Origin of the sequence: Albibacillus kandeliae (assembly GCF_003116585.1) — a bacterium.
Taxonomy (GTDB): Bacteria; Pseudomonadota; Alphaproteobacteria; order Rhodobacterales; family Rhodobacteraceae; genus Albibacillus; species Albibacillus kandeliae.
Genome location: NZ_QEHM01000008.1, coordinates 278,919 through 334,608, shown reverse-complemented (window position 1 = coordinate 334,608; position 55,690 = coordinate 278,919). Strand labels below are relative to the sequence as shown.

The window sequence follows — 55,690 nt, the reverse complement described above, 5'->3', positions numbered from 1 at the left end:
GGACCCGGTTCTTGCGTTCGGGCGCGGCGGTTCTGCCGATCCTTGCGAGGGCCTCGGTGCGGCGCTGGAATGTCGCGCCGCCGTGCCGTCCGGGGTCGCGGTGCTGCTGTGCGGGGGCGCCATCCGCGGCAAAGTTGATCCTCAGCCCGGTCACCGGCACGACGAAGTCCTTCAGGATGCCGGGGTCGGCCCTGAGCGGCACGAAGGCCCCGCGCGGTCGCGCGTCCTCCTCGGCAAAGCCGGTGTCGGGGTCGTAGGCGAAGAACCTGTTGGGGTTGGGGGTCGAGGCGGCGATGACGAGCCCGATGGGGGTCGGGGTGTCGCCACCGTCGACGTCGCTGTCGCGGAAGTTGTCCCCGATCAACTGGTTCGCGCCGAACTTGAGGTTGACCTTGGCGAGGGCGTCGGGCGTCAGCAGGTCGAGGAAGTCCAGTTCGTTCGAGGACGTGAAGAAGCTTATGAGGTCGGGGCCGACATCTGCCCGCAGCTGGTCCACCACGGTTTGCGGGTCTTCGTACAGGAGAACGTATTCCGGCGTATCCATCGAAGTGACCTCCCCGGCGCCAGTCCAAAAGAGTTAGATTTCATGAATCGCCCTTTGATTGTATACTAAGACCTAGGATTTTGCGAATTTGCATTCTTTTCGGGGGCGCCGGAGCGATCCGGTCGTCGAGAGCCATTGTGATCAGGGACGTCAACCTCAGGATCACTGAAACTCGCGACGCAGATGCGCGGTACAAGACGTGCGCCATCGCCTTTCTCGATATCGTCGGTTTCTCCAAGCTGATGAGCAGCGACGAGCTGACCACCTTCGACCAGTGGGAAACCCTGCGCTTTGGCCTCGTGATGCCGCTGCTGGAGGCGCATGGCGGGACCTTCGTGAAATCGACCGGAGACGGGGTACTTGCGACCTTTGCGACCGCGGCGGCCGCGCTGGCATGGGCGACGGCGCTGCAGCGGGAGGCGCGGGCGCGCGGCGAGGGTCTGAGGATGCGGATCGCGCTGAACTTTGGCGCTGTCATCCACGACGCCGAGGGCGATATCTACGGGGACAGCGTGAACGTGGCGGCCCGGCTGGAACACCACGCGCGCCCCGGCGGGATCGTGATCACCCGGGAGTTGCGCGACAGGCTCTCCGATACCTCCGACCTTCAGCTTGCCCCGGCGGGTACGCTGCGGCTGAAGAACATCGAAAAGCCGGTCGAAGCTTGGTACCTGACGGTCGATGCGCGCAGTTTTGCCGATCAGGTGACGCGGAGCGGGCAGCGCCTGCCTTCGATCGCGGTGCTGCCGTTCTCCTCGGACATGGAAGACCCGTATTTCCTGAACGGGGTGGTCGATGACCTGATCGCGTCGCTGGGCGGAGTGCAGGAACTGGACGTGATCGCGCAGTCTTCCGTGCGGGCGCTTGGCGCACATGCGGAACTGGGCCCGAGCGACATAGGGGAGGCGCTGGGCGTCGACTACCTTGTCTGCGGGTCGTTGCAGCGCAGCCCGGGGCACCTGCGGACCGAGGTGGAGCTGATTGAGACCCGCACCGGCATGGTGGTGACAACGGAGCGATCCCGGTTCGCCGCCGATGCGCTGTTTCATGTGCAGGACCAGCTGATCGAGAAGATTGTGGCGATGATCGCCCCGGAGGTGAAGCGCGACACGCTGCGGCGCGCGCTCCGCCGCCCGCCGGGGAACTTTACCGCCTATGAACAGATGCTGCGGGCGCTCGACAAGGTCTCGAGCCTGAACCGCACCGACTTCGAGGCCGCGCGCACCTATCTGGAGGCTGCCATTGCCGCCGATCCGGGGTTTGCCAACCCCCACGCGTGGCTGGCGAGGTGGTACACGATCCGCGTGGGGCAGGGGTGGTCGGAGGACCCTGCGGCGGACAGCGCGGCGGCGCTTGCCTCGGCGCAGCGCGCCATCCGGCTCGACCGGCGCAATGCACTGGCGCTGGCGTCCTTCGGGCATGTCACGGCCTATACGGCGCGCGACTACGACACCGCGATCGACTATCTCGACCGCGCGGTGGCGGCTGGTCCGAACAACCCCATCGCCCATACACTGCGCAGTGTGACCCTCAGCTTTCTCGGGCGCGGCGAGGAGGCGCGGCAGGAGGCGGAGAAGGCGCTGCGCCTGTCGCCCTTCGACGAGCAGCTGTTCCAGTTCTTTTCGTTCCTGGCCCTGGCCTGTTACGTCAACGGCACCTATGACGAGGCCGAACGCTGGGGGCGGCGGTCGCTGGCGGAGAACCCGAATTACTCCAACACGATCAAGGTGCTGGTGGTGGCAACGTCGGCGGCGGGCGATCTCGACGCGGCGCGTTTGCATGCCGAGCACCTCATGAGGGTCGAACCCGATTTCAGATTATCGCGCTATCGCAAGGGTCGACCGCCCTTTGCCGAGGATTGGCGCACCGACGCATTGATCGAACATTTCCGTGCAGCGGGGATCGCGGACTGAATTTCTGAAGCTGAACATTCGTCATCACGAAAGGATACTCCATGCCTGGTACTGCAGACGGTTTAGACGCCTTGGACGCGCTGGACGCCTTGGATGCCCTCGATGCGCTCGACGCGCTGGGCGGCCCCGGCGGGGGTTCCGGCGGACGGGGCCCGCGCCCCATCGGCATTTCTCCCTATACCCAGCCGGGGAAACACGCCCCGGCGGCGAAGGACCTGCAGTGGTGGCAGGGCGACCTCTGGCCCGCGACGAACCCGGAGGGCTGGGTGCATGATGATCCGGGCCCCGGCGACAAGCGCTATGCCAAGCTGCACGAGATCTACAACTTCGTGACGGGCCGGGGCTTTCCCGAGAGCCATTGGTCGACCGAATACTATGCCGAACTGGTGCTGGCCGATTTCGTGAGACTGCGCACGGCCCCGACCACCCTGACCGGAGCCCTTGATGGCTGGCAGCACTGGCCCTTGCCGACCGTCAACACGACCACTCTCGCCGGCAAGACCATCTTCCAGGCGCAGAGCCTGACCTTTGATGCCTGGACGGGGCTGGGCACCGAGGCAGAGCCTGCGACGGATGGACTGGGAACCAATCCCCAGCCCTATATCCTGAAGGACGAGTTGATCGAACTGCTGAGCATGGTGGAGTACCGTGGTGGCGCGCTGGCCGAGGCGCTGGCCCAGAGACAGGGCATCGCCACCTACTTTCGCGGGGCCCTGCCGTTCAGTCGCAGCACCCATCCCAAGACCACGCTCGCCATCGGGGCGGTGATGCGCGTCGCGCATTTTCTGGCACAACACTACAAGGGCCGGTTCAATCGCCCGCGTCCGTCGCAGTTGGCACCCGCGCTGATGCCGCCGATCCCCAACCCGGGTCACGCGAGCTTTCCCAGCGCCCATGCGACCGAGGCCTACATGGTGGCGCTGGCGCTCTCCACCATTCCCTTCGTCCGCAAGATGCGCACGACGCTGAAGGAGGAGAATGACAAGACAAAGGACGTTATCCGCGATCCCATGCAGGACATCGCCCGCCGGATCGCCCGCAACCGCGAGGTTCTGGGCGTGCATTATCCCTCCGACAGCGAGGCTGGCCGCCGTCTGGCTGCCTTTGGCTTCTGGCATCTCCACAAGTGCGATGATTTCGAGACCCTGATGCGGGAAGCGCACGATGAATGGCCGCCCAAAACGCCCTGATCGCACGGCGCGGCTGCGTGAGCTTGTTGGAGGTTGGAGCGACCGGGGCCACCAGGGGCGGAGAGGTGAAGTGGAGAGATGGGCATGAGGCGCAGGGAGCAGACACACGCCAGCAGCGGTGCGGTGGCGACCGGGGCCGCGGCGGCGGGCGCGGCGTCCCTCGGGGCGATGCTGCTGGGAGCGGTGGCGCTGGGCGCCGTGGCGGTCGGGGCCGTGGCCGTCGGGCGCCTGTCGGTGCGACGCGCGCGGATGCGGAGGCTGGAGATCGACGATCTGACCATCGGACGTTTGACCATCGGACCGGGCGCGCAGACTGTCGTGGCGCGGCTTCGGGCGCAGCCGGGGAGGGGTGAGGAACTGGCGCAGATGATCGCGGGCGCGGTCGCCGACAGTGCGCCCCGCGCGCATGTGCAGGCGCAGCGTTCGGACGGCGATGCGGACCTGTTTCTGTTGCAGGTCGCGTGGCCGGACGCGGGGAGCCCCCCGGTGCTGGAGCGGATCATCCGCGACGCGAGCACGCATGGTCTGCTGGCCGACACCTCGGGCGACCCCGTCAGCATCGAGGTCTACAGGGGGATTTGAGGGTGCAGGGCTGGCACTGGGTAGCGCCAGCCCACGGGCCGCCTCAGCGGGAGAGCATCAGGTTCGGCAGGAAGGTCACGAGACCCGGGAAGGCGCCCAGCAGGGCCACGGCGAGGATCAGCAGGCCAAAGAAGGGCGCGGCGGATTTCGTAACGGTCCACATGTCCCGTCCGCTCATCCCGTGCAGCACGAAGAGGTTGAAGCCGACGGGCGGGGTGATCTGGGCCATCTCGACCACCACGATCAGGTAGATGCCGAACCAGATCGGGTCGAACCCGGCCTGAACCACCATCGGCAGGGCGACGGAGGTGGTCAGCACGATCATCGATGCGCCTTCGAGGAAGCAGCCGAGGATGATATAGATCACCGTCAGCAGGACCAGCAGCATGGCGGGCGAGAGCTCGAGCGCGGCGACCCACTTGGCGAGGGTGGCGGGGATGCCGAGGAAGGCCATGCCGACCGAGAGGAAGGCCGCGCCGAGGATGATCGCGGTGATCATGCAACTGGTCCGGGTCGCCGCCATCAGGCTCTCGACGAAGGTGGCCCACGAGAGGGAGCCCGAGGTCCAGGCGAGGGCGAGCGCCCCGAAGACACCGAGAGTCGCCGCCTCGGTCGGGGTGGCGATGCCGCCGTAGATCGCGCCGATCACGACGAGGATCAGCAGCATCACGGGGATCAGGCGGCGCGAGAGCCGCAGCTTTTCGAGCAGGGGGAGGCGTGGCCCGGCGGGCGGAATGGCGCGGCTGTTGAAGGCCGACCAGATCATCACGTAGCCCATGAACAGCCCCATCACGAGGAGGCCCGGCACGATCCCGGCGATGAACAGGCGCGAGATAGATTGCTGGGCGGAGATGCCGTAGACGATCATCATGATGGAAGGCGGGATCAGCAGGCCGAGGGTGCCGGACCCGGCCAGCGTGCCGATCGACATCTTCTCGTCGTAGCCGCGCTGTTTCAACTCGGGCAGGCTCATCCGGCCCACCGTGGCCGAGGTGACGGCCGAGGACCCGGCCACCGCCGCCATCACGCCGCAGCCGACGATGTTGACGTGGAGCAGGCGCCCCGGAAGCCGGTCGAGCCAGGGCGCGAGGCCGGTGAACATGTCCTCGGATAGCTTTGCGCGGAACAGGATTTCCCCCATCCAGACAAAGAGTGGCAGGGCGGTCAGGGCCCAGCCCCAGCTGTTGTCCCAGAGGGTGGTCGCCATCATCGAACCGGCGGGGGCGGGGGTGAAGAAGTGGATCGCGACAAAGCCGACCGTGGTCAGCGCGAGCCCGATCCAGAGCCCGCCGGCCAGCAGCACCAGCAGGACGAGGCCGAGGACCCCGGTTGTCATCAGAATGTCCATGAAACGTACCTTCCGGCCTTCATTCGGTGAGGTCTATGCCCTCGAGCGCCGTGTCGTGCGGCGTGGCATAGCCGGGCACACGGCCCTTCAGGATCAGCGCGAGTTCGTCGACGAAGGCGATGGTCAGGATGGTGAGCCCGGCCAGCATGACCGACTGCGGTATCCAGATGGGCACCGCCAGCAGCCCCGGGCTGAGGTCGCCGAAGCGCCATGAATCGTGGGTCATGCCGTAGGTCTGCCAGCTGAGATAGCCGCAGCCGATGGCCCCGAAGGCGCAGATCCAGACTTCGGCAAGCTGGAGCGCGCGCCCTTTCAGGCGCCCGACCAGCAGCGAGACGCGCACGTGACCGCCGGTCTTGAGCGTGTAGGCCATCCCGAGAAAGGTGCTGCCCGCGAGGAAGAAACCGCCGCTCTCCGTGGAGTCGATGGTCACCCCGATGACCCGGCCGATGACCTGGGCGACGATGGTGATGGCGATCATGAACAGGCAGAAGGCGGCGAGGCCGCCACTGAGCCTGTAGAGGAGGTCGAGGCACTTGCGCATGGGCTGTCTCCCTGAACCGGTGGGCGCGCCTTGCCCGGCACCGGGCTGGCCGGTGCCGGATGTCGCGTCGTGACGAGGGTCAGAGCCCGGAGACGTAGCTGTCGAGAACGGCGACGGCCTCGGGCGATGCGCCGGCCTTCCACTGGTCCATCATGGTGACGCCGATTTCCTTGAGCTTGGCGATCACCTCTTCGGGGGCATCCTCCACGGTCATGCCGTTTTCCTTCAGCACACCGATCTGCTCGGCATAGGTCGCCTTGCTCATCTCCCAGCCGCGCTTGGTGGCTTCCTCGCCGGCGGTGATCATCGCCTGCTGGACCTCGGCCGGGAGCGCCTCGAAGGCGTCCTTGTTCACGATGATCGCGTTCTTGGTGTGCATGCCGCCGACCGCGGTGAAGTAGTCGGTGTTGTCCCATGCCTGGATGTCGATGCCGGTCTGGGGCGAGGTGAAGAGCGCGTCGATCAGGCCGGTGGCAAAGGCCTGCGGGATTTCCGCGAAGGGCAGGATGGTGGCCTCGAAGCCGAGGGAGTTGCCCATGTCCTGCGTCGCCTTGGAGTAGATGCGCAGTTTCTGGCCCTTGAAGTCTTCAAGCCCGGTCACCTGGAACTTGGTGTAGAAGCCCTGGCCCGGCCACGGCTGATAGGCGAGGACCTTGAGGCCGATGTCGCCGAGCAGCTTGTCGAAGTAGGGCTTCTGCGCCTCCATCAGCTTCCACGCGCTGTCGTAGTCGCCGGCGACGAAGGGAAGGCCGCCGAGGTCGTACATCGGGTCTTCGTTGGAGTAAGAGCCGAGGCGGATTTCGCCGATCTGGACCTGATTGGTCTGCACCGCGCGCCGGATCGCGTCGAGCTTCATCAGGGTGCCGTTGGAATGCAGCGTGATCTTGACCTCGCCGCTGGTCGCGGAATCGACGTCCTCGATGAACTTCTGGATGTTCTGGGTCAGAAAGTTGCTGTCGGGGTAGCCGCTGGCCATGGTCCATGTGGTTTCGGCAGTGGCGGCCCCGGTGCCCGCCACGAGGGCTGCTGCTGCGAGCAGGGCTTTGGTCGTGCGAAAGGCGTTCATTGGTGAGTTCCCCGTTGTCTATGTCTTATTCCTGTCCCGCTCGGGGCGGGCGCATTGGGACAGTGCGGAGCAGAAAGGGATTCGTTGCAAGCTAAATGGTATACGATCCTTGGCTGAGGCGATGCGGTGGGCAATCACTGCCCTCCCTGCACAATAATGTGGCAGGCTATCGCGGCGAGGGGGTTGCCAGAAGGAGAAATGCATTTTTGGCAGGAGTTGCGGCGGGATTCAGGGGATGCTGATGGGTGCAGGCTTGCGCCTCTGCCGGGCCTGCGGCAGAAATGGGATCATATAATTGGTCAGGATCGTATACGATAAATCTGACTGCTTCAGGAGCCCGGACCGACGCAAATGACCGACGACGAAATCCATCGCGAGATCTTCGACGCCATCGTGGAGGGGCGGCTGGCGCCGGGCGACAAGCTGGGACAAGACGAACTGGGCAAGGTATTCGGGGTCAGCAAGACCCGCATCCGGCCGATCCTGCACCGCCTGACGGACCAGAAGATCGTGACCATCGAGCCGATGCGCGGCGCCTTCGTGGCCCGGCCCTCGGTCGAGGAGGCGCGCGCGGTGAATGCCGCCCGCCAGATCGTCGAGGAGGGGGTGATCCGGGCCGCTACCCGTGTTGCCCAGCCCAAGCACCTCAAGCTGCTGCGCGAGATCGTGGCGGAGGAGCAGACCGCGCGGAACCGGCAGCGGGGCGGTCATGCGCATCGCCTGACCGGGGAGTTCCATTACGAACTGGCGCGCGTGACCGGCAATGAGGTGGTTGCGGAACTGGTGCAGGAACTGGTCTCGCGCGACAGCCTCGTGGTGGCGCTGTACCAGCGGCCGAACTCTGCGGGCTGTTCGCTGAAGGGGCACGCGGATCTCGTCGACAAAATCGCTTCGGGGGACGAGGAAGCCGCTGCCCATGCGATGCGGCACCATCTGCAGGATGTCATGGCAAGCCTCGATCTTGGCGACGAGGGGCGCAGGCCGCAGTCGCTGGCCAATGCCTTTGCCCATCTCGGGGGAACGAAATGAGCCTCGCACCACGCGATTTTCTTGGCTACCGCGATGCCCCACCGAGCGTCGAATGGCCCGGCGGCGCCCGCCTTGCGGTGTCCTTCGTGCTGAACTTCGAAGAGGGCGCCGAGCTTTCCGTCGCTGACGGGGACGAGCGCAACGAACCGGTCTACGAGGTGCGCGAGGAGGTCGTGGGGGCGGCGGACCCCTGCATGGCGTCGCACTACGAATACGGCCCGCGCGCGGGGTTCGACCGTATCCTTTCGCTGCTGGAGGAGCACGGGGTCCGGGCGACCGTCAGCACCTGTGCCCGCGCGGCAGAGCGCGCCCCGTCACTGATTGCTGAGGCGGTGGCGCGCGGCCACGAGATCTCGTGCCACGGGTATCGGTGGGAGACCCACTCGGGCATGGAGGCCGGACAGGAGGCGGAGGTGATCGCCCGGACATGGGACAGCCTGCGCCGGATCGCCGGGGTTGCGCCGGTTGGCTGGCACACGCGCTCGGCCTCGTCGGTCAATACCCGGCGGCTTTTGCGGGAACATGGCGGGTTCCTATACGATTCAGATGCTTACAACGACGACCTGCCGTATTTCGCGCCGGGCGAGGGCGCGCCGCACGTGATCCTGCCCTACAGCTTCGACACCAACGACATGCGGTTCAGCCCCGGCGGCGGTTTCATCTTTGGCGAGGATTTCGCGCGCTACTGCGGCGATGCGTTCGACTGGCTCTGCCGCGAGGGAGAGACGCGGCCCAAGATGATGTCGGTGGGGCTGCATCAGCGGATCATCGGCCGGCCGGGGCGCATCGGCGGGCTGGAGCGCCTGCTGCACCACATGCGGGCACGCGGGGATGTCTGGTTTGCGACGCGGGCCGAGATTGCCCATGCCTGGCGGGAGATGAACGGCCTGCCGGAGTGGACGCCCGCGCGAGCTGCGGGGGCGGGGAACTGAGACCGGTGCGCCTGCTCGTGGTCAATTCGAACACCTCGCAGGGGGTGACGGACATGGTTGCCGCCGAAGCGCAGCTTGTCGCGGGGCCGGAGGTTGAGATTGTCGCGGTGACGGCGCCCTACGGTCCGGCGGCGATCGAGACGCCGGAGGATGTCGAGGTGTCGGCAGGGGCCACGCTGGAGGCCATGCGGGCGGAAACGGGTCCGGTGGATGCCGCGATCATAGCCTGTTTCAGCGACCCGGGCCTTCTGGCCTGCCGCATGGCGCTGCGCTTTCCGGTCTTCGGGATCGCCGAGGCGGCGATGCGCCGCGCGGTCGAGCTTGGGCCGCGCTTCTCGATCCTCACCGTGGCGCCGACCACCGTGCCGGGCATCCGCAGTACGGCGGCGAATTACGGGGTCGAGGGGCATCTCGCTGGGGTGCATGCGCTTGACCGGGGGGTTCTGGCCAGCCATGCGGACCGTGCGGGCACGCTTCAGGCGATGGCGCGACTTGCTGACGAGGTGCTGGCGCGCGAAGGCCCCGACGTTCTGGTGCTTGGCGGGGCCGTCACGGCGGGCATGGCGCGCGATCTTGCGGCGAGATTGCCGGTGCCGGTCCTCGACGGCCTCGGCTGTGCGGTCGAGTTGGCACTGCAGGCGGCCCGCGAGGCCCGGCCCTAGCTCAGGCGGTTGCGGAACAGCCACGCCGAGAGGGGCAGGGTGACGGCCGCGACGGCGAGGAGCGGGATGAAGTTGGTCGCCACATCGGCGAATGTCGCGCCCTCGAGATAGACCCGCCGCACCGTGTCGATGCCGAACCGCAGCGGGTTCACGTAGGTCGCGATCTGAAGGATGGCGGGCATGTTGCGCACCGGTGTCAGCAGCCCCGAGAGCAGCATCAGCGGCATGATCAGCATGAAGGTGTAGAGCATGGCCTGCTGCATGGTCAGCGACACCGCCGAGATGGAAAGGCCGATGCCGACGGCGGCGATGGTGAAGGTCACCAGCCCGAAGTAGAGCAGCCAGACCGACCCGGCCATCGGGATCTGGAACCAGAACAGGATGACGAGGAAGATGATGGTCGACTGCACCAGCCCGATGATGATCGAGGGCAGCGCCTTGCCGATGAGGATCTGAGAGGGCGTCAGCGGCGTCACGAGAAGCTGGTCGAAGGTACCCTGTTCGCGCTCCCGCGCCACGGAGAGGGCGGCGAGCATCAGGGTCTGCAACATGCTGAGAGACGCGATCATCGCGGGCATCAGGTTCCAGCGGGATTCGTAGTTCGGGTTGAACCACGCGCGCCGCAGGATGCTGATGGGCGAGGTGGCCCCGAGCGACTGGTTGTAGGCGCCGACGATGGCGGCGATCTGCGAGGCGGCGGCGGAGGAGGTCGCCGAGTTGCGGCCATCGAGGATCACCTGCATCGGCGCCTCGGTCTGCGCCGCGAGGCGGGATTCGAAATCGGGCGGGAAGACGACGACCAGCAGCGAGTCGCCGCTGTCGATCTGCCCGGCGATCTGGCTGGCGTTGTCGAGCGTGGCGACGCGGGCGAAGATCCCGGTGGCCTCGATCCTCGCCAGCAGCTCGGTCGATGTGGCGCCCCGGCTCTGGTCGAGGACCGAGAAGGGCGCATAGGTCAGGTCGTAGGTGGCGCCGTAGCCGAACAGCAGCGTCTGCATGAGCGCGGGCGCGAGCAGGAGCGCCCGGCTGGACGGGTCCTTGAGCAGCGCCAGCATCTCCTTGCGGATCAGGGCGATGGTCTGGGTGATGTAGAGCGCGATGGCCTGCATGTCTCAGTCCAGCTTCTTGGCCAGCGTGCGGCGGGCGACGATGACGAGGACCGTGGTGTAGATTGCCAGAATGACATTGGCCCGGATGATCTGCGGCCAGTAATCCCCCGCCATGAACAGGGTCTTGATCAGGCCCATGAAATGGGTCGCGGGCAGCAGGTTGCTGACCACCTGGATCACCACCGGCACGTTGCGCAGGTCGAAGACGAAACCGGAGAGCATCAGCGCCGGCATGAAGCTGACCAGCAGGGCGATCTGGCTGGCGGCGAACTGGTTGCGGGTCAGCCCCGAGATCACCAGCCCGAGGGAGAGCGAGACCAGCAGGTAGAGGATCGAAGAGAATGCGATGATCCAGAGAGAGCCGCGGATCGGCACCTCGAAGAGGAACTTGGCTGCCAGCAGGCACATGACGAGGTCGATGGCCCCGATGACCACGTAGGGCGCGAGTTTCGACAGCACCAGTTCAAGCGGCCGGGCCGGGGTGACGAAGAGCGATTCCAGCGTGCCGCGTTCCCATTCCCGCGCGATCAGCAGCGAGGTCAGGAAGGCGCCGATCAGCGTCATGATCAGGACGACGAGGCCGGGCACGAAGAACCACGTGCTGTTGCTGGCCTCGTTGAACCAGATGCGCTGGACGATGGCCACGCTGGCGGCCTCGGTGCCGACATCGGCCTGCCGGTCGGCGCGGTGCAGCAGCGCGCTGGTGACGGCGCTGTTGGCGTAGCCTTCGATGGCCTGCGCGGTGTTCGAGTCGACGCCGTTCAGGATCAGCTGCAGCTGGCCCTGTCCGGCGGTCAGGTTGCGGGTGAAATCCGCGGGCACGCGCAGGATGGCATCCGCCTCGTCGGCGCGGATCATCTGCTCGGCCTCGAACATGGAATGGGCCCAGATCGGGCTGAGGTAGTCAGACCCGACCAGCCCGGCGACGGCGTTCACGGTGGCGGCCGATCCGTCCTCCATCACCACGGCGACGCGTGCGTCGGTGACGTCGAAGGAGAGGCCGTAGCCGAACAGCAGGATCAGCACGAGGGGCAGGGCAAGGCCGACGTAGAGGTTGCTGCGGTCGCGCAGCATCTGCCGCGTCTCCTTGCGCAGCAACGCCAGCAGGCGCGTGACCGAGGCCGAGCGCTTCATGCGGCCTCCGCTCTGCTGCGCCGGGCGCGGGCGTCCTCGACCACGGCGATGAAGGCGCTGTTCATGTCGCGCGCGCCGTCAGTCCCGGCCAGCTCACGCACCTCGCGCGGGGTTCCCAGCGCCAGCATCTCGCCCGCGTCCTGGATCGCGATCCGGTCGCAATACTCGGCTTCTTCCATGAAGTGGGTGGTGATGATGATGGTGACGCCGCCCTGCGCCAGCGCCGTGATGGTGCGCCAGAAGGCGCGGCGGGCCAGCGGGTCGATGCCGCTGGTCGGCTCGTCGAGGAACAGGATCTCGGGCTGGTGGATCAGCCCGGCGGCCATCGACAGCCGCTGCTTGAAACCGCCGGGCAGCAGGCCGCTCTGCGCCTCGGGGTCGAGGCTGAACTGCTCGGTCATCTCGTCGATCCGGTCGCGCAGGGCCCGGCGACCGAGCCCGTAGGCGCGACCGTAGAACTGGAGGTTTTCGCGCACGTTGAGGGTGCCGTAGAGGGCGAACTTCTGGGCGACATAGCCGATGCGGGCCCGGGCCTGTGCGCGTGCGGTCCTGAGGTCGCGCCCGGCGACGTCCAATTGGCCGCTGGTCGCGGGCAGCAGGCCGCAGAGCATCCGGAAGGTGGTGGTCTTGCCCGCGCCGTTGGGGCCGAGCAGGCCGAAGATCTCGCCCCGCCGGACCTCGAAGGAGGTGCTGGCGACGGCGGTGAAGTCGCCGAACTTGCGGACGAGATCCCGGACCACGATCACCGGCTTGCCATCTGCGGTGCCCTCTACCACGGCCGCGGGGCGGGTGGCTGCCGCCGAGGCCGGGGCCTCGTCCTCCTGCTGGCGCAGCAGCATCATGAAGGCGTCTTCGAGTTCCTCGGGGCGCGGCTCGGTCGTGATCTCGCCGGTCAGCGCTGCGACCTCTTCGGCCTTTTCATCAGGCTGCAGGATGTAGCGCACGTTGCCACCCTGCGGCACCGCGTCGATCACCAGATGCGGGGCGTCAATCAGCCGTGCCTGCAGGTCGCGCGCGGCCACGCCGGGGGGCGTGAGCGCGGTGTAGGTCAGACCGTGCGCTCTCTCGCGCAGGGCATCGGGCGTGCCTTCGGCCAGCACCTTGCCCCGGTGCATGACGAAGACCTGCGCGCAGCGCTCGGCCTCGTCCATGTAGGAGGTGCTGACGATCACGCTCAGCCCCTCGTCGTCGACCAGCTGCTGCACAATGCGCCAGAGATCGCGGCGCGAGAGCGGGTCGACGCCCACGCTGGGTTCGTCCAGCAGCAGCAGGTCGGGGGAGCGGACCAGCGTGCAGGCGAGGCCCAGTTTCTGCTTCATGCCGCCCGAGAGCTTGCCTGCGGGCCGGTCGGTAAAGCGCGCCATGTCGGTCATTTCGAGCATGCGGGCGAAGCGGTCGCGGCGCGCGTCCATCGGTACGCCGTGCAGGTCGGCGTAGAGATCGAGGTTTTCCTGCACGCTCAGGTCCTCGTAGAGACCGAAGCGCTGGGGCATGTAGCTGATCCGGTCCTGCACCTGCTGGGGGTCGCGGGCGACGTCGATCCCCAGCACGCTCAGCGCGCCGCCATCCGGGGTCATCAGCCCGGCGAACATGCGCATCAGGGTCGTCTTGCCTGCGCCGTCCGGCCCGACCAGCGCGGTCAGTTGGCCCTTGCGCACCGAGAGCGAGAGCCCGTCGACCGCCGCGACCGTGCCGGTGTCGGCATCGTCAAAGCTTTTCCGGACCTCCCGCGCCTCGACCGTCGGGGCGGTCATGATACCGGCTCGACCGGCAGGCGGACCGTCACCGGCTGGCCAAGTCGCAGGGAGTCGTCCGCGTCCTCGACGATGATGCGGACCTCGTAGACGAGGCTCGTGCGGAGTTCCTCGGTCTGGACCGACTTCGGGGTGAACTCGGCGACCGAAGAGATGTAGCCGACGCGACCGGTCACCGGCGCGTCGGGCTGGCTGTCGCTGATCACCGAGGCTTCCATTCCCGGCTTGATCCGACCGAGGTCGGCCTCGCGCACGTAGACCCGGATCCACTTGGGCTGGGTCAGGGCCAGCGCGTAGACGGGCAGTTGCGCGGTGACGATGTCGCCGGGTTCGCGCTGGCGCGACCGCACCACGCCGTCGCTTGGGGCTTGCAGTTCTCCCTGGCTGACCTGGTAGCGCAGGTATTCGAGCTGCGCCTCGGCGCTGCGCAGCTGCGCTTCGGCGGCGGCGATCACCTCGGGGCGCGACCCGGCAAGGAGCAGGTCGAGCGCCGCGCTGCTCTGATCGACAAGCGCGTTGGCGGCGTCGGCCTCGGCTATGGCGCGGTCCATGTCGAGCTGGCTGACCGCGCTGCTGTCGGTGGTGATCAGCCGGGCGACGCGGTCGCGGTGCAGGTTCGTCAGCCGCGCCGAGGCTTCGCTTGAGGCCACCTGCGCGCGGGCTTGTGCGATCTCTTCCGGGCGGGCCCCGTCGCGGAGTTCGAGCAGGCTCTGCCGCTGGGCCTCGACGGCGGCCTCCTGCGCCTTGGCCTGAAGTTCCAGCGCCCGGGTGTCGAGCCGCCCGATCACGGCGCCCGCCTGAACCTCGTCGCCTTCCTCGGCCAGCAGTTCGGTGATGCGTCCGGTGCCGTCGAAGGCCAGCGCGATCTGGCGGATGTCGACGTTGCCGTAGAGCCTGAGCCCGTCGCCCGGGTCGGCCTCGTACTGGCGCCACCAGTACCACCCGCCGGCGGCCAGGGCTGCAATCACCAGGATGGGCAGAAACTTCTTCATGTCGGGGCTCCTGGAAAAATACGGACGCAGAAAGAGAGTCGGGCGCATGTTAAACTAAATTGAATTTAGCCTGTGCAATTGATACTGTCGAGCGATCGTTGTACGGCGGGCGCCTATGCCGCAGTCCGGCGCCGGTGCCCCCGATTGTGGCACCTGAATGGGGAAAGACGGATGTTTTGTGACGTGCGCAGAGGGTCTTGCGCTGCCCGGGCCGCTGGCTGGCCGTCTGTTCGGGCGCTTCGATGACCCGAGGGGCGGAGGTAGACGTCGCATGAGCGAGAGCAGATCACCGGACAAGCGCGCGCCACGGTCCGACGGCGCGGCGACGCGGGCGCGCATCCTGCAGGTTTCGGGCGAGATGTTCGCGGCGGCGGGCCTTGCGGACACCAGTAACAAGGACATCGCGGCGCGGGCAGGGGTGAACCCGGCCACCCTCAACTTCCATTTCGTGAACCGGGCCGGTCTCTACCAGGCCGTGCTGGCGGAGGCGCATCGGCGCATCGCCGACCGGACCGATCTGGAGCGGATCGTCGGCAGCGACCGTTCAGCCCGCGAGAGACTACGGGACCTGCTGGGTTTCCTGATTGGCGGTGCGGCGCGCAAGCTCGACTGGCCGATCATCCTGCTGGGCCGCGAGGTGCTGGCCCCGACCTCACATTTCGCGACGCTGCAGGAAGAGGAGATCCTGCCGAAGCTTCAGATCGTGCTGCCGCTGCTGGGCGAAATCAGCGGCCTTCCCGCCGATGATCCGGCCCTGTTCCGGTGTCTGCCCTCCATCGCGGCACCCTGCGCCTTTGTTGCGCTGGTCGGGCGGGGGGAAACGCCGATGGCCGAGCGGCTGGGCCATGCGCCGACGGAAGAGATCGTCGACCAGATGCTCGCCTATGCGGTCGGCGGGCTTGAAGCCGTGGGGCGGTGGCACCGGGAGCGTTGAACGCAGGCTGTCAGGCGGGAGCCTTGGCCGTGCGGTCGACCCGGCCGTGCAGGACGAGATGGTCGATGACCGCGGCAATGCGGGCGGGCAGGGTCCGTGCGGTGCCGAGGTAGATGACGTGGAATTCTTCCCATGCGGGCTTGCTGCCGGGCACCTCGACAAGCCGCCCGTCTCGCAGGGCCTCTGCCACCACGAAGCGCCCGCTGCGCGAGATACCGCAGCCGTGTGCGGCGAGGATCGCGATGGTGTTGCCGTCGCTTGCGCGGATGCGCGGCGTGTCGTGGTTCCAGATCGGGTCGCGCCGGGCATAGGCAAAGCCCAACCTCTGCTCGGGCGCTCCGGGGGCGCGCACCTCGATCAGCTCCGACCGACCGAGCGAACGGGCGCGCAGGCTTGAATCGGGCAGGGGCCCGGCCCGCACCGCAAGGTCAACGGGCTGGCCGGAGAGGTCCGTTACCCCGTCGCCGATCAGCAGTTCGAGGTCCAGGTCCGGGTGCTGCGCCAGCAGGTCGGGCAGGATCGGCGCGAGGATGTGGTTGGCATAGGCCGAACTGGTGGCGAGGCGCACGGTGCCCGCGACCAGACCGCAGCCTGCCTCGCGTTCGGCCTGATCGAGCTGCGCCAGCACCCGGCGGGCGGCTTCGGCAAAGCGCTGGCCCTCGTCGGTGATCTGCAGGCGGCGGGTGGTGCGCCGGATCAGGGTGGCGTTCAGCCGTGCCTCGAGCCGGGCCATCATCTTGGAGACGGCCGAGGGGCTCATGCGGCGGCGCGCGGCGGCGCCGGAAAAGCTGCCTTCCTCTACCACGGCGAGGAAGCATTCCAAGTCGGCGAGGCGGTTGGTGTCGCGCATCCGGGATCTCAATTCATGAAGTGAGTTCCTTAATGTTGTTACCTTTCGATAGGTTTATTCACAAGTGGCCCTGCGCCATTTTCCGGTTCCGACACTACCGGAGCCACAGACATGACATCCTATTCGCCGACCCGGGACCAAGCCGGGTCTTCCTCTGCCACATGGCCCCTGATCGCGCTGGGGATCGGCGCCTTCGGCATCGGCCTGACCGAGTTCGTGATCATGGGGCTGCTGCCCCAGGTGGCGGCCGACGTCTCGGTCTCGCTGCCCCATGCGGGGCTGCTGATCAGCGGCTACGCGCTGGGCGTGACCGTGGGCGGCCCGCTGCTGACTCTTGCCACGGCTCGGCTGCCGCATCGCAACCTGCTGCTTTTGCTGATGGTGATCTTTACCGTCGGCAATCTGCTCTGCGCCGTCTCGCCCAGCTATGGCCTGCTGCTGGCGGCGCGGGTGCTGACCGGCTTTGCCCACGGGACCTTCTTCGGCACCGGCTCGGTCGTGGCGCAGTCGCTGGTTCCGCCGCATCGCAAGGCGTCGGCCATTGCGCTTCTGTTCAGCGGGCTGACGCTCGCCACCGTGCTGGGGCTGCCCTTTGGCACCTGGCTGGGGCAGGAATTCGGCTGGCGCGCGACCTTCTGGGTGGTGTCCGGCATCGGCATCGTGGCGGCGCTGGCCATTGCCGCGCTGCTGCCGCGCACCGAGCCGGGGGCGCCGATGACTTGGCGCGATCTGGCCGGGTTCGCGCGGCCCGGCCCGCTGCGCGCGCTTGCGATGACCGTTCTCGGCTATGCGGGCGTGTTCATGGTCTTTACCTTCATCGCGCCGGTTCTGACCGAGGTCGCGGGCATCGCCGAGGCGCAGGTCTCGCCGCTGCTGCTGCTCTTCGGGCTGGGCCTCGTGATCGGCAACTTTGCAGGTGGGCGGCTGGCGGACCGCAACCTCGGCGCCTCGGTCATCGGGGTGCTCGTCGCGCTGGCCGCCGGGATGCTGCTGCTGCGTGTCGGTCTGCCGGTTCCGTTGCTGGCCGCGCCGCTGATGCTGGTCTTCGGGGCGCTGGCCTTTGCCTCGGTGGCGCCGCTGCAGACCTTCATGATGCGGCAGGCCCCGGCGACCGGGGCGGCGCTGGGCGCGACCTTGAACATCTCGGCCTTCAACCTCGGCAATGCCATCGGGGCATGGCTTGGGGGGCTGGTGCTGCAGTCGGGTTATGGCTTTGCCGCCCTGATGCCCTTTGCCGCGCTGCCGCCGCTGGCCGCGCTCGCCATCGCCCTGACCAATCGGAAGGACATGAAATGACCTCTCTCGTGAAACCGGCGGCGGCGATGGGCGTGGCGCTCTCGCTGCTGGCCCAGCCCACTGCGGCGGAGCAATGGGCACAGGCCTGGATGGCCGCGCCGCAGGCGGTCTGGACGGATACCAGCCTGTTCGCGACCGGCCTGCCGGAGCGGATCGCGGGCGCGACCATCCGGCAGCCGCTGACGCTGGGCTACTCCGCCGACCGTCTGCGCCTCGTTCTGTCGAACCTCCACGGCACGCGGGCACTCAGGGTGGAGGCGGCCTCGGTCGCCCCCAGCCTTGGCGGCGCGGCGACGGGACCGTCGGCAAGGGTCAGCTTTGGCGGGCAGGACGGGGTCACCATTGCGGCGGGGGCCGAGGCGGTGTCGGACCCGGTGGCGTTTTCGGCGGCGGCCGGTGACCGGATCGCCGCAACGCTGAGGTTCGGCGCGGAGGCCGAGTCGGAGGACTTCCACTGGGACGCGCGGGAGACGAGCTATGTCATCGGCGCGGACACGGAGATGCCTGAGGTACTGTCGGAGATGCCCGCGCGGCTGACCCTGAGCGGGGTGCTCACCGACCACCAACCACGCGCGGTGGTGGTCGCGATGGGCGACTCGATCACCGATGGCAACGGGGCGCCGATGGACGGGGCGGCGCGCTGGCCCGACTACCTGTCGCGGCGGCTTGCGCCCGAGGGGGTTTCGGTGATCAACGCGGGGATCTCCGGCGGGCGCCTGCTGAGCGACGGGATGGGGCGGAGCGTGCTGGCCCGGCTTGACCGCGACCTGCTGGCGGTGCCGGGCGCGACGACGCTGGTGCTGCTGATCGGCACCAACGACATTGCCTGGCCCGGCACGCCCTTTGCTCCGGAGGAGGCGCCGATGACGCTCGGCCGGATGACGGCGGGGCTGCAACAGGTGGCGGCGCAGGTCCATGCGCGGGGGATGCGGCTGGTGCTGGGCACCGTGCCGCCGTTTCGCGGTGCGCTGCCGGGAACGCCGCTGGAGGCGAGCTATTGGTCGCCGGCCAAGGACCGCCTGCGCCGGGAGTTGAATGACTGGCTGCGCGCCACAGATATCCCTGATGCGCTGGTCGACTTCGACGCCGTGCTCAGGGATCCGACCGACGACAGCCGACTGGCCGAAATCAACGACAGCGGCGACCGGCTGCACCCCGGGGCCGCGGGCAATGCGGCCATGGCCGACGCCATTCCCCTTACCATCCTGCTGGGAGACTTCCGATGAACCTCGACCTTTCCAACAAGACCGCCCTGATCACCGGCTCGACCAAGGGCATCGGGCTTGCCGCCGCAGAGGCCTTGCGTGAAGCGGGCGCGGAGGTTATCCTGCATGGCCGGGACCCGGAGCAGCTGCGCGCGCTGGAGCAGACACTGGGCGCGCGGGGCATAAGTGCCGATGTGGGCACGGCAGAGGGGTGCGCCGAGCTGGCCGCGGCGGCGGGGCAGGTGGATATCCTGGTCAACAACGCGGGCATTTTCGTGCCGTCGGACTTCTTCGATACGCCGGACGAGGCGTGGGACCGGCACTGGCAGGTCAACGTGATGAGCGCGGTGCGCCTGAGCCGGGCGCTGGCGCCGGGCATGGTCGAGCGGGGCTGGGGCCGGATCGTCATGCTGGGCTCGGAATCGGCGTTCAACATTCCCGCCGACATGATCCACTACGGCGTCAGCAAGACGGCCGACGTGGCGCTGGCGCGCGGGCTGGCCAAGCGCCTTGCCGGGACGGGCGTGACCGTGAACTCGGTGCTGCCGGGGCCGACGCTGAGCGACGGGCTGCGGGATATGTTGGCCGAGGAGGTGGCGCGCAGCGGCGCGCCGGTCGAGAAGGTGGCCGCCGATTTCGTGATGACGCATCGCCCGAGTTCGATCATCCAGCGCGCGGCGACCGTGGAAGAGGTGGCGAGCATGATCCTCTATGCCTGCTCGCCTCTGGCCTCGGCCACCACGGGCGCGAGCCTGCGCGTCGACGGGGGTGTTGTCGAGACGCTGTAACCCTAGGCCACGCGGACCGCATGGTCCGCGTTCGGCCGGGCGGCAAAGGCGTCCACCATCTGTTCCAGCCGCACGCGGCTCTTGATCAGGTTGCGTCGCACCCGGGGGTCGACGGCGGCGTCGCGGGTGCTGAGGCCGTAGATCGGCACGCCGGGCTGCATCGCTTCGATCACGTTCAGCAGGTTGGTGCCCCCGGTCTGGATCCCGTCCCAGTCGATCAGGACGAGGTCGAAGGGGTTCTGCCGCGCGTACCACGCGGCATCGGCCATCGTGACCGCGTGGGTGACGACCGCGCGGCGGTCGAAGGCCATGCGCAGCACCTCGGCAAAGTCGCGGTCATGCTCGACGTGCAGCACCATCGGGCGGCGGGTTCCGTCGCCGATGCGCTCGATCTCGCGCTCGGCCCTTGTCGTCGGGGCGATCTCGGGCAGGCGTACCCAGAAGGTGCAACCGCCTGCGTTGTGGTTCTCGAAGCCGATCTCGCCGCCCATGCGTTCGACGATCTGGCGGGTGATGTTCAGGCCGAGGCCGGTGCCGCCCTTGGCGCGGGTCGAGGAATCGTCGGCCTGCGAGAAAGGCATGAAGATTTTCTCGCGGAACTCAGGGGCGATGCCGGGGCCGCAGTCGGTGACCGAAATCGTCACGTGCCCCTCGGAGACACCGCAGCTGAGCATCACGGTGCTGCCATCGGGCGAGAACTTGGCCGCGTTCGACATCAGGTTGGACATAACCTGCTGGAAGCGTTCCACATCGACCCGCACCCATGCCTCGCGCGGGGCTTCGGACAGGGCAAAGGTCACCCCGTGCTCTCGGCCGAACGGCTGGTTGGTGACTTCGGCCTGTTCCAGCAGGGTCCAGATCGGGGCCTCGGCGAGGTGAAAGCGCGACTGGCCGGAGGAGATCTTCTCCATGTCGAGGATGTCGTTCACCAGCAGGGTCAGGCGGTCGCAGTTCTTGACCGCGATGGACAGCAGACGCTCGGTCCGCGACGGGTCGGCATCGGCCATGGTGCCGCCGATCATGCCGAGCGCGCCCTTGATCGAGGTCAGGGGCGTGCGCAATTCGTGGCTGACGGTGGCGACGAAGTTCGACTTGATGTGCTGGACCTCGCGCTGTTCGCTCACGTCCTGAAACTGGGCAACGAAGCGGGCCTGATCCTCTGCCCCGCCGGTCTCGACATGCGAGAGGTGGATCTGCGCCCAGGTGTTGCGGGTTTCCCCGGGGCCGCGCCGCAGGCGGCGTTCGATCTGGAGCAGTGAGATGCTGCGCTGTTGCAGGCGGGCACAGTCTGCCGGGGGCAGTTCGGGCTCTCCCTCGGCCACGAGGTCCTCGAGCGCGCGCCCCATCAGTTCGGCCCGGTCCCGGCCCAGCAGCTTGGCCAGCGCCCCATTGCAGTGAACCAGACGGAAGTCGCCATCGAGCAGGGCCATCGCGGCGGGCGCGAGGTCGATCATGGCGGCGAATTCGCCCGGGCGTGCGGCGGGGGCGCGCGGCGTGACGGTTAGGGCGATCCCGGTGACGCGCTGGTCCGCGTCGCGGATCGGGAGGTACTGGCCCAGGGCGGCGTGACGGCGGCCATCAGGGGTGCACAGCACGCCCTGCCGGTTCTGCGGCTCGCCCCCGGCCAACTGCGCCCAGGGGGCAGGGCCGCTGACCTCGAAGATCGCGTCCTTGCCCCAGAGAGCGCTGAACCCCGGCGTTGTTGTTCGCACCTGACCCGTCAGGTCGAGCCAGAGAATCGGCTGGTGTCGCTCCATCGCCCGAAGCGCGTCCCCGGGGTTGAAATCGGGGCGGTCCGTCTGTGTCGTCATGCCTTGTTCGGCCCCCTCTGCTGTTGTGCGAAGGGACACTGCTCTTGAAGTGTCCATTGGGCTGATCCCTCTCTGGGGAGCTTTGCCGAGAGTATCGTTAGCGGGCGGAGGTAAGAGTTCTGCAAAGAAAATGGGGAATCTTCGGGGATTTATCGGGTCCGAACGGTCCGATTGGGGCCCGATTGCTGCCGCATTGCGCCCTTTCGGCGTGGATGGAACGGGCGCGGCGCTCACGCGATTGTGGACCGGTTTTACCCGTGCGCCCGCTTTGCAGCCTTTGGAGCTAAGTACATTCGCGATAGGATCGGGGCGAGTTGACGGGGCAGAGACGCCCCCGGCCGTCCTTCAGCCAAGGGAACCGCATGACCATGGTTCTGATCAATCGCAGATCGCTCCTCGCCGCTGCTGGCGGGCTTGTCGTCACCGCCGCCTCCGGGTTGCGGGTGCCGGCCCGTGCCAAGGGTTTGGCGCCGACGCCGTCGATGCGGGGCGGGGCCAACAATTATCGTCCGGGCGCGCCGGTGGTCGAGCGGATCGGCGGCGGCGGCTTCTGGATGTCCGGGACCGTGCGCCGCGCGGGCGACGGGGCGCCGCTGCCCGGCCAGCGCATCCAGATCTGGGCGCATACGACCGAGGGCAGCGAGCGCGATGCGCGCAGCCACGGTGCGACGCTGACCGATGCCAATGGGGCGTTCCGGCTGGAGATGCCGCAGATCGTGCCGGCCTTCGGTCAGCCTCACGGCCATCTGGCCTATGACAGCGGCCAGTTCGAGACGGTGTTCCTGCGGCCCGTCATGCCGAGCGCGGGCGACAGGGCGCTGGAGGCGCATTTCGTGCTCCAGCCGGTCTGAACCGAATGCCATCAAACCAAGGGCGCCGGTTTCGCGCGGGCCTGGCTTGGGCCGTGCTGGCACTGGCGATGCTGGTGCCGGTCGCGGCGGCAACCCTGAGCCCGCTGCTGGCGTGGCGCGGTCCGATCTACATCCTTGCCGGATTCGCCGGGGTCGTGGCGATGAGCCTGCTGCTGGTCCAGCCGCTGCTGGCGGCGGGTGTCCTGCCGGGGCTGGAGGGGCGGCGCGGACGCAGGCTGCACCGCTGGGTGGGGGGCTCCATCGTCACTCTGGTCGTCCTGCATGTCGCGGCACTCTGGGTGACCAGCCCGCCCGACGTGATCGACGTGCTGCTCTTCACCTCGCCGACTCCCTTTTCGGTCTGGGGCGTGACGGCGATGTGGGCCCTGTTCCTTGTCGCAGCCCTTGCGCTGATCCGTCGCAAGGTGTGGGCGTGGCATGTCATTCACCGGGGGCTTGCCATCGTCGTGGTGGTGGGGAGCGTGATCCACGCGGTGCTGATCGTGGGCACGATGGAGCCTGTGACAAAGGCGATCCTGTGCCTGATGGTCGTCGCGGCGACGCTGGCGGTCACCGGGCTGGTCCGGATTCGTGCCCGGCGGAGGCCGGTTCGATGACGCGGCTTTGTTCCCGCCGCGGCCGGTTCCGCCTTGACTTTGCCCCCGTGCCCTAGAAGATCGGTCTGCGAAACAATGTTTCGCAGATTACGTGCGACGGGATGAAGGGGGAGCTTTGATCCCGGTCGCATTCAGGGAGGAAAAAGAATGAAACCAACTGAATTCGTGACGATTCTCGCGGGAGTTGCGCTGCTGGCTGCCGGACCGGTGGCGGCCCAGAGCACCACCGCGGAGCTGCCGAAACAGCTGTCCTGGACCGCCTACGATACCGGTTCGGCTGGCTATAACCAGGCTGTCGCCATCGGCGCGGCCCTGCAGGACACAGTGGGTGTGAACCTGCGCGTGCTGCCCGGCAAGAACGACGTGTCGCGGACGGAACCGCTGCGGCAGGGCAAGGTGCAGTTCTCGGCCACCGGCGTCGGCGGCAGCTTCATGGCGCAGGAAGGCGCCTTTGAATTCGGCGCGGAGAACTGGGGACCCCAGCCGATCCGCGTGCTGCTGGCCAACAACGGCGGGGCCATCAACCTTGCGGTCGGCGTCGCGGGCGATCTCGACATCAAGGAATTCTCGGACCTGAAGGGCAAGCGCGTGGCCTATATCGTCGGCGCACCGGCGCTGAACGTGAATACCGCCGCCTACCTCGCCTATGGCGGTCTGACCTGGGACGACGTGGAGCGCGTGGAATTCGGCGGCTTCGGCGCATCGTGGAAGGGCCTGATCGAGAACCAGGTGGACGCGGCCTTTGCCTCGACCAACTCGGGCATGGCCTACGAGGCGGCGTCGAGCCCGCGCGGCCTGTTCTGGCCGCCGATCGATCCGGACAACGCCGAGGGCCTCGCGCGGATGCAGGGCATCGCGCCCTTCTTCGTTCCGAACAAGGCCAAGGTGGGGGCCACCATCGACGGCACCGATGGCTATCAGGGCGCGGGCTATGCCTATCCGGTTCTGGTGGCGACGGATGCGACCGACACCGACCTGACCTACAACATGACCAAGGCGATGGTCGAACTCTTCGAAGCCTATAACGGCAAGGCGCCGGGCATCGGCGGCTGGGCGCTGGACAAGCAGGACATGACCTGGGTCGTGCCCTACCACGAGGGCGCCATCCGCTACTTCAAAGAGGCCGGGATCTGGTCCGAGGAAGCGCAGACCCACAACGACAACCTGATCGCGCGTCAGGCCGCCCTCAAGGCCGCCTGGGACGAGCTGAAGGCCGAGAACCCGGAGAACTGGGACGAAGCCTGGTCGTCCAAGCGCCGCGCCGCGCTGGAAGCCGGCGGATTCAGCGTCGTTTTCTAAGCCCGACAGGGTAGCAGCGCGCTCCGCGACCGAGCGGGGCGCGTGACCGTCCGGCCTTGGGCCGGACCAATCATAATTCCATTCAGGGGAGGTGGCGCAGTGAGCCAGCAGCAGTTCGAAGCCGCGGCGGCGGACGGGTCATCGGTGACCGAACAAATCGGCGGGGCGCAGCGCATCGCCGTCATCGCGGCCACGCTATTCGGTCTTGCGCTGGTGGTGCACCAGCTGTTCAATCTGCGGGTCGGTGGCCTTGTGCTGATCGACGGGCGCTACCTGGCCCTGCTGGGCGGGCTGTTCCTGGGGGTCTCGTTCCTGACCTTCCGCATCAACGGGTCCAAGGACGGCGTGCCGTCGCTGCTGGACTGGGTGCTGGCGCTGGCCGCGCTGGTGGTGACGGGCTACCTCGTGGCCACGGCACAGCGGAACCTGTCAGAGGGCTGGGAATACGCGGCCCCCGATCTGGCGCGCTACTTTGCCTATGCGTTCTTTGCGCTGACGCTGGAGGCGACGCGGCGGGCAGGGGGGCTGGTGCTGTTCCTGATCGTCGCGCTCTTTGCCTTCTACCCGACTTTCGCCTCGCACGTGCCGGACCCGTTCTCGGGGTTCCAGAGCAGCCTGAGCGATACCATCGCCTATCACGTCTATTCCTCGGAGGCGTCCTTTGGCATCCCGATGAAGGCCTTCGGGGGCGTGGTGATCGGCTTCATCCTGTTCGGCGCGGTGCTGCAACGTACCGGCGGCGGGCAGTTCTTCAACGATCTCGCGCTTGCGCTGGTGGGCGGCTACCGCGGCGGCGCGGCAAAGGTGTCGATCTTTGCCTCGGGCTTCATGGGCTCGATGTCGGGCTCGGTGATCTCCAACGTGCTGACCACCGGCGCCGTTTCTATCCCGGCGATGAAGCGCACCGGCTTCTCGGCCCGCACTGCGGCCGCGACAGAGGCCTGTGCGTCGACCGGGGGCGTTCTGATGCCGCCGATCATGGGGGCCACGGCCTTCGTCATGGCTTCGTTCCTGTCGCGGCCCTATATCGAGATTGCGCTGGCGGCGGCGATCCCGTCGCTGCTGTTCTACTTCGGCCTCTTCGCCCAGATCGACAGCTACTCGGCCCGGCGCGGGCTGAGGGGGCTGGCGCGGGTCGACCTGCCGAGCCTCAAGGCCACCATCCGCGACGGCTGGCTCTACGTCGGGGTCTTCGCCGTGCTGATCTTCATGCTGGTGGTGCTGCGGCGCGAGACCTCCGCGCCTTTCGTTGCCACCGCGCTGCTGCTGGTGGTGAACCAGATCCTGCCGTCGCACCGGCTGACCCTGCGCCGGCTTGGCGACATGATCGTGGGCGTGGGGCAGGGGCTGGCCGAACTGGTCGCCATCCTGTTGGGCGTCGGGCTGATCGTCGGTTCGTTCTCGGCCACCGGGCTGGCTGGGACGCTGGTGAACGAGCTGGTGTTCCTTGCCGGGGACAACACCTTTGTCCTGCTGCTGATGGGGGCGCTGACGGCCTTTATCTTCGGGATGGGGATGACGGTCACGGCCTGCTACATCTTCCTTGCCGTGGTGCTGGCGCCGGCGCTGGAACAGGGCGGGCTGAACCAGCTCGCGGTGCACCTCTTCATCCTCTACTGGGGCATGGTCAGCTTCATCACGCCGCCGGTGGCCCTGGGGGCGTTCGCCGCCGCGACCATGGCGGGCGAGAACGCGATCAAGACCGGTTTCGAGGCGATGCGGCTGGGCGGGGTCATCTACATCGCGCCCTTCTTCTTCGTGCTGAACCCGGCCCTCATCGGGCAGGCCCCGGCGGGGGAGGTGGTGGTTGCGCTGATCTCGGCCCTTACCGGGGTGGCACTGATCAGCATGGCCCTGCAGGGTTATGTGAGCCTTGTCGGCCCGCTGCCCACGGGTCTCAAGGGGCTTGGCCTGCGGGTGCTGATGTTCTTTGGCGGGCTGTTCTTCGCCATGCCGCATTCGGGTGATCTCGGCGGGCTGAACTACATCGAGACGGCGGCGGTCGGGCTGGCCCTCGCGGCCCTGCCGCTGGGCGTGGCCTACGTGGCGGGGCGCCGGGAGGCCGGGGCTGCCTGACGGCATCGGGCGCGGGTTTGTTCAAAGCCTGCGCCGACTTGCAGATCGAAGTTCAACCGGGGACGTGGGGCGCGCGCTTCACGTCCTCGTCGTTTCGAGGACTTGGTGAGAACGGGTTGCGGCGGGAGTGGGAATGCAGTTCATGGCGGTATCCGATGGCTGAGATTCGGTTAGTTGACCGACCCTCTGCGGCCAGGACACGGGCCACCCCGGACGGAACATCTTTCCTCACTCTCGAGTGCAGCCGCCGGGCGGGGCACACGAAACTCCTTGAAAAAGGAATAATGTTTGATATCCATCATTATGGGCGCGGGAGACTCATCGGGCGCTCGTTTGGGAGGATATCATGAAATCATTGAAAATCGCGCTTGGCGCGACCGTCCTGCTTGCTGTCCCGGCCATGGCGATGGCGCAGGAAGTGACGCTTCGCCTGTCGCATTGGATCCCCGCCGGGATCGCCCCCGCTGCAAAGGGCATCGAGCCCTGGGCCAAGGACATCGAGGCCGCTTCGGACGGCCGCATCGCCATCCAGATTTTCCCGGCGCAGCAGCTGGGCAAGGCGCCTGACCACTACGACATGGCCAAGCAGGGCATCGTCGACCTGGCATGGGTGAACCCCGGCTATACCGCCGGCCGCTTCCCGATCTACGCGCTGACCGAAGTGCCGTTCATGGCCGATGACTCGGTCAAGGGCGCCAAGGCGATCCACGAGTGGTACATGCAGTACGGCGCCGAGCAGGAGATGGGCGACGTCAAGGTCTGCTTCATCCACCCGCACGCCCCGGGCACGCTGCACTCCAAGGTCAAGATCACCTCGCCCGAGGGGCTGAAGGGCAAGAACGTGCGTCCGGCACATGCCACCATGGCGCGTTTCGTCAGCCTGCTGGGCGGCGGACCGGTTCAGGTGCCCGCACCGGAAGTGCGCGAAGCGCTGTCGCGCGGCACTGCCGAGGCGGTGACCTTCCCCTGGGGCTCCATGTACGACTTCAAGCTGACCGACGAAGTGACCGAGCACCTCGACATGCCGTTCTACCTGTCGGCGCAGGTCATGATCATGAACAAGGACAGCTACGCAAAGCTGTCGGACGAGAACAAGGCCGTCATCGACGACCACTGCTCGCCCGAATGGTCCTCGAAAGTGGCGCAGGGCTGGTACGATGACGACATGGCCGCCCGCGACAAGCTGATCGCCGACCCGGAGCAGACGCTGAACGTTCCGACCGAGGACGAAGTCGCCGCGTGGCGTACCGCTGCCGAGCCGCTGCTCGACGAGTGGAAGGCCGCAGTGACCGCCAAGGGCGGTGACGCCGACGCGATCCTCGACGGCTACGTGAAGTCGCTGGAAGCCAACGACGCCCGCTACTGACACCTATCGGCCGCGCCGGGGCAGAGGCTCCGGCGCGGTCCCTGCCATTAGGGACACGCCATGTCCGGACCCGAACGCGACTCCCGCTCGCTCAGCGGTATCATCCTTTTCATCGAACGTATCGCCGGGATCGTCCTGGGCCTCGTCACGGTGCTGATCGTCATCTCGGCGGTCGGGCGGTACATCTTTGCCTCGCCGGTGCCTGACACCTTCGACGTCTCGCGCCTTGTGCTGGGCGTCGCGATCGCATGGGGGCTGGCCAGCCTCGGCTTTCACGGCACCCACATCAAGGTGGACCTGCTGGCGCACGCGCTGCCGCGCGGTGCCCGCAACGCGGTGAACTTCTTCGCATGGCTGGTGCTGCTGGGCTTTACCCTGCTGCTGGTCTGGAAGATCTGGGAACGGGTTCAGGCCGCGATGAGCGGCGGGGATGCCACGATGGAGCTGCGGCTGGCGCACTGGCCCTTCTTCCTTGGCATCTGGCTGGGGATCGTGGCCGCCGTCTTTACCACCATCGTACGGCTCTGGCTGATTGCACGCTCGGGGCGTGACCTTGGCGAATACGACGGAATCGACGAACACCTGCTGGAGGACATCAAGAAGTCATGAGCAACGAATTCGTCGCCGGTGCGGGCTTTGTCGCCCTGTTTGCCCTCATGCTGCTGCGCGTGCCGATCGGCGTGGCGATGGGGCTGGTCGGGATCTTTGGTTTTGGCGCCGTCGTGGGCACTGGCCCCGCGCTGAACCTGCTGGCGCAATCGCCGATCAGCACGATCACCGATTTCAACCTTACCCTGATCCCCTTCTTCGTCCTGATGGGCGTGCTGGCGACCAACTCGGGCATGTCGGCCGAGCTGTTCCGCGCCGGGCGCGCCTGGCTCGGCGGGCTGAAGGGCGGGCTTGGCCTCGCCTCGGTCGGGGCCTGCGCCGGTTTCGCCGCGATCTGCGGCAGCTCGGTCGCCACCGCGGCCACCATGACCAAGATCGCCTATCCCGAGATGAAGAAGGCGGGCTACTCCGACGAGGTCTCGACCGGGATCATCGCCGCGGGCGGCACCCTCGGGATCCTGATCCCGCCCTCGGTCGTGCTGGCGGTCTACGGCTTCATCACCGAGCAGGACATCGGCCTGCTGTTCGTCGCGGGCATCGTGCCCGGTATCCTTGCGGTGCTGATGTACATGGCCACCGTGCGCCTGTGGTACGGCGACAGCCTGCCGGCCGGTGACCGCTTCAGCCTGGTCGAAGCCTTCCGGTCGCTGCGCGGGGTCTGGGCCGTGGGCCTGCTGTTCATCGCCGTGATCATGTCGATCTACTTTGGCGTCGTGACGGCCACCGAGGCCGCCGCCGCCGGTGCGCTGCTGACGGCGATCATCGGCATGGTGCGGGGGCAGCTGAGCCTGTCGCGCCTGCTGGAGAGCCTTGTCGAGGCGCTGCGCACCTCGGTCGCGATCTACGTCGTGCTGATCGGGGCGACGCTGTTCGGCTATTTCCTTGCCATCACGCAGGTCCCGCAGGAGCTGACCCAGTTCCTCATCGACCTCGGGGCGGGGCGCTATGGCACGCTGCTGCTGATCCTGCTGATGTTCGTGATCATGGGCTGTTTCCTCGACGCCATGGCGATGGTCATCCTGATGGTGCCGATCGTCTTTCCGGTGATCACTGAGCTGGGCTTTGACCCGATCTGGTTCGGCGTCATCATCGTGATGACTGTGGAACTGGGCCTTATCACGCCGCCGGTCGGGATGAACGTCTTCGTGATCAACTCGATCACGCCGGGCGTGTCTCTGCCCGCCATCTTCCGCGGGGTGATGCCCTTCGTGGCGGTCGACGTGCTGCGCCTGCTGCTGCTGATCGCCTTCCCGGCCATCGTCCTGTTCCTGCCGTCGGGGATGCACTGACATGCCGGGCGTGATGCGCGACCTCGAGGAGCTGGTGGAACCGCCAGCCCTCACGGGCAGCGTATCCTATCGCCTGCGCCTGCTTCAGATCGCGGCCTACAAGAGCTTCGAGAAGGTGGTGAGCGGCTTTGGCACCGCGCCGCGTTATTACGGGATGCTGAAGCTGATCCAGGCCAATCCCGGCATCCACCAGATGCGGCTGGCCGAGGCGATATACCTCGACCGGTCGAGCCTGGTGCCGATCATCGAGGCGCTGTCGAACGAGGGCTGGCTGGAGCGCCGCCCCACCCGGCATGACCGGCGGGTGCGGCGGATCTACCTGACCGACCTCGGGGAGCGGCAACTGGCGCTGCTGGACGCCGAGGTGGAACGGCACGAGGCGATGGTGACCGAGGGCTTCGAGGCGGCCGAGATCCAGCGGCTGCTGGCCGATCTGGGCCGGATCGACGCCAACCTGCGGGGATTTCTTTCGGTTTCGAACGAGGGGGCATGACATGAACCTTGGCGGACTCGCCGATCTGGAACAGCTGGAGACACGGGGTTTCGACGCGGTGTTTCCGCTCAAGTCGCCCTGGGACATCCTGCGGACCTCTGCCGCGCGTCACTCGGAACGGGTGGCGATCCGGTACCTGAACGATGCGGCGGACCCGGCGCGTGACACGCTGGTAACTTACGGGGACCTGGCCGCGCAGGTGATGGCGGCGGCCCGGCTGTTCCGCGAACTTGGCGTGGTGCCGGGGCGGTCTGTCGCCCTGCTGACCCAGCATACGCCGTCGGCGCAGGTTGCCCTCTGGGGAGCGCAGGTGGCGGGGCATGCCTGCCCGGTCAACCCCATGCTTAAGCCCGACCACATCGCTGCGCTGCTGGAGGCGGCGGGGGCCGCGGCGGTGGTGATCACCGGCGTGAATGGCGAGATCGACTATTGGAGCGGGCTGGTGCCCGCGTTGCGGGCGGCGGGCGTGCGCCTGCCCATCCTGTCCTGCGACGCCGATGCCGACAGCCCGGGGGCGGACGGCAGCTTCGAGGCGATGATCGCGGCGCGTATGGAGGGGGCAGAGATCGTGCCCGAGGGCGACGCCCATGCGCTGGCGGCCTACTACCATACGGGCGGCACTACGGGCGCGCCCAAGCTGGTACAGCATTCGCGTCTGAACGAGGCGCATGTCGGGCAGTCCTGCGCGCTGATGCACGACCTTTCGCCCGAGGACGTGGTGGTCAACGGCTTTCCGCTGTTCCACGTCGCCGGTGCCTTTGTCTATGGTCTCTCGACCCTGTCGGCGGGCGGTACGCTGCTGGTCCCGGGGCGGTTGGGGATGCGCAATGTGGCCTTTGTCAAAACCATCTGGCAGCAGGTCGAGCGGCACCGGATCACGGTGATCGGTGCGGTGCCGACCGTGCTGGCGGGGCTGAACGGGGTGCCGGTTGACGCCGATATCTCGTCGCTGCGCTGGTTCCTGACCGGCGGTTCGCCCCTGCCGACTGAACTGGCGGAGGCGACCGAGCGCAAGACCGGCAAGGGCGTGCGCAACATCCTCGGGATGACGGAATGCGCGGGGGCCATCGCGGTCGAGCCGGTGCACGGGCCGCGCACGGCGCTGTCCTGCGGGTTGCGGATGCCCTTCTCGGAGGTGGCAATCCTAGGCGAGACCGATGGCGACGCCGATCCGGCCAAGGGTCTTGCCACGGGCGAGACCGGGATCATCGCCCTGCGCGGGCCGAATGTCTCGGCAGGCTACTCCGACCCGTCGCGCAATGCCGGGACCTTTCTGCCCGGCGGCTGGCTGGTGAGCGGGGATCTCGGCAAGCTGGACGCCGAGGGGCGGCTCTACGTCACGGGGCGCAAGAAGGACATCATCATTCGCGGGGCCCACAATATCGACCCGCAGATGATCGAGGACGCGCTGCTGGCGCATCCCGAGGTCGAGAATGCCGCCGCGGTGGGGATGCCCGACGCCTATGCGGGCGAACTGCCGGTGGCCTTTGTCACGCTGCGGGCCGGGTCGGTGCTGGACGGGCCAGCGCTGGTCGCGTTCCTGCGGGGACGGATCGACGACCCGGTGGCCCTGCCGAAACGGATCGGGATTGCCGAGACGCTGCCGCTGACGCCGGTCGGCAAGATTTTCAAGCCCACGCTGCGGCGCGAGGCCATCGGTTGGGCGATCCACGGCGCAGCCGAGGCTGTCGGGCTCGAGGCGGGCGCCGTCGCGGTGGACGTGGCCGAGAGCCTGGAGACCCGGGTGACCGTGCCGCCGGAGAAACTCGAAGACCTGAAAGGAGCGCTCGCAGGCATGCCGATCACGCTGACCATCGTCGCGGGGAAGCGGGCATGAGCCTGCCGCTGACCTACGAGACCCGCGGCGCCGTCGCGGTGATCACGCTGAACCGACCCGAGCGCCATAACGCGATGAGCCCGGAGGTGGTGTGCCGCCTTGCCGATGCCTTTGACCGGTTCGAGGCGGACCCGGAGATGCGCGTTGCGGTCCTGACCGGGGCCGGGACCGGGAGCTTTTGCTCAGGTGGTGACCTTGAGCTGACACTGCCGCTGCTCTCGGGCGCGCGGGCACCGGAAACCGAGTGGGACCACCGGTTGACAGCGGACCGCGAGGTGCTGTTCCGTTCGACCCTGAAGGGCGCGCAGGGCACCAAGCCGGTGATTGCCGCGATCAACGGGCACTGTCTGGCGGGCGGGTTCGAGCTGATGCTGGCGACCGATATCCGCATCGCGGCGGACCATGCCCGTTTCGGCCTGCCCGAGGCGCGTCATGCGCTGATCCCCTTTGCCGGGGCGCTGGTGCGGTTGCCGCGTCAGTTGCCGCATGCCGTCGCGATGGAACTGCTTCTGACCGGCGATCAGGTCGAGGCGGGGCGCCTTCTGGCGCTGGGTCTGCTGAACCGCGTGCTGCCGGGGGACGAGGTCATGCCCGCGGCGATGGCGATGGCCGAGCGCATTGCGGCCAATGGCCCGCTGGCGATTGCCGAGATCAAGCGCGCGACCGCCGAGTCCCTGGGGCGGCCGCTGGGCGAAGGTTTTGCCATCGAGACCGAGAGCATGGACCGCGTCATGGCCTCGGACGATGCACGCGAGGGGCCGCGCGCCTTCATGGAACGGCGGGCTCCGGTCTATACGGGGACCTGAACCGGGACCTCAACCGAGGGGCGCCCCATTTGCATCCCGACCCACGGGCGATATAGGGGTCCGGGGCATGCGTGCGCGCATGTCGGGCAGGGAGGCGAAGAATGCCAGAGGGAAAGAAGATCGTCCTGGTGATCCCCGACCTCAAGGGCAACGGGGCCGAACGCTTTGTCATCACGCTGAGCGAGGCGCTGATCGACGCGGGACACCAGCCGACGATCATCTGTTTCAAGAAGGTCATCGAACTGGCCTCGGGCCGGCCCTTCGATCCGCTGATCTTTCCCATGGAGCGCCTGCGCTGGGTGCCGCGCCAATGGCGCGCGGCGACGGTGGGCCGTCTGCTGGACCGTTTCATTCTCAGGCACGTCGGCGTGCCGGACCTCGTGCTGTCGAACCTCCTGCCGGTGGACCGGGTGCTGGCTGGCAGCCGCCTGCCGAATGTCCACCTGATGGTGCACAACACCGTCTCGCAGGAACACCGCGCCGGGCTGGAGGGGCCGAATGGTGCACGTCACCGGCAGGTGCTGGAGGCGATCTACCTGCGCAAGCCCTGCGTCTGCGTGAGCGCGGGCGTGATGCGGGATTTCCAGCAGATGTTCCCGGGCAATCCCGAGGTCACCACCATCTACAACCCGGTCGACGTGGAATTCGTGCGTCGTTCGGCGGCGGGCGAGGGGCTGGGGATGTCTGACTACCTCGTGCACGTGGGCAAGTTCAAGGAGGCCAAGCGGCACGACATCCTGATCCGCGCCTATGCGGAGAGCGGGATCGAAACCCCGCTGGTGCTGCTGGGAACGGGGCCGCTGAAGGAGAAGGCCGAGGCGCAGGTGCGCGAACTGGGGCTGGAAGACCGGGTGATCTTTGCCGGGTTCCACGCCAATCCCTACCCGGTGATCGCGCAGTCCAAGGGCATGGTGCTGTCCTCCGACTACGAGGGGCTGGGGCTGGTGATCCTCGAAGCGCTGGCGCTGGACCGGCCGGTAATCAGCACCGACTGCCCCTCGGGTCCGGGCGAGATCCTGCCGCCGCAGAACCTCGTGCCGGTCGGGGACGTTCCCGCGCTGGCAAGGGCGATGGCGGCGATGGACCGCGACCCGGCGGCTTTTGCGGCCCCCCTGAGGCCCGAGTTTCTGCCGGAGCACGCCGTCGCGGCCTATCTGGCGCTCGCGCGCTGAGGCGCCGGGTCAGGCGGAGAGCGTTTCCACGAGGCGGTCCATCATCCGGTCGCAGGCGGCGAGCTGGGCGATCTCGATGAACTCGTCGGGCTTGTGGCCCTGATCCATGTTGCCGGGGCCGCAGACCAGCGTCGGGATGCCCGCCGCGTCGAAGTGCCCGGCCTCGGTCCCGTACCCTACCTTGGTCAGTTCCGCATCAGGCAGCAGGGCCGAGAGCGCGGCAACCGCAGGGGCATCCGGGGCGACATCGAGGCCGGGGTAGGCATTGGTTCGCTCAAGGGTGACATGGCCGATCTGATGGGCGGCGGCGGTGAGCCTGTCCTCCATCGGTTCGAGCGGTTCGGCGGCGAGGTGCCGGATCTCGTAGTCGATGGTGCAGAGGTCGGGCACGATGTTGAGCGCGGTGCCGCCTGCCATCTTGCCCGCGTGCACGGTGGAGAAGGGCACCTCGTAGGCCGCGTCGCGGGCCCCGTTGGCGGCAAGGTCGTCCTGCAGCCCGCGCAGCGCCCCGAGGACATCCGCGCCAAGGTGAAGGGCGTTGCGGAACAGTGGGGCCATTGCCGAATGCCCGGCCTCGCCGTGGCATGTGGCGCGGTAGGCGGCCTTGCCCTTGTGCCCGGTGGCGATGCGCATGGAGGTCGGCTCGCCCACGATGCAGAGACGGGGCCGGCCCACCAGCGGCAGCAGGGCCGGCATCATCTCGGCGATGCCCACGCAGCCGACTTCCTCGTCATAGGAGAGCACCAGCTTCAGTGGCTCGGCGAGGGGGCGCGCGGAGGCGAGGTCGGCGGCGCGCAGCATGGCGGCGACAAAGCCCTTCATGTCGGTGGTGCCGCGCCCGTAGACGCGGGTGCCCTCCCGCGAGAGGCGGAAGGGATCGCGCGTCCAGGGTTGCCCGGCGACCGGCACGACGTCGGTATGGGCCGAGAGCATGACGCCGCCGTCGCCCGCTGGCCCTAGGCTGGCGAAGAGACCCGCCTTGCGCCCGGTCGGATCGGGGATGCGGTGCACCGTGGCGCCGCGCTGGCGCAGGTAGTCCTCGACCCAGTCCACGAGCGCGAGGTTGCTGTCTGCGCTGACCGTCGGAAAGGCGATCAGCCGGTCGAGGATGTCGAGCGTGGTCATGCGGCCTCGTGGGTGATCTGCCCGTCGCAGATGGTCAGCACAGCCCGCACCTGCAGCGCGCCGTCGTCGTGCAGGGTCTCAAGATCGCCCGCCAGCAGCACGAGATCGGCCAGCATACCCGGGGCGATGCGGCCCAGCCGGTCCTCGTCAAAGGCGGCGAAGGCGCCGCCGGAGGTATAGGCGGCAAGGCATTCGTCGAGGCCGATGCGCGGGTCGGGCAGGCCGTCGGCCCAGGGTTTGCGGGTCAGGGCGCACTGGATCGCGTAGAGCGGGTCCAACGGCGAGATCGGCCAGTCGGTCGCGAAGCAGAGCGGCACGCCCGCGTCGGCGATGGCCCGCCAGTTGAAGGCCCAGGGCCAGTTCTCGCGCCCCATCAGGGTGACGGTCGGTTCCAGCGGCAGACCGGCGCTGCCCGGCGGATGCACCGGCTGCATCGAGGCGACACAGCCGAGCGCCTTGAGGCGGGGCAGGTCGTCGGGGTGGATGTTGTCGATATGCTCGACCCGGTGGCGGCTGTCCCTCGGGCCGTTGGCGCGCGCTGCCGCCTCGTAGCCGTCGAGCACGTGGCGCACGGCGCCGTTGCCGACCGCGTGGACCGAGATTTGCAGCCCCGCCGCGTCAGCCTCGGTGCAGAGCCGGGCGAAGAGTTCCGGCGGCACGATGGGTTCGCCACGGAACCCGGGGCGGTCGGGGTAGTCTTCGAGTTTCAGCGCCGTCCAGCTGTCAAAGACGCCGTCCATGAACATCTTGACCCGCCCGCAGGACACCTTGTCGGTGGCAAAGTCGCGGGTCATCTCCACCGCCTTGCCGACCGGGTCGCCCGCTGCGTCGATCGGGATGCGATAGGGCACCTCGATGCGGCAGGGCAGCGTGCCGCGCCGTTCCATCTCGGCCAGCAGTTCCAGCTGGTAGCGGTTGCCGTCCATGTTGATCAGCTTGGTGATCCCGTGGCGGGCGCAGTACTCCATCCCCTCCAGCAGGCTGGCGATATCGGCCTCGCGCTCGGCTTCGGTGACGCTGTCGGGCTCGGCCCCGGCCATTCCGAGGTTTTCGCGCGAGCCGGTGGATTTCAGCGCCAGCATCAGGGACATGGCTCCGCCCTCGCGCAGCTCGCCCGTGGCGGTGCCGTCCGGGTCCATGACGACCTCGGAGCTGGGTCCGACGTCGCGGCCCTGCAGCAGCCCGGCGCGCTCCATCGCGACGCTGTTGCCCCAGCCGGTGTGGAAGTCGCAGGCGATCATGTAGAAGGGGCGGTCGGCGATGGCGTCGTCCAGCAACTGCCGCGAGATGCGGACGTCGTCGCCGAACATGGTGTAGTTGGCGCCGTAGGCGACCAGCAGGTCGGCCTCGGGGTTGGCGGCAGCAAAGGCCTGGACCGCCTCGCGCAGCGCCTCGGCCCCGAAGATCGCCGCACCGTTCAACTGCGACAGCGACACGCCGCCCGCGAAGAGGTGCAGGTGGCTCTCGTAGAAGCCGGGCAGCAGGGTGCCGCCCCCCGCGTCGATCATCCGCGTTTGGGGCCCGGCGAGCGCGGTCACCTCGTCTTCATCGCCCACCGCGACAATGCGGTTGCCCGCCACCGCCACGGCAGAGGCAAGGGGCCGGTCGCCATCCATCGTGCGGACGGTGGCGTTGTGCAGGATCAGGTCAGGCTGCATTGCGGGTGTCCTTTCCGGCGGCGCGCATCGCGCGCGCGGCCCGTTCGCCGATCATCATCGAGGGTGCGTTGGTGTTACCGCCGATCAGCGTGGGCATGATCGAGGCATCGGCGACGCGGAGATTGGCGATACCCTGCACCTTCAGGTCGCGCGGGTCCACCACGGCCATTGGGTCTGTGCCCATCTTGCAGGTGCCGACCGGGTGGAAAACTGTCAGCGCCTCGGCGCGGAGGTAGGCGAGGATCTCGTCATCGCTCTGCACCTTGTCACCCGGCAGCATCTCCTTGCCGCGGATGGCGTCGAGCTGGGGCGCGGCAAAGATCGAACGGGCGATTCTGATCCCCTCGACCAGCACGCGGGCATCGGCCTCGTCGGTGAAGAAGCGGTGGTCGATCTCGAAGCCGGTGCCATTGCCCTGCGGGCGCAGTTCGCCGACGCTGCGGGGGCGCAGGACGCAGGTGTGGATGGCATAGCCGTGGCCGTATTCCACGACGCGGCCGCGATGGCTGCGGTAGCCGGGGACGAAATGGAACTGGATGTCGGGCCGGTCGTCGGCATAGCGGGTCCGGGCGAAGCCGCCCGCCTCGACGTAGTTGGTGGTCAGCATGCCACGGCGCATCCCGAAGTAGCGCAGCGGCGAGGCGAGGATGGCGGGCAGGTTCGGCACCGAGAGGCCGAGGGTCATGCGTGAACCCGACCGGGTGGTGATCATCCCGTCGATGTGGTCGCGCAGGTTCTGACCGACCCCGGGGAGGTCATGATGCACCGTGCGCCCGGCGGCCTTGAGGGCTGCCCCGGGGCCGATGCCGCTGGCCAGCATCAGGGCGGGAGAGCCAATGGCCCCGGCGCTGAGGACGACCTCGCCCCGGCAGGTCAGCGTCTCCTCGCGGCCCTCGCGGGCGATGACGAGGCCGGAAACGCGATTGCCGTCGAGCACCAGCCGACGGCTCTCGGCCTTGGTGAGGATGGTCAGGTTGGGCCGCGACCGGATCGGTTCAACGAAGGCGCGGAAGCTGTTGTAGCGGCTGCCCTTCTTCTGGGTGACGTTGTAAATGCCAGCGCCGAATTGTTCGGCGCCGTTGAAATCGTCGTTGGGGGTGATGCCCTGCGTTGCCGCGGCCTCGACGAACAGGCGCGACACCGGGTTCGGGTCGCGCTGGTTGTCCACCAGCAGTTCGCCCTCGGTGCCGTGGTAGGCCGGGTCCTGGCCGAGCACGTTGCGCTCGAGGTCCTTGAACACCGGCAGGACGTCGTCGTAGCCCCATCCGGCACAGCCGAGGGCCGCCCAGTCGTCGTAATCGCCCGCGTGGCCCCGGATGTAGATCATCGAGTTGATGGTGGAGGACCCGCCGAGGCCCTTGCCGCGGTTCACCGGGATGGCGCGGTTGTTCAGCTCGGGCTGGGGCACGCCCATGTAGCCGTAGTCGTAGGTCTTGTCGCCGTAGAGCGAGAGGATGCCCGCCGGGACGCGCACGCGCAGGTTCTTGTCGCTTCCGCCCGCCTCGACAAGGCAGACCCGCATCTTCGGGTCGGCGCTCAGCCGGTTGGCGAGCACGCAGCCGGCGGAACCTGCGCCCACGATGATGTAGTCGAAAGACAGGTCTGCGGTCATGGGACCCCCGTGTAGTCAGATGTGCAAGAGGAGTGCGGGAGGGCCGCGCGGGCCCTCCCTGAGGGGCTTATTGGAGCAACTGGGTCCAGACCTTGGTCACCAGATCCTGCGCTGCGGGCGAGCAGGCGCGGGAGAATTCCACGGGAACGGTCGGGAACAGTTCCGGCGCGTTCTCGGGGGTGTACTCTGCCTTGTCGAGATCGAGGGCGACCGGGGAGGAGTGGGCGTAGTAGTTGTACTGGATCGTGGCGTTCTCGGGGGTCGACATGAAGTCGATGAACGCCTTGGCGTTGTCCACGTTGGCCGCGCCCGCAGGCACCACCATCGAGTCGAGCCAGCCCACGAGGCCCTCTTTCGGCATCGCGAACTCGATCGGGGCGCCGTCGTTCTTGCGCGTCTTGAGCGAGTTGCCGTCCCACCAGAAATGCGCGCCGACCTCGCCCGAACCGATGCGGTTCTCGATGTTGTCGGAGGCAAACACGGCCACGTCGGGCTTTTGCGCGGCGAGCAGGTCATAGACCTTCTTCATCTCGGCCGGATCTTCCGAGCAGAACTCGACACCGAGGTAGAGCTGGGCGGCGCCCACCACTTCGTCGGGGTAGTTCAGGCTGGCGATCTTGCCCTTCAGTGCCTCGGGGGCCTCGAAGTAGGTCGCCCAGCTGTCGACGGGGCCGTCATAGATGTCGCGGTTCACGGTGTAGCCCGCGGTGCCGTAGGCGAGCGGAATCGAGTAGTCGTTCTCCGGGTCCCACCACTGGCCGCGCCATTTCTCGTCGACCTGCGCATAGGCGGCGAGGTCATGGGCGTCGATATCTTCGAGCAGGCCCTGGTCGACCATGATCTTGACGAAGTGCTGGGAGGGGGTGACGAGGTCGTAGCCCGAGGCGCCTGCCTGCAGTTTGGTCAGCAGGTCCTCGTTGGAGTTGAAGCCGTCCACGGTGACTTCAACATCGTTCTCTTTCGCGAACTTCTCGATCAGCTCGGGCGCGATGCTGTCGGACCAGACATAGAGGTTGAGCTTGCCTTCGGCCTGGGCGGCCCCGGCGAATGCCAGCGTGGCGGCGGTGGAAAGAAGGATCTTTTTCATTGGTTTCTCCTGTTGGGAACTTGTGGTGCAGTTGGTTGGTCAGGTGTCGGTCATCGACCCGCCGCGCCCCTGTATGAACAGGGCGAGCGCGGCAACGGCCAGCGAGACGAGGATGATGAGCGTCGAGATGGCGTTCAGCTCGGGCGTGGTGCCCTGCTTGATCAGGCCGAAGATGTAGACGGGCAGGGTGGTCGCGCCGCCGGTGTTGAGCATGTTCGAGGTGATGAAATCGTCCATCGAGATGACGAAGGCGAGCATCGCGCCGGCGAAGACACCGGGGGCGATCAGCGGCAGCGTCACCCGCCGGAACGTCGTCCACTTGTTGGCGTAGAGATCGGCCGAGGCCTCTTCGAAATCCATCTCCATGCCCTGCAGCCGGGCCCGGATCGGGAGGAAGGCGAAGGGGGTGCAGAAGGTGGTGTGGGCGATTGCCAGCTTGGCGAAACCGTTGGCGAATCCGATCTGGCTGAACAGGATCAGCACCGCCACCGAGAGCACGATCTCGGGCAGGACCAGCGGCAGGTTGACGATGGTTTCCGAGACACGGCGGAACCTGACACCCTTGCCGCGCACCAGCACCAGCGCGGCCATCAGGGCGATGGTGGTGGCAAAGACGGTGGCGATGGCGGCGATCTCGAGCGAGGTCCGCACGGCGTTCATCAGGTTCTGGTTATCGAGGGCGGCGGCGTACCACTTGAGCGAGAAGCCGGTCCAGACCGAGACCAGCCGGTTCTCGTTGAAGGAGTAGAAGATGACCACCGCGATGGGCAGGTAGAGCCACAGGAAGAAGACAACGGCAAAGCCGCTGAGGCCCCGGTAGCGGCGAACGTCGGTACGGTGCGACATCAGGCCATCTCCTCCATTGCCTTGCGGGTGGCGCGCAGGCCGTTCAGCAGCAGGAAGACCATCACGAGGCACATCAGGACGATGGCGATGGAGGCGCCGAAGGGCCAGTTGCGGGCACCGCCGAACTGCATCTGGATCAGGTTGCCCATCATCAGGATCTTGCCGCCGCCCAGCAGCACGGGCTCCAGCACCGCGCCGAGGCAGGGCACGAAGACAAGGATGGCCCCGGCGACCAGACCCGGCCAGCAGAGCGGCAGGATGATCCGGCGCAGCGTGACCCAGCGGCTGCCGTGCAGGTCGTGGCTGGCCTCGATCAGGGCCGGGTCCAGCTTTTCGATGGAGGCGAAGACCGGCAGGATCATCAGCGGGATGTAGGAATAGACCATCCCCGCCAGCATTGCGCCGTTGTTGAACAGCAGACTGGGCAGGTCGTCGACCAGCCCGGTCAGGCGCAGGCCCTTTTCGATCACCCCGTCGTTGCCGAGGATGATCAGCCAGGCATAGACCCGCACGATCATCGAGACCCAGAACGGCAGGGTCACGGCGAAGAGGAGGATGACGCGCGCCTTGTGGCCCTGCAGCGTGATCCAGTAGGCGATGGGAAAGGCCAGCGCCATGCACAGGAAGGTGGTGCAGCAGGCCAGCAGGACGGTGCGCCCGATGATGTAGAGATACTGGGGGTTGAACTCCAGCTCGCCGGTCCAGCCCTCGTTGAACAGGATCTGGCGATAGGCGTCGGTGGTGAAGGTGAACTCGAACCCGCCATAGGCGCCCCGGGTCGAGAAGGAGACCGCGACGATGATCAGGATCGGCACGATCAGCGTCAGGGCCATCAGCACGTGGGCGGGCAGCAGGCCCCAGAACCGGAAGTCCCTCATTGGCCGAGCACCCTTGCGGATTCGGGCAGGAAGCCCAGCCGGACGGTCGCGCCCTCGGCGAGCGAGGGGACATGGCTCATCGCGTTGCGGCGCGAGACGCGGATGTCGGCCTCGCCCACGCGGATCACGTAGTAGGTGTAGCCGCCAAGGTAGTTGGTCGAGGTGACCGTCCCCGTGAGGATCTCGCCGGTGGCCTGCTCTTCGAGCCCGATCTTCTCGGGGCGGAGCGACAGGGTCGCGCGGGACTGGTCCGCGGCGACGTGTTTCTGCGAGGCGGTGAGGTCGAGGCCGAGCGGCGTGCGCACGCGTGCCATGTCGCCCTCGACCGAGAGCACGTCCACGTCGAAGAAGTTGGTCTCGCCGATGAAATGCGCCACGAAACGGTTCGACGGATCCTCGTAGACCTCGCGCGGGGTGCCAAGCTGCTGAATCCGCCCGTCGCCCAGCACGCAGATGCGGTCGGACATGTCGAGCGCCTCTTCCTGGTCGTGTGTGACGAAGACGAAGGTCAGCCCGGTCTGGCGTTGCAGGGCGCGCAGTTCCTCGCGCATGGCCTGCCGGAGCTTGAGGTCGAGCGCGGAGAGCGGCTCGTCCAGCAGCAGGACTTCGGGCTCGGGCGCGAGGGCGCGAGCCAGCGCGATGCGCTGCCGCTGGCCGCCCGAGAGCTGCTGCGGCTTGCGGCGGGCGAACTTGGACATGTGGACGAGGTCCAGCATCTCGGCCACGCGGGCGCGGATCATCTCCTTGGGCCAGCCAAGGTTCTCCAGCGCATAGGCGATGTTCTGTTCCAGCGTCATGTGCGGGAACAGCGCGTAGCTCTGGAACACCGTGTTCACCCGGCGCTTGTGCGGCGGCAGGGCCTGGATGTCGTTGCCGTGCAGCACGATCTGCCCGGTGGACGGTTCCTCGAACCCCGCGATCATCCGCAGCAACGTGGTCTTGCCGCAGCCCGAGGGGCCGAGCAGGGTGAAGAACTCGTTGTCGTAGATGTCGAAGGAGACGGTCTCGAGGGCCTGGAAGGTCCCGAACATCTTCGAGACCTGCCTGATTTCAACTGCCTTTTTGCGCGTTTCCAAGTCGGTGCCTTTCCTCGTCGGGCCGGTACCGGCCCGGATCATTCCCGTCAGTCCAGGGCCAGTTCGGTGATTTCCCGGCGGAAGGGCAGGGCGTCGCCGATGTCCTCTCCGTCGAGTTCCCGCGCAAAGCGATGCCCGGCGTAGGTCGCCCATGCGATGGGGCCGGGGGCGTTGGCGTCGCCGATCAGCTTGATCGTCTTGATGCCTGCATCGACCCAGTCCGCCTGCCGCGCCTTCAGCGCTTCGAAGACCGTGTCGTTGCCCTGCCGCGAGGCGACCATGACGACGGCGTCACAGTCGTAGCTGCGGGTGGTGTCGGTGTAGACGCAGTTCGACACGACGTGACCGGCCGCGACCTCGGCGACGCCGCGGTTCAGCACGATGTCGACGCCCATCTCGGCGAGGCGGCGGTGGATCGTCGACTGTTCCAGCGTGTTGTTGGTCCAGTCCGAAACGAAGGCCGAGGGCGTGATCAGGGTGACCTTGCAGCCTTCCTTGATCAGCAGTTCAGCCAGCACGCCGCCCATGTAGTAGTGATCGTCGTCGAAGATCACCACGTGGCCCGACGGGCGCTGCCCGGCCATGATGTCGTCCGGGGTGAACAGGGGCATGGCCGCGTCGATGGGCATGGCCACGACGTGCTGCCGCGAGACGCCGTCCCGGCGCCATGTCGCGCCGGTGGCGATGGCGACGTTCTCGAACCCGAACTCGAGGATTTCCTCGGCCGAGAGCGGGCTGTCGAAGTACGTCTCGACGTTGGTCTTCTGGCTCAGCTGGTACTTGCGGTAATCCGCGACGCGACCCCAGGCCGAAAGCCCCGGCAGCTTGCATTCGCGCGCCACGCGGCCGCCAAGCTCGGTGCCGGCCTCGGCCAGCGCCACGTCATAGCCGCGTTCGGCCAGCGCGCGGGCGGCTTCCAGCCCGGCGGGGCCGGAACCGACCACCAGCACGTTGGAGCTCTTGCCCTTGGCGTTCATCCGTTCCGGGTGCCAGCCCTTGCGCCATTCCTCCATGAAGGTCGGGTTCTGGGTGCAGCGGCTGATCGACATGGTCATGTCGCCGGTGATGCAGATATTGCAGCCGATGCACTCGCGGATGTCCTCGATGCGGCCTTCCTCGACCTTTTTCGGCAGGAAGGGGTCGGCGATGGAGGGGCGCGCGCAGCCGATGAAATCGAGCGTGCCGGTGCGGATCATCTTGGCCATCACATCGGGCGAGGTGAAGCGGCCGACGCCCACGACGGGCTTGTCCGACAGTTCCTTGATGCCGCGCACGAGGGTCTCCTGCGCCGCTTCTTCCTTGAAGCGGGAGGGGCCGGAACAATCTTCCCACGTGCCCTGCGCGAGGTCCCAGAGGTCGGGCAGGTCGCGGTTCATCTCGATGAAGTCGCGCACCTCTGCGTTGGAGAAGCCGAGCTCGCCGATGGTCTCGTCCAGGCTGACGCGCAGAGTCAGTGCCATCGTCTCGCCCACGGCCTCGCGCATGTCCTCGATCACCTCGCGGGCAAAGCGCGAGCGGTTCTCGAGCGAGCCGCCGTATTCGTCCGAGCGGTGGTTGGTGGCGCGGGACAGGAAGTGCTGGAAGATGCCGAAGCCATGCGCGCCGTAGAGGCAGATCAGGTCAAACCCGGCCATCTGCGAGCGTTTGGCTGCGTTCACGAACCAGCGGCGGAGGTCACGGATGTCCTGCTTGTCGAGCGCGCGCGCCTGCACCGGATCGTTGGTGAAGGTGCGGATCGGCAGGGCGGAGGGCGCCAGCGGCACCTCCTTGGTATAGAGGTTCGGGCCGTTGATGCCCGAATAGGCCAGCTGGATGCCCGCAAGCGCGCCGTGCTCCTTCATCTTGCCCGCCATCTTGGCAAGCTGAGGGATATCCTTGTCTTCCCAGAGGCGGAGTTCGATGAACGGCGTGATTTCCGAGGTGTGGTGCATCTCGCACTGCTCGGTAAAGATCACGCCCCAGCCGCCCTCGGACTTGATGCCGCGCATGGCCGCCGCGGCCGAGGGGTCGCGATAGCCGCCACCGTTGCAATGCGGGACCTGGTAGAACCGGTTCTTGGCGGTGAGAGGACCGATCTGCATCGGCTCGAACAGGATATCGTAGCGCGGATCACGCAATTGGCTGTCTTCCCTGGCTAGTACTGGTGAAGCGCGGGGCCGTGGCAAGCACCCGCGCGCGGATCCAAAGTCCCCGACCGGCGGCTTTGGGTAAATTAAGCAATTCGGAAGCTTGACTTAGGCAGCGCCTATCCCGTTGGCGCGTCCCAAAACTGCGTGAAAATTCATCACGCGTCCCGGAAACCGCCTGCGCCGCGCACTTTCAGGCCGGGCGTCAGTTCGGGCGTCAGGTTTTCTTTGCAATGGTCGATGAGCGCCCGAACGGTCAGGGTGTTCTTGACCCCTCCGGCCAGAACCATCCCCATCCTCAGCGCGCGCAACCGGTCCGAAAGCGGCACGAATCGCAGCGGTTTGCCGTCCGGCGCGCGTTCGGACGTATGGCGGATATTGGCGATGGAGAAGCCGAAGCCATTGGCGACCAGCGAGCGCATGACCTCGAGATCGCGGGTGCGTTCGACGATGTTCGGCTCGATCCCGGCCTCGGCGAAGAAGGAGAGAAAGTAGGGCCCCGAGTGCGGCAGGTCGAGCAGGACCATCGGGTAGGGCGCGAGATCCTCGGGCGAGAGCATGCGGCGGTTGGCGAGGTCGTGGGTGTCGGGCAGCAGCGCGTAGGGCGGCAGGTTGAACAGCGGCACGAATTCGAGATCCGGGGGAATATCGAGGTCGTAGGTGAGGGCGATGTCGATCTCGGCGTCGCGCAGCCCGTCGAAGATGGCCTGCTGGTCGCGTTCGAACTGGTGGAACTGCACCTCGGGAAAGCGCGAGATGAAGCTGCGCCGCAGATGGGGGAGGACGATCTGGGCAAAGGTCAGCAGGCAGCCGACGTTGAGCGGGCCACGGACGCGGCCGGTGATCTCGTTGGCGAGGCTGTTGAGCCGGTCCGCCTCGGCCAGCACGGTCTTGGCCTGAACGAGGAACTGCCGTCCGGCCTGGGTGAGGGCGAGGCCGTGCGCGTGCTTGCGGGCAAAGAGCTGGAGCCCGAACTCCGCCTCCATCTGGGTGATCGCGGCCGAGATGGAGGGCGAGGAGACATTCACCTTGCCCGCCGCCTGCGCAATGGACCCTTCCTCGCCCACGGCGACGAAGTATTCGAGCTGGCGCAGGGTGAAGCGTAAGGGCACAGCAAAGCCTCTGGTGTGACGCGTTAGGCTGGGGCTAAGCGACATGGAGGGACCAGTCAAGGTTGCGGTGGTGCTACGTGGGCCGCGCCAGGAACGGAAAACGGCGCGCCGAGGTCTTCGACGCGCCGTTTTCCGTTTTGATCGCAGGAGGTTAATACTTGATCCAGGTGGTCTTGAGCGCCGAGTACTTGTCGAAGGAATGCAGCGAGAGATCGCGGCCGAAGCCCGACTGCTTCATGCCGCCAAAGGGCGTCATGGCCGAGAGCGCGTCCACCGTGTTGACCGAAACGGTCCCGGCGAACAGCGCGTCCGAGACCGAGAGGGCGCGGGTCAGGTCGCGGGTCCAGACCGAGGCGGCGAGGCCATAGACCGAGTCGTTGGCGATGCGGATCGCCTCGTCGTCGGTCTCGAAGGTCTGCACCGCGAGGACCGGGCCAAAGACTTCGTCGCGGGCGATTTCGTGCCCGGGCTCGACCCGGTCGAAGATCGTCGGCGTCACGTAGGCGTCGGACCCCATCAGCGTCAGCCGCTCGCCGCCGCAGACCAGCCTTGCGTCGGATTTCGCGCGCTCGACAAAGCCCATGACACGCTCCGCATGGGCGCGGTCGACGAGAGAGCCCATCGTGGTGGCCGGGTCGAGCGGGTCGCCGAGGACGACCTTGGACGCGCGGTCGCGCAGGCGGTCGATCAGCTCGTCCTTCACGCTGGCATGGACCAGCAGCCGGGAGTTGGCGGAGCAGACCTCGCCCTGGTTGAAGAAGATGCCGAATGCGGCCATGTCGGCGGCTGCGTCGAGGTCGGCGTCGGCGAAGATCAGGTTCGGGCTCTTGCCGCCGGTTTCCAGCCAGACCTGCTTCATGTTGCTCTCGCCCGCGTAGCGCTGGAACAGCTTGCCGACGGCGGTGGAGCCAGTGAAGACGAGGCAATCGACATCCGGGTGACGGCCAAGCGCCTGACCCGCGTCCTCGCCGTAGCCGGTGACGACGTTCAGCACGCCGTCGGGCAGGCCCGCGCGGGTGGCGAGTTCGGCCAGCATGAGGGCGGAGAGCGGCGACTGTTCGGCCGGTTTCAGCACCACCGAATTGCCTGCGGCGAGTGCCGGGGCCAGCTTCCACGTCGCCATGTCGAGCGGGAAGTTCCACGGCACCACTGCGCCGACGACGCCAAGCGGCACCCGGCGGATCAGGGCGAGATCGCGACCACCGGTCGGGGCGACCTCGTCATAGAGCTTGTCGATGGCCTCGGCGTGCCACTGGAAGAAATGCGCGGAACCGGGGGCGTCGATGGTCGAGCTGTCGGAGATCGTCTTGCCCATGTCGAGCGTGTCGAGCAGGGCGAGTTCGGGGATATTCTCGCGGATCAGCGCGGCGAGGGCCAGCAGGACCTCCTTGCGTTCTCCCGGTGTCTTGCGCGACCAGCGGCCATCCTCGAAGGCGCGGCGGGCGGATTTCACAGCGCGGTCGATGTCCTCGGCCCCACCGCGCGCGACCTCGGTGAGGACCTCCCCGGTGCCGGGGTTGACGGTTTCGAAGCGCTGACCGGAGGCGGCCGGGGTGAAGGCGCCGTCGATATAGAGGTCGTTGCGGAAGGTGAGCCCGGCGGCGCGTGCTTTCCATTCGGTGTAGGTGAAGGTCATGAAGCCCCTCGCGTTGAGTGGTGGATTGTCGGCTGGTGCCATGACGGCAGCCCGAAGAGGGGCGGAGACGCGGGCTTACTCGTCCCCCGGAACCCCGTAGGAGGGTGCCTCGCGCGGGTCGAGGGCGCGCTGGATGTAGGCGTCGAGCTGGGGCTTGTAGACCTCCCAGGCGCGGGCGATGTCCTCGATCGGGTTGCCCTCGGTCCAGTCGCAGCGCAGTTCGGCCACCGGCCAGCTGACCTTGTCGACGATCAGCATGCCAGCAGAGTGAACCGGCCCGGCCTCGCCACCTGCCGCCAGCCCGGCGCGCATGGCGGCGATCAGGCGGTCGCCGATATGGCCCTTGGCGGCAAGGTAGCCGTCCACGATGGCCTGCGGGACGCTGTCGTTGGCCAGCAGGTTGCCGCCCGAGGCGACGTTCTCGGCCTGGGCCTGGGTCCAGATGCCAAGGCTGTTCGGGCCGGAGTGGATCGCCGTGCGGCCCATCTTGTCCACAGCAAGAACCTGACGGTACTCGATGAACTTGCCACGTTTTCTGACCTCATCCACAGCCTCGGGGGCGGACAGGCCGCCCTCCATCAGGTCGAGCGCAAGGGGGCCGAGCGTGGGATCGGTGACGTTCTGGCTCGCCACCGCGCCGACGCCCGCGCGGGCATAGGCGCAGCGCGCGGCCACGGCGGGAGAGGAGGACGAGATGGCCATGCCGAACATGCCGGTCTCGGCGCAGCGGGCGACGAGCGAGAAGGTCATCGGCTCAGTCCGGGATCACGGCGGTGGCTTCGATCTCGACCAGCCAGTCGGGACGCGCCAGCGCGGTGACGACCAGACCGGTGGAGACCGGGTGCACGCCCTTGATGTACTCGCCCATGGTCCGGTAGACGGCCTCGCGGTTGCGCACGTCGGTCAGGAAGACCTGCACGCGGCAGACATGCTCCATCCCGCCGCCGCATTCCTCCATCAGCTGCTTGATGTTCTGCATGACCTTGTGGGTCTGCTCGACCGGATCGTGGCTCTCGATGTTCTTGGCGGTGTCGAGCTCCTGCGGGCACTGGCCGCGCAGGAACACCATGCGCCCGCGCGCGACGACGGCCTGGCAGAGGTCGTTGTCGAGCTTCTGCTCGGGATAGGTGTCCTTGGTATTGAACTTGCGGATGCGGGTGTGGGCCATTTTGGTCTCCGAGAGGATGTCAGGCGTCGACGGTTTCGTGCGGTGCCGGGGCCGTGTAGGCCATGTAGCCGCGTTGTTTGGCAATATGGTCGGCCACGTAGCGTGCGTCGAACCAGACGCCCCAGATGAAGGAGGAGCCGCGCCGCGTCTGCCAGGGCAGGCCGAGGAAGTAGACGCCGGGTTCGGAGGACACGCCGCGCTGGTGCGCGGGCCGGCCGGTGGAGTCGAGGGCGCCCTCGGGCAGCCACGAATAATCGGCGGTGAAGCCGGTGGCCCAGATGATCGTGCTGATCCCGGCCTCGGCCAGATCCAGCGAGAGGATCGGGTCGGTCATGCAGGCGGGGTCGGAGAGTTGACGGCGCGCCTCGGGGTCCTCGGGCAGGTCGAGCCCGTTGCGCTCGACAAAGGCGTCGGCCTCGTCCAGCAGCTTCATCAGGTAGGTGTCGCCGTTGCGCACGTTCTGCGCAAGATCAGTGGCGAAACGGATCGCGCCATCGGCGAAGCTCCCGGTGCGTCCGACGAGGGTCATGCCCTGATGGGCGAGGCGGCGGAAGTCGATGGTCTCGCCACCGCGCGCGCCCGAGACGGCGATGGTGGTGTGTTCGACGCCGGGGGTCGCTTCCATGTCCCACTTGTTCAGAACGCCGAGCCACCAGACGAAGTCGCGCCCGCGATAGGCACGCGGCGGACGGTCGTGCGGGCCGACCGAGAGGTAGACCTGACGGCCCGAGGCCAGCAGCTCATCGGCGATCTGCACGCCGGACGACCCCGCGCCGACGACCAGAACGGCGCCGTCGGCCAGTTGGCCGGGATTGCGGTAGGCCGAGGAGTGCATCTGGGTCACGCCAGCGGTTTCGGGCACCAGCGGCGGGATGACCGGCGTCTGGAAGGGGCCGGTGGCGGCGATCACGTAATTGGCTTCGATCACGCCCTGCGAGGTCTCGACGCGAAAGCCGGGACGCCCTTCGATGCGCGCGACCCGGGTCACCTCGACGCCGGTGCGGACGGGCGCGGCGATCTTGTCGGCATAGGCGACGAAGTAGTCGGCGACCTTGTCTTTGGCCACGAAATCATCCGGGCCATCCTCGGGGAATTCCATGCCGGGGAAACGGTCGTGCCACGCAGGGCCGTTCGCCACCAGCGAATCCCAGCGTTCGGAGCGCCAGCGCTCGGCAATGCGGTGACGTTCGAGAACGATATGGGGAATGCCACAGGCGCTCAGGTGTTCGCTTGCCGCGATACCTGCCTGACCGGCGCCCACGACAAGGGTTTCTGTCTTCTCAACCGTCATCTTCGAAATCGGCCTCCTGTTGCGGGGCCGCCATTCGGACCCGGCTGGTTTTGCCGAAATCTGGCGCTGCCTGGCTTCGGTTAAAAGCACAGACTTCCTGAGCATGGGTTAGGCAGGGCCTAATGCCTGATCGCAGGTCGATTTGCCCGGTATCAGCCCTGCAGCCGGGCAGAGCGTCCGCCACGGCGCTTGCGCAGGCGGGGGGCGCGTTCGGGCAGTTCTGCCATGATCGCCCGGCGTTCGTCGCCACTTAGCCGTGACCAGCGGGCGATTTCCTCCATCGTGCGCAGGCAGCCGGTGCACAGCTTCTCGGTGGGGTGGATCACGCAGATCTTGATGCAGGGGCTCTCGATCTCGTTTCGTTTCCAGATCTCGTCGCTCATGTGGCCTGATCCCGCCGCAGATGGCGCATCCTGTCGAGCGCCCCCTGCAGGATATACCCGGCGGCCACGTGGTCGATCACCTCGGCGCGACGTTTGCGCGACGTATCCGCCTCAAGCAGGGCGCGTTCGGCTGCCACGGTGCTCAGGCGTTCGTCCCAGAAGCCGATGGGCAGGTCGGTGCGCTGTGCGAGGTTGCGGGCGAAGGCCCGCGTCTTCTGGCAACGCGGGCCCTCGGAGCCGTCCATGTTGCGCGGCAGGCCCAGCAGGATGCCCTTGACCTCGCGGTCGGCGATGATCTCCTCCAGCCGGTCGGCATCCAGAGTGAATTTCTTGCGCCGGATCGTTTCCAGCGGGGTCGCGACGGTGCCCATGCGGTCGGACACGGCAACGCCGATGGTCTTCTCTCCGAAATCCAGCCCGATCAGCGCCCCGAAGGTGGGGCAGGCGGCGGCGAACTCTTCGAAAACGTCGTGAATCATTCCAGTACTCCGGCGCGTCTGGCGGCTGCATCTATTTCGCTCAGCGCGGCGTCGTTCCCGGCGAAGGCCTGCTGCGCGTCGCCATAGATTGCGCGGGCTCTGTCGGTTTCGCCGAGGACGCCCAGCGAACTGATCAGGCGCGCCCATTCCGCGGGCGGTCCGCCTTCGTCGGCAAGGCGCGTGGAGAGGCTCTCGACCATGCCTCGGATCATCTCCGTGCGGTCCTCGGCGGTCATGTCGCGAGCGGCGGCCACGTCTGCGGCGCTGGGTCCGCGCAGATCGGCGGGCGGGGCAGGTAGGGCGTAGTTGTTGACCCCGGCGCGCAGGGCGAGGTCCTCGATCTGGGCGCGGACCGGCACGATCCACGGCGCGTCGGCGGGCCCCTCTCGCAGCAGCTTGTCCCAGATGCCGAAGGCCTGGTCGGGCCGTCCGGTCTGGGCCAGCATCAGGCCCCAGTAGTAGCGGGCTGGTCCGTTCGTCGGGTCAAGGTGCAGCGCCTTGTCGAGCGCGGCCTCCGCCTCGGGCGAGACATAGCCGCCGGCGGCCAGCACCAGCATGTCGGCGAGGTTGGCAAGATCGCGGGCGCTGGCCTTGTCACTCAGCAGGTCGATCACCCGGCCCTGGGCCTTGGCGGCGGCCGAGAAATGGCCGGTGGCGGCCTCGTGGCGTGCGAGCAGTTGCAGCCCTTCGAGGTCGTCGGGTCGCTGCGCGACGGTCTCGCGCAGTTGCTGGACAAGCTTGAGGTAGTCCTCGCTCAGCGGCACATCCGGTGTGGCGTCGGGAACGTTGGCCTCTGCCTCGGCCTGACCGGGGCGCGTGGTGCGCAGCGACTCGGCCATGGCATAGCGCTGTTTCAGGCCAAGGTCGCTGTAGCCCGGCGCGCCGAGGTCGCGATAGAGCAGCAGGCTGCCGCCGATGACGACAAGGGCGACGAGGGCGACGGCGGCATAGGAGAGCGTGGCACCGGACCGGGCCGGAGCGGCGGCAGAGCGGGCGGCGGAATCGGCGGCGAGGATGCGGCGCGAAATCTCGGTGCGAACGCGTTCGGCGTCGGTCTCGGCGATGACGCCGCGTGCGAGATCACGGTCAACGTCCTTCAACTGGTCGCGGTAGACCTGCAGGTCGTAGGTGGCGCTTTCGTCTCCTTCGGCGGTCGCGGCGCGGGCCCGCAGCAGGGCGGTCGCCATGACGGCAGAGGCAATCAGTGCCAAGAGAAAGGTGATAATCCAGAATGCCATGCGCGCTCCTGCCTGTCGGGCATATCTAACGTTTGGGCCCTGGGGAAAAAAGGGACAAAGCATCACATCTCCGAAGCCCGCCAACCGAAATTTTGCCGATGTCGCAAAATGTCAGGGAAATGCCGCCGCCGTTCGCCTCTTTTTGGCCTGTTGGCCCAGAAGCGGATATGACTGGTCATCACAGACGAATCCGAAGCGGAGCCGAGACATGAAACGCTATTCCGCCTTTGCCATCGCCCGAGAGGCGCTGCGCTTTCACACCGGATGGGAGCGCGCATGGCGCAGCCCTGAACCCCGCCGCCGCTATGACGTGGTGATTGTCGGGGCCGGGGGGCATGGCCTTGCGACGGCCTATTACCTGGGCAAGAACTTCGGGATCACCAACGTGGCGGTGATCGAGAAGGGCTGGCTCGGGGGCGGCAACACGGGCCGCAACACCACCATCATCCGCTCGAACTACCTGCAGGATCCGTCTGCGGCGATCTACGAGAAGGCGCGCAGCCTGTACGAGACGCTGAGCCAGGACCTGAACTACAACGTCATGTTCAGCCCGCGCGGCGTGATCATGCTGGCCCAGACTCACCACGAGGTGCGCGGCTACCAGCGGACCGCCCATGCCAACGCGCTGCAGGGCGTGACCACCGAATGGATCAGCCCCGAGCGGGTCAAGGAACTGGTGCCGATCATCCGGCTCGACGGGCCCCGCTACCCGGTGATGGGCGGCCTCTGGCAGGCACGCGGCGGCACGGCGCGCCACGATGCGGTGGCCTGGGGCTATGCGCGGGCCTGCTCGGCCATGGGCATGGACATCATCCAGAAATGCGAAGTTACCGGCGTACGCACCGAGGGCGGCAAGGTCCGGGGCGTCGACACCACCAAGGGGCCGATCGACTGCGGCAAGCTGGGGATCGTCGTCGCCGGCCACTCCAGCCACCTGGCCGAGATGGGCGGGTTCCGCCTGCCGATCGAGAGCGTGGCGCTGCAGGCGCTGGTCTCGGAGCCGATCAAGCCCTGCATGGACGTGGTGGTGATGGCCAACACGGTGCACGGCTACATGAGCCAGTCCGACAAGGGCGAGATGGTGATCGGCGGCGGCACCGACGGGTTCAACAACTACACCCAGCGCGGCAGCTTCCATCACATCGAGGAAACCGTCCGCGCCCTGATCGAGACCTTTCCGATGATCTCGCGGCTGAAGATGCTGCGCCAGTGGGGCGGCATCGTGGACATGACCGGCGACCGCTCGCCCATCCTGTCCAAGACCCCGGTCGAGGGCGTCTTCGTGAACTGCGGCTGGGGCACCGGCGGCTTCAAGGCGATCCCCGGCTCGGGCTGGGCGATGGCTGAACTGATGGCCAAGGGGCACTCGCCGCTGACCGCGGACTTTGGGCTGGACCGTTTCCGCGAGGGCCGCTTCATCGACGAGAGCGTGGCCGCGGGGGTGGCGCACTGATGCAGGACTGCCGCGTCAGCATGGGCGGTATCGGCCAGGCCACATCGGCCGCAACGGCGCGCGCAGGGATGCGGGCGCCGGGCGGTGGTCGGCTGGTTGGCGCTGCGCTGCGGCGGGCAGAATCCTGCCAATCCGAAAAACGCGCTCGGAACTCCTGCGGGCAGGTCGAGGTTGTCTCCGCGAAGGCAACCACGAAGGAGGGCATATCATGGCCAACCACGACCTGCATACGACCGACTATCGTAACACTTACGTCGAGCGCGAGCGCGTCCCCGCACGCGGCGCGACCGGAGCCGGAATCGCTTTCATTGTCGGCGGACTTGTTGTCGCCGCACTGGTGCTGTTCTGGCTGTTCACCGGCACCGACGGCAGTGTCGTCGACACGGCTCCGCCGGCCAGCGACGTCAGCATCACCGTTGACGAAACCCCGGCCGCACCGGCAGCCGACAGCGCCGCACCTGCAGCGGATGCAACCGCTCCGGCCGCTGACAGCGCCGCGCCTGCCGAGCAGACCGCTCCGGCGCAGCCTGCCGACTGATAGTTCGTTCCATCACGACCCCGCGGGGCCGCGCCGGAAGGTGTGGCCCCGAGGCATGTCCGGGGGGTGCGCCAGTGCAGCCCTCTGTAAAGCTGAAAGATTTTTTGGCGCTTTCGGGAACCCAAACCGGTCCGGCGCCGTTCTCCCTGCAACCGGAACAGCAAGGAGAGACCCATGTCCGACCAGACACAGCAATCGTCAAACAGCAATAGCGCGCTCGCTTTCATTCTCGGGGGCGTCGTCGTGGCGTTGGGTGTTGTCGCATGGATCGCTTTCGGTGGCGGACTGCCGAGTGGCGACAAGCCGGACGTTCGCATCGAACTGCCAGGTGGCAAAGCGATCGAAGGCGAAGTCACCAACTGAGTTCCCCCGCCTCCCGGCGGACCGTACACGTAATGTAAAGAGTTCAAGATGGGCCCGCCTCGTGCCCATCTTTTTCGTGTCTGCACCCCACTGTGCGACCCCGGTCGCAGGCCCGGTCGTAGGGTGGTGCGCATGACCTTCAAGAGACCAAATTTCCCTACGGCTGAAAACGGCTTGCGCCAGACCACCGTTCTGGCCGACCCCCGCCGATTTCCGCGCCGCTCGTCCTCGTCGATTGCCCTGAACATGCGAATGACCCATCCTTTCCCTGCACGGAAGGAGGATCACTCATGTCGGATTTCTACGCCCCCCAGCGCAGGTCGACCGGCTGGATATTCGCAGCGGTCATTTTCGTCCTGGTGGTCCTCTATTTCGTCCTCTCGATCGCGACGCGGCCCATGGGTCAGACCACAGGTGTCCGGCCTGATGGAACTTCAGCCGTCATCCGGACCGAGCCGATCCCGGTCGAGCCGACCCCGGTCGGAAGCGACTAGCCAAAACACTCACGAACACGACCGGAAGGGCGGGTGCCATTGGGCGCCCGCCCTTGACGTGTCTTCCTGTCAGGAGACCCAGCCATGCTGACCCTTGAATGCCCTTACTGCGGCGTGATGGCGGATGAAACCGAGCTGACGGCGGGCGGCGAGGCGCATCTCAAGCGCTTCGGCCCCGGTTCGTCGGACGAGGACTTCGAGGCCTATCTGTTCGAACGCGAGAACCCCAAGGGGGTTCACTTCGAACGCTGGCGCCACTCGCATGGCTGCGGCAAGTGGTTTCACGCGGCGCGCAATACCATGACGCTGGAGGTCTACGGGACCTATCCGGCGCAGACATCCGAGCCGCCCGTCGAGATCCGCAACAAGATTTCCGGGATCGCGCCCGGCTGGTCCTGGCGGCTGTTCAAATGATCTACGTTATCAATACTTTCACGTGTGAAAGGGGGCTTGCATGAGTGTGCGCCTGTCCACGGGCGGCCGGTTAATCGACCGGGCGACCGAAATCTCCTTTTCGTTCAATGGCGCCAGGCTCAAGGGCTATGCGGGCGACACGCTGGCCTCGGCGCTGCTGGGCAGTGACCAGATGCTTGTGGGGCGGTCGTTCAAGTACCACCGTCCGCGCGGCATCGTGGCCAGCGGGGCCGAAGAGCCCAACGCCCTCGTGAACATGGGCGAGGGCGCCCGGTTCGAGCCGAACCAGCGCGCGACCACGACCGAGCTTTTCGCCGGGCTGAGCGCGACCTCGCAGAACCACTGGCCGTCGCTTGAATTCGACGTGGGCGCGCTGAACGCCAAGCTCTCGCGGTTCCTGCCGGCGGGCTTCTACTACAAGATGTTCATCCACCCGCGGTCTTTCTGGAAACACGTCTACGAGCCCTTCATCCGCCAGTCGGCGGGCTTGGGCCGGGCGCCGGATTCGGAAGACGCGGACAGCTACGAGCATTTCCACCTGCACACCGATGTCGTCGTCGTGGGCGGGGGCATTGCCGGTTTGCTGGCAGCGCGCGCCGCGGCTGTCACCGGCGC

53 protein-coding genes (2 of these 53 only partly in view) are annotated in these 55,690 nt (G+C 67.3%); 27 read left to right on the top strand and 26 right to left on the bottom strand.

Annotation, left to right across the window (positions count from 1 at the left end; genetic code table 11):
* Positions 1–544 carry the 5' end (the start) of a S8 family serine peptidase gene (locus DDT93_RS19415; RefSeq protein WP_109467531.1) on the bottom strand. It extends 968 nt beyond the left edge of the window, so only the first 544 of its 1,512 coding nucleotides appear in the window; the start codon lies at positions 542–544; the stop codon falls past the left edge of the window.
* A 137-nt stretch (positions 545–681) separates the two neighbouring features.
* Here DDT93_RS19415 and DDT93_RS19410 point away from each other — a divergent pair, with 137 nt between their 5' ends.
* The 3 genes from DDT93_RS19410 (at position 682) to DDT93_RS26790 (ending at position 4,229) form a co-directional block, all read left to right on the top strand.
* Positions 682–2,457 carry an adenylate/guanylate cyclase domain-containing protein gene (locus tag DDT93_RS19410; protein WP_157960233.1) on the top strand — a complete coding sequence of 592 codons (1,776 nt, stop codon included), beginning with the start codon at positions 682–684 and terminating at the stop codon, positions 2,455–2,457.
* Positions 2,458–2,498: 41 nt separating this feature from the next.
* Complete coding sequence (locus DDT93_RS19405) at positions 2,499–3,647, top strand: phosphatase PAP2 family protein (RefSeq protein ID WP_109467529.1); 1,149 nt, start codon at positions 2,499–2,501, stop codon at positions 3,645–3,647.
* An 84-nt stretch (positions 3,648–3,731) separates the two neighbouring features.
* Positions 3,732–4,229 (top strand): hypothetical protein, encoded by a 498-nt coding sequence (locus DDT93_RS26790; RefSeq protein WP_198654912.1) that lies wholly within the window; start codon positions 3,732–3,734, stop codon positions 4,227–4,229.
* 43 nt (positions 4,230–4,272) lie between these two features.
* Here the strand turns inward: DDT93_RS26790 and DDT93_RS19395 are convergent, their stop codons facing one another.
* The 3 genes from DDT93_RS19395 to DDT93_RS19385 form a co-directional block, all read right to left on the bottom strand.
* The gene (locus DDT93_RS19395) at positions 4,273–5,565 is read right to left on the bottom strand and encodes a TRAP transporter large permease (RefSeq protein WP_109467565.1); all 1,293 of its coding nucleotides are present in this window, start codon (positions 5,563–5,565) and stop codon (positions 4,273–4,275) included.
* 31 nt (positions 5,566–5,596) lie between these two features.
* Positions 5,597–6,121: a TRAP transporter small permease gene (locus DDT93_RS19390; RefSeq protein WP_109467528.1), complete on the bottom strand. Its 525-nt coding sequence runs from the start codon at positions 6,119–6,121 to the stop codon at positions 5,597–5,599.
* Between the two features lie 79 nt (positions 6,122–6,200).
* Complete coding sequence (locus tag DDT93_RS19385) at positions 6,201–7,187, bottom strand: TRAP transporter substrate-binding protein (protein WP_109467527.1); 987 nt, start codon at positions 7,185–7,187, stop codon at positions 6,201–6,203.
* A gap of 351 nt (positions 7,188–7,538) precedes the next feature.
* On the opposite strand from DDT93_RS19385, the gene DDT93_RS19380 reads away from it, so the two are divergent.
* Genes DDT93_RS19380 through DDT93_RS19370 form a run of 3 tightly spaced genes read left to right on the top strand, consistent with a single transcriptional unit; the run spans position 7,539 to position 9,810 of the window.
* Positions 7,539–8,216, top strand: a complete 678-nt coding sequence (locus tag DDT93_RS19380; RefSeq protein WP_109467526.1) for a GntR family transcriptional regulator — start codon at positions 7,539–7,541, stop codon at positions 8,214–8,216.
* Positions 8,213–9,148: a polysaccharide deacetylase family protein gene (locus DDT93_RS19375; RefSeq protein ID WP_109467525.1), complete on the top strand. Its 936-nt coding sequence runs from the start codon at positions 8,213–8,215 to the stop codon at positions 9,146–9,148. Before DDT93_RS19380 ends, DDT93_RS19375 begins: the two co-directional genes overlap by 4 nt.
* A gap of 5 nt (positions 9,149–9,153) precedes the next feature.
* Positions 9,154–9,810, top strand: a complete 657-nt coding sequence (locus tag DDT93_RS19370) for an aspartate/glutamate racemase family protein (protein ID WP_157960232.1) — start codon at positions 9,154–9,156, stop codon at positions 9,808–9,810.
* Here the strand turns inward: DDT93_RS19370 and DDT93_RS19365 are convergent.
* Genes DDT93_RS19365 through DDT93_RS19350 form a run of 4 tightly spaced genes read right to left on the bottom strand, consistent with a single transcriptional unit; the run spans position 9,807 to position 14,799 of the window.
* Complete coding sequence (locus DDT93_RS19365; RefSeq protein ID WP_109467523.1) at positions 9,807–10,919, bottom strand: ABC transporter permease; 1,113 nt, start codon at positions 10,917–10,919, stop codon at positions 9,807–9,809. The two genes, DDT93_RS19370 and DDT93_RS19365, sit on opposite strands and share 4 nt — an antisense overlap.
* Positions 10,920–10,922: 3 nt before the next feature.
* The gene (locus DDT93_RS19360; RefSeq protein ID WP_109467522.1) at positions 10,923–12,053 is read right to left on the bottom strand and encodes an ABC transporter permease; all 1,131 of its coding nucleotides are present in this window, start codon (positions 12,051–12,053) and stop codon (positions 10,923–10,925) included.
* Positions 12,050–13,807, bottom strand: a complete 1,758-nt coding sequence (locus DDT93_RS19355) for an ATP-binding cassette domain-containing protein (RefSeq protein ID WP_109467521.1) — start codon at positions 13,805–13,807, stop codon at positions 12,050–12,052. Before DDT93_RS19355 ends, DDT93_RS19360 begins: the two co-directional genes overlap by 4 nt.
* Positions 13,804–14,799 (bottom strand): HlyD family efflux transporter periplasmic adaptor subunit, encoded by a 996-nt coding sequence (locus DDT93_RS19350; protein WP_109467520.1) that lies wholly within the window; start codon positions 14,797–14,799, stop codon positions 13,804–13,806. Before DDT93_RS19350 ends, DDT93_RS19355 begins: the two co-directional genes overlap by 4 nt.
* 271 nt (positions 14,800–15,070) lie before the next feature.
* Here DDT93_RS19350 and DDT93_RS19345 point away from each other — a divergent pair, with 271 nt between their 5' ends.
* Positions 15,071–15,733: a TetR/AcrR family transcriptional regulator gene (locus tag DDT93_RS19345; RefSeq protein ID WP_198654911.1), complete on the top strand. Its 663-nt coding sequence runs from the start codon at positions 15,071–15,073 to the stop codon at positions 15,731–15,733.
* Positions 15,734–15,743: 10 nt separating this feature from the next.
* On the opposite strand, the gene DDT93_RS19340 is transcribed toward DDT93_RS19345, so the two are convergent.
* Positions 15,744–16,583: a LysR family transcriptional regulator gene (locus DDT93_RS19340; protein ID WP_109467518.1), complete on the bottom strand. Its 840-nt coding sequence runs from the start codon at positions 16,581–16,583 to the stop codon at positions 15,744–15,746.
* 111 nt (positions 16,584–16,694) lie between these two features.
* Here DDT93_RS19340 and DDT93_RS19335 point away from each other — a divergent pair, with 111 nt between their 5' ends.
* Genes DDT93_RS19335 through DDT93_RS19325 form a run of 3 tightly spaced genes read left to right on the top strand, consistent with a single transcriptional unit; the run spans position 16,695 to position 19,872 of the window.
* Entirely contained in the window at positions 16,695–17,879 is a 1,185-nt protein-coding gene (locus DDT93_RS19335) for an MFS transporter (RefSeq protein ID WP_109467517.1), read from the top strand.
* Positions 17,876–19,105: a GDSL-type esterase/lipase family protein gene (locus DDT93_RS19330; protein ID WP_109467516.1), complete on the top strand. Its 1,230-nt coding sequence runs from the start codon at positions 17,876–17,878 to the stop codon at positions 19,103–19,105. Before DDT93_RS19335 ends, DDT93_RS19330 begins: the two co-directional genes overlap by 4 nt.
* Positions 19,102–19,872 (top strand): SDR family NAD(P)-dependent oxidoreductase, encoded by a 771-nt coding sequence (locus DDT93_RS19325; RefSeq protein WP_109467515.1) that lies wholly within the window; start codon positions 19,102–19,104, stop codon positions 19,870–19,872. The genes DDT93_RS19330 and DDT93_RS19325 overlap by 4 nt, the downstream gene beginning before the upstream one ends.
* A gap of 2 nt (positions 19,873–19,874) precedes the next feature.
* Here the strand turns inward: DDT93_RS19325 and DDT93_RS19320 are convergent, their stop codons facing one another.
* Complete coding sequence (locus DDT93_RS19320; protein ID WP_198654910.1) at positions 19,875–21,683, bottom strand: hybrid sensor histidine kinase/response regulator; 1,809 nt, start codon at positions 21,681–21,683, stop codon at positions 19,875–19,877.
* Positions 21,684–22,045: 362 nt separating this feature from the next.
* On the opposite strand from DDT93_RS19320, the gene DDT93_RS19315 reads away from it, so the two are divergent.
* From DDT93_RS19315 to DDT93_RS19265, 11 genes are all read left to right on the top strand, one after another.
* Complete coding sequence (locus tag DDT93_RS19315) at positions 22,046–22,534, top strand: peptidase associated/transthyretin-like domain-containing protein (RefSeq protein ID WP_109467513.1); 489 nt, start codon at positions 22,046–22,048, stop codon at positions 22,532–22,534.
* A gap of 5 nt (positions 22,535–22,539) precedes the next feature.
* Positions 22,540–23,151 carry a ferric reductase-like transmembrane domain-containing protein gene (locus tag DDT93_RS19310; protein ID WP_109467512.1) on the top strand — a complete coding sequence of 204 codons (612 nt, stop codon included), beginning with the start codon at positions 22,540–22,542 and terminating at the stop codon, positions 23,149–23,151.
* A 147-nt stretch (positions 23,152–23,298) separates the two neighbouring features.
* Entirely contained in the window at positions 23,299–24,450 is a 1,152-nt protein-coding gene (locus DDT93_RS19305; RefSeq protein WP_109467511.1) for a TAXI family TRAP transporter solute-binding subunit, read from the top strand.
* A gap of 99 nt (positions 24,451–24,549) precedes the next feature.
* Positions 24,550–26,526 (top strand): TRAP transporter permease, encoded by a 1,977-nt coding sequence (locus tag DDT93_RS19300; RefSeq protein WP_232825507.1) that lies wholly within the window; start codon positions 24,550–24,552, stop codon positions 26,524–26,526.
* 346 nt (positions 26,527–26,872) lie between these two features.
* On the top strand, positions 26,873–27,892 hold the full coding sequence (locus tag DDT93_RS19295) for a TRAP transporter substrate-binding protein (protein ID WP_109467510.1): 1,020 nt from the start codon (positions 26,873–26,875) through the stop codon (positions 27,890–27,892).
* A gap of 60 nt (positions 27,893–27,952) precedes the next feature.
* Complete coding sequence (locus tag DDT93_RS19290; RefSeq protein ID WP_109467509.1) at positions 27,953–28,501, top strand: TRAP transporter small permease; 549 nt, start codon at positions 27,953–27,955, stop codon at positions 28,499–28,501.
* Positions 28,498–29,790, top strand: coding sequence for a TRAP transporter large permease (locus DDT93_RS19285; RefSeq protein WP_109467508.1), 1,293 nt, complete (start codon positions 28,498–28,500; stop codon positions 29,788–29,790). Before DDT93_RS19290 ends, DDT93_RS19285 begins: the two co-directional genes overlap by 4 nt.
* Before the next feature lies 1 nt (position 29,791).
* Entirely contained in the window at positions 29,792–30,283 is a 492-nt protein-coding gene (locus DDT93_RS19280; protein WP_109467507.1) for a MarR family winged helix-turn-helix transcriptional regulator, read from the top strand.
* 1 nt (position 30,284) lies between these two features.
* Positions 30,285–32,120, top strand: coding sequence for an AMP-binding protein (locus DDT93_RS19275; protein WP_109467506.1), 1,836 nt, complete (start codon positions 30,285–30,287; stop codon positions 32,118–32,120).
* A complete protein-coding gene (locus tag DDT93_RS19270; RefSeq protein ID WP_109467505.1) occupies positions 32,117–32,926 on the top strand; it encodes an enoyl-CoA hydratase/isomerase family protein in 810 nt (269 codons plus the stop codon). The genes DDT93_RS19275 and DDT93_RS19270 overlap by 4 nt, the downstream gene beginning before the upstream one ends.
* A gap of 101 nt (positions 32,927–33,027) precedes the next feature.
* Positions 33,028–34,098, top strand: coding sequence for a glycosyltransferase (locus DDT93_RS19265; RefSeq protein ID WP_109467504.1), 1,071 nt, complete (start codon positions 33,028–33,030; stop codon positions 34,096–34,098).
* 9 nt (positions 34,099–34,107) lie between these two features.
* Here the strand turns inward: DDT93_RS19265 and argE are convergent, their stop codons facing one another.
* The 16 genes from argE to ccmI form a co-directional block, all read right to left on the bottom strand.
* A complete protein-coding gene (gene argE, locus DDT93_RS19260; protein ID WP_109467503.1) occupies positions 34,108–35,223 on the bottom strand; it encodes an acetylornithine deacetylase in 1,116 nt (371 codons plus the stop codon).
* Positions 35,220–36,881: an amidohydrolase gene (locus DDT93_RS19255; RefSeq protein WP_109467502.1), complete on the bottom strand. Its 1,662-nt coding sequence runs from the start codon at positions 36,879–36,881 to the stop codon at positions 35,220–35,222. Before DDT93_RS19255 ends, argE begins: the two co-directional genes overlap by 4 nt.
* A complete protein-coding gene (locus DDT93_RS19250; protein WP_109467501.1) occupies positions 36,871–38,493 on the bottom strand; it encodes a GMC family oxidoreductase in 1,623 nt (540 codons plus the stop codon). Before DDT93_RS19250 ends, DDT93_RS19255 begins: the two co-directional genes overlap by 11 nt.
* 67 nt (positions 38,494–38,560) lie before the next feature.
* Entirely contained in the window at positions 38,561–39,580 is a 1,020-nt protein-coding gene (locus DDT93_RS19245; protein WP_109467500.1) for an extracellular solute-binding protein, read from the bottom strand.
* A 39-nt stretch (positions 39,581–39,619) separates the two neighbouring features.
* Positions 39,620–40,426, bottom strand: coding sequence for an ABC transporter permease (locus tag DDT93_RS19240; RefSeq protein ID WP_109467499.1), 807 nt, complete (start codon positions 40,424–40,426; stop codon positions 39,620–39,622).
* Entirely contained in the window at positions 40,426–41,304 is an 879-nt protein-coding gene (locus DDT93_RS19235) for an ABC transporter permease (protein WP_109467498.1), read from the bottom strand. Before DDT93_RS19235 ends, DDT93_RS19240 begins: the two co-directional genes overlap by 1 nt.
* Entirely contained in the window at positions 41,301–42,335 is a 1,035-nt protein-coding gene (locus DDT93_RS19230) for an ABC transporter ATP-binding protein (protein ID WP_232825506.1), read from the bottom strand. The genes DDT93_RS19235 and DDT93_RS19230 overlap by 4 nt, the downstream gene beginning before the upstream one ends.
* Before the next feature lie 92 nt (positions 42,336–42,427).
* On the bottom strand, positions 42,428–44,497 hold the full coding sequence (locus DDT93_RS19225; protein WP_109467496.1) for an oxidoreductase: 2,070 nt from the start codon (positions 44,495–44,497) through the stop codon (positions 42,428–42,430).
* Between the two features lie 167 nt (positions 44,498–44,664).
* On the bottom strand, positions 44,665–45,618 hold the full coding sequence (locus tag DDT93_RS19220) for a LysR family transcriptional regulator (RefSeq protein WP_109467495.1): 954 nt from the start codon (positions 45,616–45,618) through the stop codon (positions 44,665–44,667).
* Positions 45,619–45,769: 151 nt separating this feature from the next.
* Positions 45,770–47,254 carry an aldehyde dehydrogenase gene (locus DDT93_RS19215; RefSeq protein WP_109467494.1) on the bottom strand — a complete coding sequence of 495 codons (1,485 nt, stop codon included), beginning with the start codon at positions 47,252–47,254 and terminating at the stop codon, positions 45,770–45,772.
* 75 nt (positions 47,255–47,329) lie between these two features.
* The gene (locus tag DDT93_RS19210; RefSeq protein WP_109467493.1) at positions 47,330–48,004 is read right to left on the bottom strand and encodes a DUF1028 domain-containing protein; all 675 of its coding nucleotides are present in this window, start codon (positions 48,002–48,004) and stop codon (positions 47,330–47,332) included.
* Between the two features lie 4 nt (positions 48,005–48,008).
* Positions 48,009–48,422, bottom strand: coding sequence for a RidA family protein (locus DDT93_RS19205; protein ID WP_109467492.1), 414 nt, complete (start codon positions 48,420–48,422; stop codon positions 48,009–48,011).
* 19 nt (positions 48,423–48,441) lie between these two features.
* Entirely contained in the window at positions 48,442–49,713 is a 1,272-nt protein-coding gene (locus DDT93_RS19200; RefSeq protein WP_109467491.1) for a flavin-containing monooxygenase, read from the bottom strand.
* A 152-nt stretch (positions 49,714–49,865) separates the two neighbouring features.
* Complete coding sequence (locus tag DDT93_RS19195) at positions 49,866–50,096, bottom strand: DUF1289 domain-containing protein (protein WP_109467490.1); 231 nt, start codon at positions 50,094–50,096, stop codon at positions 49,866–49,868.
* Positions 50,093–50,575: a Holliday junction resolvase RuvX gene (gene ruvX, locus DDT93_RS19190; RefSeq protein WP_109467489.1), complete on the bottom strand. Its 483-nt coding sequence runs from the start codon at positions 50,573–50,575 to the stop codon at positions 50,093–50,095. The genes DDT93_RS19195 and ruvX overlap by 4 nt, the downstream gene beginning before the upstream one ends.
* Positions 50,572–51,813: a c-type cytochrome biogenesis protein CcmI gene (gene ccmI / locus DDT93_RS19185; RefSeq protein ID WP_109467488.1), complete on the bottom strand. Its 1,242-nt coding sequence runs from the start codon at positions 51,811–51,813 to the stop codon at positions 50,572–50,574. The genes ruvX and ccmI overlap by 4 nt, the downstream gene beginning before the upstream one ends.
* 208 nt (positions 51,814–52,021) lie before the next feature.
* On the opposite strand from ccmI, the gene DDT93_RS19180 reads away from it, so the two are divergent.
* The 6 genes from DDT93_RS19180 to DDT93_RS19155 form a co-directional block, all read left to right on the top strand.
* Positions 52,022–53,266, top strand: a complete 1,245-nt coding sequence (locus DDT93_RS19180) for a sarcosine oxidase subunit beta family protein (RefSeq protein ID WP_109467487.1) — start codon at positions 52,022–52,024, stop codon at positions 53,264–53,266.
* Positions 53,267–53,474: 208 nt separating this feature from the next.
* Positions 53,475–53,804, top strand: a complete 330-nt coding sequence (locus tag DDT93_RS19175) for a hypothetical protein (protein WP_109467486.1) — start codon at positions 53,475–53,477, stop codon at positions 53,802–53,804.
* Between the two features lie 174 nt (positions 53,805–53,978).
* Complete coding sequence (locus DDT93_RS19170) at positions 53,979–54,167, top strand: hypothetical protein (RefSeq protein WP_109467485.1); 189 nt, start codon at positions 53,979–53,981, stop codon at positions 54,165–54,167.
* Positions 54,168–54,457: 290 nt separating this feature from the next.
* The gene (locus DDT93_RS19165) at positions 54,458–54,661 is read left to right on the top strand and encodes a hypothetical protein (RefSeq protein WP_109467484.1); all 204 of its coding nucleotides are present in this window, start codon (positions 54,458–54,460) and stop codon (positions 54,659–54,661) included.
* Between the two features lie 84 nt (positions 54,662–54,745).
* The gene (locus DDT93_RS19160; protein ID WP_109467483.1) at positions 54,746–55,075 is read left to right on the top strand and encodes a sarcosine oxidase subunit delta; all 330 of its coding nucleotides are present in this window, start codon (positions 54,746–54,748) and stop codon (positions 55,073–55,075) included.
* 40 nt (positions 55,076–55,115) lie between these two features.
* On the top strand, positions 55,116–55,690 hold the start of the coding sequence (locus tag DDT93_RS19155; protein WP_109467482.1) for a sarcosine oxidase subunit alpha family protein. The gene runs 2,437 nt beyond the window's last position; only the first 575 of its 3,012 coding nucleotides appear in the window; its start codon is at positions 55,116–55,118; its stop codon lies beyond the right edge, outside the window.

Bases quoted from the DNA above. Each gene is read 5' to 3' on its own strand.
- DDT93_RS19405 (WP_109467529.1), top strand. From the start codon at position 2,499: ATGCCTGGTACTGCAGACGGTTTAGACGCCTTGGACGCGCTGGACGCC.
- DDT93_RS26790 (WP_198654912.1), top strand. From the start codon at position 3,732: ATGAGGCGCAGGGAGCAGACACACGCCAGCAGCGGTGCGGTGGCGACC.
- DDT93_RS19395 (WP_109467565.1), bottom strand. From the start codon at position 5,565: ATGACAACCGGGGTCCTCGGCCTCGTCCTGCTGGTGCTGCTGGCCGGC.
- DDT93_RS19390 (WP_109467528.1), bottom strand. From the start codon at position 6,121: ATGCGCAAGTGCCTCGACCTCCTCTACAGGCTCAGTGGCGGCCTCGCC.
- DDT93_RS19385 (WP_109467527.1), bottom strand. From the start codon at position 7,187: ATGAACGCCTTTCGCACGACCAAAGCCCTGCTCGCAGCAGCAGCCCTC.
- DDT93_RS19380 (WP_109467526.1), top strand. From the start codon at position 7,539: ATGACCGACGACGAAATCCATCGCGAGATCTTCGACGCCATCGTGGAG.
- DDT93_RS19375 (WP_109467525.1), top strand. From the start codon at position 8,213: ATGAGCCTCGCACCACGCGATTTTCTTGGCTACCGCGATGCCCCACCG.
- DDT93_RS19365 (WP_109467523.1), bottom strand. From the start codon at position 10,919: ATGCAGGCCATCGCGCTCTACATCACCCAGACCATCGCCCTGATCCGC.
- DDT93_RS19360 (WP_109467522.1), bottom strand. From the start codon at position 12,053: ATGAAGCGCTCGGCCTCGGTCACGCGCCTGCTGGCGTTGCTGCGCAAG.
- DDT93_RS19355 (WP_109467521.1), bottom strand. From the start codon at position 13,807: ATGACCGCCCCGACGGTCGAGGCGCGGGAGGTCCGGAAAAGCTTTGAC.
- DDT93_RS19350 (WP_109467520.1), bottom strand. From the start codon at position 14,799: ATGAAGAAGTTTCTGCCCATCCTGGTGATTGCAGCCCTGGCCGCCGGC.
- DDT93_RS19345 (WP_198654911.1), top strand. From the start codon at position 15,071: ATGAGCGAGAGCAGATCACCGGACAAGCGCGCGCCACGGTCCGACGGC.
- DDT93_RS19340 (WP_109467518.1), bottom strand. From the start codon at position 16,583: ATGCGCGACACCAACCGCCTCGCCGACTTGGAATGCTTCCTCGCCGTG.
- DDT93_RS19335 (WP_109467517.1), top strand. From the start codon at position 16,695: ATGACATCCTATTCGCCGACCCGGGACCAAGCCGGGTCTTCCTCTGCC.
- DDT93_RS19330 (WP_109467516.1), top strand. From the start codon at position 17,876: ATGACCTCTCTCGTGAAACCGGCGGCGGCGATGGGCGTGGCGCTCTCG.
- DDT93_RS19325 (WP_109467515.1), top strand. From the start codon at position 19,102: ATGAACCTCGACCTTTCCAACAAGACCGCCCTGATCACCGGCTCGACC.
- DDT93_RS19320 (WP_198654910.1), bottom strand. From the start codon at position 21,683: ATGACGACACAGACGGACCGCCCCGATTTCAACCCCGGGGACGCGCTT.
- DDT93_RS19315 (WP_109467513.1), top strand. From the start codon at position 22,046: ATGACCATGGTTCTGATCAATCGCAGATCGCTCCTCGCCGCTGCTGGC.
- DDT93_RS19310 (WP_109467512.1), top strand. From the start codon at position 22,540: ATGCCATCAAACCAAGGGCGCCGGTTTCGCGCGGGCCTGGCTTGGGCC.
- DDT93_RS19305 (WP_109467511.1), top strand. From the start codon at position 23,299: ATGAAACCAACTGAATTCGTGACGATTCTCGCGGGAGTTGCGCTGCTG.
- DDT93_RS19295 (WP_109467510.1), top strand. From the start codon at position 26,873: ATGAAATCATTGAAAATCGCGCTTGGCGCGACCGTCCTGCTTGCTGTC.
- DDT93_RS19290 (WP_109467509.1), top strand. From the start codon at position 27,953: ATGTCCGGACCCGAACGCGACTCCCGCTCGCTCAGCGGTATCATCCTT.
- DDT93_RS19285 (WP_109467508.1), top strand. From the start codon at position 28,498: ATGAGCAACGAATTCGTCGCCGGTGCGGGCTTTGTCGCCCTGTTTGCC.
- DDT93_RS19280 (WP_109467507.1), top strand. From the start codon at position 29,792: ATGCCGGGCGTGATGCGCGACCTCGAGGAGCTGGTGGAACCGCCAGCC.
- DDT93_RS19275 (WP_109467506.1), top strand. From the start codon at position 30,285: ATGAACCTTGGCGGACTCGCCGATCTGGAACAGCTGGAGACACGGGGT.
- DDT93_RS19270 (WP_109467505.1), top strand. From the start codon at position 32,117: ATGAGCCTGCCGCTGACCTACGAGACCCGCGGCGCCGTCGCGGTGATC.
- DDT93_RS19265 (WP_109467504.1), top strand. From the start codon at position 33,028: ATGCCAGAGGGAAAGAAGATCGTCCTGGTGATCCCCGACCTCAAGGGC.
- argE (WP_109467503.1), bottom strand. From the start codon at position 35,223: ATGACCACGCTCGACATCCTCGACCGGCTGATCGCCTTTCCGACGGTC.
- DDT93_RS19255 (WP_109467502.1), bottom strand. From the start codon at position 36,881: ATGCAGCCTGACCTGATCCTGCACAACGCCACCGTCCGCACGATGGAT.
- DDT93_RS19250 (WP_109467501.1), bottom strand. From the start codon at position 38,493: ATGACCGCAGACCTGTCTTTCGACTACATCATCGTGGGCGCAGGTTCC.
- DDT93_RS19245 (WP_109467500.1), bottom strand. From the start codon at position 39,580: ATGAAAAAGATCCTTCTTTCCACCGCCGCCACGCTGGCATTCGCCGGG.
- DDT93_RS19240 (WP_109467499.1), bottom strand. From the start codon at position 40,426: ATGTCGCACCGTACCGACGTTCGCCGCTACCGGGGCCTCAGCGGCTTT.
- DDT93_RS19235 (WP_109467498.1), bottom strand. From the start codon at position 41,304: ATGAGGGACTTCCGGTTCTGGGGCCTGCTGCCCGCCCACGTGCTGATG.
- DDT93_RS19230 (WP_232825506.1), bottom strand. From the start codon at position 42,335: ATGTTCGGGACCTTCCAGGCCCTCGAGACCGTCTCCTTCGACATCTAC.
- DDT93_RS19215 (WP_109467494.1), bottom strand. From the start codon at position 47,254: ATGACCTTCACCTACACCGAATGGAAAGCACGCGCCGCCGGGCTCACC.
- DDT93_RS19210 (WP_109467493.1), bottom strand. From the start codon at position 48,004: ATGACCTTCTCGCTCGTCGCCCGCTGCGCCGAGACCGGCATGTTCGGC.
- DDT93_RS19205 (WP_109467492.1), bottom strand. From the start codon at position 48,422: ATGGCCCACACCCGCATCCGCAAGTTCAATACCAAGGACACCTATCCC.
- DDT93_RS19200 (WP_109467491.1), bottom strand. From the start codon at position 49,713: ATGACGGTTGAGAAGACAGAAACCCTTGTCGTGGGCGCCGGTCAGGCA.
- DDT93_RS19195 (WP_109467490.1), bottom strand. From the start codon at position 50,096: ATGAGCGACGAGATCTGGAAACGAAACGAGATCGAGAGCCCCTGCATC.
- ruvX (WP_109467489.1), bottom strand. From the start codon at position 50,575: ATGATTCACGACGTTTTCGAAGAGTTCGCCGCCGCCTGCCCCACCTTC.
- ccmI (WP_109467488.1), bottom strand. From the start codon at position 51,813: ATGGCATTCTGGATTATCACCTTTCTCTTGGCACTGATTGCCTCTGCC.
- DDT93_RS19180 (WP_109467487.1), top strand. From the start codon at position 52,022: ATGAAACGCTATTCCGCCTTTGCCATCGCCCGAGAGGCGCTGCGCTTT.
- DDT93_RS19175 (WP_109467486.1), top strand. From the start codon at position 53,475: ATGGCCAACCACGACCTGCATACGACCGACTATCGTAACACTTACGTC.
- DDT93_RS19170 (WP_109467485.1), top strand. From the start codon at position 53,979: ATGTCCGACCAGACACAGCAATCGTCAAACAGCAATAGCGCGCTCGCT.
- DDT93_RS19165 (WP_109467484.1), top strand. From the start codon at position 54,458: ATGTCGGATTTCTACGCCCCCCAGCGCAGGTCGACCGGCTGGATATTC.
- DDT93_RS19160 (WP_109467483.1), top strand. From the start codon at position 54,746: ATGCTGACCCTTGAATGCCCTTACTGCGGCGTGATGGCGGATGAAACC.